Here is a 57,671-nt window from a genome sequence, read left to right as displayed (position 1 = left end):
CCGCACCATTGCATCCCTTCTTCCCCATCCTGAGCTCATAAAGACCTTAAGGGTGCTAATGAAAACAGATTATTCATTAAAGTACACCGCTGAAGCGATGCATCTACATATTAATACCTTGCACTATCGGTTGAAACGAATCCAAGACTTAACAAATCTTGATCCAAAACGAATGCAAGATGCCATGCTCTTTTGTTTAGCGTTTATGCTATTAGATCAAAATCCAAAAAAATCAACAAATCAATCTGATTTTTTGTAGAATCGTCCATAGGAATAAGACGATTCTTTTTTTATACTGTAAATGAGATGTCTAACCGACTGGAGTGATTGTATGTGTTACATTCTGAATTTTCAAGTAAATTAAAAGAGATTGTCGGATCTCGTTATGTACAAGACAATCAGGCAGACCGTCTTGCCTACTCTTATGACGCTACACCGAACGTTCAGCATATGCCAGATGCCATTGTCAGTCCTCTCCATACAGAAGAGGTGCAAAAAATTGTCCGGCTATGTGCCGAATACATGGTTCCAATCGTACCGAGAGGATCTGGAACGAATCTATGCGCTGGAACATGTCCATCACAAGGCGGACTTGTTATGCTGTTTAAACGAATGAATCAATTATTGGAAATTGACGAAGAAAACCTAACAGCAACGGTACAGCCAGGCTTGATTACACAGGACTTGATTCGTCAAGTAGAGAAAAAAGCCCTTTTTTATCCGCCTGATCCAAGCTCAATGAAAATCTCTACGTTAGGTGGAAACATTAATGAAAATTCAGGTGGTTTAAGAGGATTAAAGTATGGCGTCACAAGAGATTATGTTCTTGGTCTTGAGGTCGTTCTGCCAAATGGCGACATCATTAAAACAGGCGGGAAACTAGCAAAAGACGTGGCAGGATATGATATGACCCGATTATTCGTCGGTTCAGAAGGAACGCTAGGTATCGTGACAGAAGCGATACTCAAGCTCTTGCCGCTTCCTGAAACAAAGCAAACGATGCTTTGCTTATACGAAAGCCTGGAGGAAGCCGCGACTTCTGTCTCAGCGATTATTGCAGAGCGTATCATTCCCGCCACGTTAGAATTTATGGATCAGCCGACACTTGAAGTGGTAGAGGATTTTGCCCACATTGGTTTGCCAACAGACGTTCAAGCGGTGCTGTTAATAGAGCAAGACGGCATACCTGAAGCTGTTGAGCGTGATATACAAAAAATAGCAGAAATTTGCAAAAAGAGTGGAGCAAAAAGCGTCCATATCGCACAATCTGAAGAAGAAGCGAATGCGTTACTAACTGCAAGACGCTCTGCTTTATCTGCTCTTGCCCGCTTAAGTCCAACAACCATTTTAGAGGATGCGACGGTGCCTCGGTCTGAAATTGCCAAAATGGTTCGTGCCATCGAAGAGATCGCACAAGCATATCAGGTGAAAATCTGTACTTTTGGGCATGCAGGCGACGGAAACTTACATCCCACATGTGCAGCAGATGCAAGAAATGAGGAAGAAATGAAACGTGTAGAAGAAGCCTTTCAAGCCATTTTTCAAAAAGCAGTCTCATTAGGCGGAACCATTACCGGAGAACACGGGGTTGGTCTGATGAAGGCCCCCTATTTAGAACTGAAAGTAAAAAAAGAAGGAATCTCAGCAATGAGAGCGATTAAGCAGGCACTTGACCCGTTAAACATAATGAATCCCGATAAAATGTTTGCAAAAGCAACGAGGAAGCGGGTGGTCATCTCATGACAACTTCTCATGAACAGAAAGAAATGCAGCAACAATTCCAACAGCAAATGGATGAAAAGGAGCTACTCAATTGTATGCGCTGCGGGTTTTGCCTTCCCTCCTGCCCCACTTATATTGAAACTAGGCAGGAGGAAACGCATTCACCTCGCGGACGAATTGCTTTAATGAAAGCTGTGAGAGATGGCGTGATTGAGCCGGATGAAGATGTTGAACACTCATTAAATCTATGTCTAGGCTGCCGCGCATGTGAGCCAGTATGTCCTGCTGGAGTCAAATATGGACGTTTACTTGAAGACGCTAGGGACATAATCCAGCAACATAAAAAACAACCGTTACCTGTCAAATTGGTCAGACGCCTAGTTTTTAAAGGACTATTCCCCTCACAGAGCCGTATGCGAAAAGCAGCAGGGCTTCTTCGATTTTATCAAACATCTGGACTTCAAACCGCTGCTCAAAAAACAGGTTTTCTAAAGGTGCTTCCTTCCCATTTACAGGTGATGGAACGAGCACTTCCAAAGATACCAAGTAAAAAAGAAATGAAAAACCGCTTGAATGAATACCAAGCCATAGGTCCAAGAAAGAAACGTGTGGCGTTATTTTCTGGTTGTATAATGGATACGATTTTTTTCAAAACAAATCAAGCAACCATTCACCTTTTACAGCTAGCAGGCTGCGAAGTTGTCACGCCCCCCATGCAAACATGTTGCGGAGCACTTCATGGTCACAGTGGTGAAAAAAAGCAGGCAAAACATTTAGCTAAGCGTAATATCGAAGCATTTGAGCAAACGGATGTCGATGCCATTGTGATTAATGCTGGAGGTTGTGGTGCATTCTTAATTGATTATGATCATTTGTTAAAAGATGATCGGTCTTTTCAGAAGCGAAGTGAAGCATTTTCACAGAAGGTAAAGGATTTGTCAGAAATACTAGTATCGCTTGATTTTCATCACCGCATCCCTTTAGCCTTGCCTGAGCAAATCATCACTTATCAAGACTCTTGTCATTTACGTAATGGAATGGGGGTACACAACGCACCAAGACTGCTCATGAAGGCGATTGAAGGTGTCACATTTAAAGAAATGAAGGATGCCGATCGCTGCTGCGGCTCAGCAGGTATTTATAACTTCATGCAGCCAGTCATGTCGATGCAAATTTTAGACCATAAAATGACTGAAGCCAACAAAACGGCGGCTGCTACAATTGTCACCTCTAACCCCGGCTGTCATCTGCAAATGATCGCAGGTATTGAGCGTGCAAGTGACGCATCTAAGATGAGAGCTGTTCATCTTGCTGATTTTTTATTAGAAGCTGTTCAATATGGAAAACGCGCGTCCAGCTAATCAGGCTGAACGCTTTTTTAATCTTCATCTTTTACATCAGGGTCTTCAGGAATCGGTTCATTCAAAATATCTTGCACGAGCTGCTTGTATTGTTCAAGCTGCTTCATATGAGTTTGGAACTGCCCTTGATAAACAAGATAAGAAGACCCATCAAATACGGTACGTATCTTTTTTTGCTCAATTAATTTTTCAATATATGCTTCAGATACGTCAAGGTATTCAGCAGTTTCTGCAATGGTTAAATACATAATTGTGCACCACCAGTGAGATTCATCTTACAAATTATATCATGAGATGCTGAAAATACGATTACTGCCTGTTCATGTTTTTTTCATCTTTTCTTCACTGATTCTTCAACTCCCTTTTGTAAAGTAATCATATGCCCACTTATCTAATTGGAGGTGTTCCATTTTCACATGACAAGGAAAAGAATTCAGACCTTTCTCACATTTTCAATCGTAGGTGCAAGCAACACCCTCATTGACTTCATGACCTTTTTTCTACTGACCGCTTGCTTTGTCCCCTATTTCCTCGCTCAGTGCCTTTCCTATAGTGCAGGCATGCTAAACAGTTATATTTGGAATAGAAAATGGACCTTTAAAATGAAGCGTAAAGCAGACAAGTGGGAATGGGTGAAATGGATGACTGTCAATGGAGGTGCCTGCTTCCTTACCTTCCTTGTTCTATATGCACTAGAGCAAGCAGGTTTTACATTATTCATCAGTAAAGTGATGGCCACCTTTGTCGGGCTCATCATCACATTCACTGGAAGCCATGTATGGGTCTTTCAATCAACGAATGAAAAAAAAGAAATGGAGAGTTGATCACTATGAAAATGAAAAAAGCCGTTATACCAGCAGCTGGGTTAGGAACACGCTTTTTACCAGCAACCAAAGCACAGCCAAAGGAAATGCTACCAATCGTGGACAAACCTGCCATTCAATACATTGTAGAAGAAGCTGTCCAATCAGGAATTGAAGATATCTTAATCATCACTGGCAGAAACAAACGATCCATTGAAGATCACTTCGACCGGTCCATTGAGCTAGAACAAAATCTGTTGGAAAAAGGAAAAAAAGAACAACTGGCTGAAATCAAACATATTGCGGATATGGCCAATATCCATTATATTCGTCAAAAGGAACCACTAGGTCTTGGACATGCTGTGTTATGTGCAAGCCATTTTATTGGTGATGAACCTTTTGCTGTTCTTTTGGGAGATGATGTCATGGTATCAGAGAAGCCCGCTCTCTCTCAGCTGATGGAAGTATATGAGCAGAAAAAAACAGAGGTCATCGGTGTTCAACAAGTTGATCGTCTAGATGTCAGCAAGTATGGTATGATAAAAACAGCTAAAAAAGAAGGCGATGTGTTTCAAGTATCAGACTTGGTTGAAAAACCATCCATTCATGATGCCCCTTCTGATTTAGCAGTCATGGGCCGATATATTTTAAACCCAACCATTTTTTCTGTTTTAGAAAAAATCGGCAGAGGTGCTGGCAATGAAATTCAGCTGACAGATGCGCTTAAAGAGATCGCGAATCAGTCACCCATTTATGCCAAACAATTAGATGGCCAAAGATTCGATATTGGTGATAAGCTTGGCTGTTTTAAAGCAGCGACTGAGATTGGCTTAATGCGCCACGATATGCGGCCGGCATTGTTAGCATATATGCAAAGCATACTCATGCGAGAAGCAAAACAAGCATAGTCTTTTATTAAGATGAAAGAAAATTAGCAATTAAAGGCAGTGTGAAACGAATGGGAAACATGTTTAATGAAATTTTAACCTGGCTGACAAGCCTTGGTTACGTAGGCGTTGCACTTGGACTCATGATTGAAATCATTCCAAGTGAAATTGTCCTTGCCTATGGTGGATATATGGTGTCAACAGGGTCCATTGGTTTTATTGGGGCTGTCATTGCTGGCGTCATAGGAGGAACGATTGCCCAGTGCTTTATTTACTGGATCGGACTATATGGCGGAAGACCCTTTTTAACTAAGTATGGAAAATATTTATTGATTCATGAACATCATATTGCAACAGCAGAACGCTGGTTTGCCCGCTATGGATCAGGTGTTGTTTTTACAGCACGCTTTATTCCTGTTGTGCGCCATGCGATCTCTATTCCAGCAGGTATAGCCAAAATGCCATTTTTAAAATTTGTCCTACTGACTGGACTTGCTGCGATCCCTTGGTCGATTTTATTTATTTATCTCGGCATGCAGCTTGGAACAAAGTGGGACCACATTCAAAGTGTTGCCCATACATATACAACACCGATTATGGCTATTGCCATTGTGCTCATCATTCTTTATTTCCTGCTGAAAAAAATCCGCACGAATCGAAAACGGACAACTTAACACAAAACGCCTTTCACTGCTTTAGTGAAAGGCGTTTTGTATTAGTGAGTGGATTGTTTTTTCATAAAATGTGATAATTCCATAATCATTGCACCCATTCTTTCAAGAGTTGGTGCAAGTATCCGTTCCACTCCCTCCTCTTTTAAAGCTTCTGCTGTTACTTTACCAACTGCAACAGCTAGCACATGTTGATGAAACAGGTGTTGCAGTTCTTCTTTCCTCCCCCACTCTGCTGCTAGTTTGAAAAATGCATGGACCTGGATAGCTGTTGTAAAACAGACTGCATGCACTTTCTCCTGCTTCATTTCATGGAATAATGTTTCAACAGTCTCTGGTTCTGGAGGCGTGTGCTTGTATGGTAAAAGCGGTAATACGTCTGCACCCCGGTCGTTCAAAAACTGTATGAGAGCCGGTGCATTTTCACCGTGCAACTGCACTATGACTCGCTTTCCGTGAAATTCTTTATCCTCAAGCTTTGAAATCAAATCGCGAACAGTTCCATCTTCATCAGAAACGTCTGGCTGAATCCCAAGTTTTTTTAAAGCTAAAAAGGTTTTATAGCCTCTTGAAGCAATTCGGGCATTCGATAAAATGTCCATGAATGCTTCTCCGAGATTGAATTCTTCTGCACTTTCAATTAATGTATCTGTACCAATCCCTGTTGTCAAAATTACCCAATCAGCACCTTGCTTAATCACACTTTCGATGCCTGGTTTTAATTCCTCTTTTGCCAAAAACACAGTTCCTTGCAGAGAGCGAATAACGGCTTTTCCACCTTGCTTTTCAACAAGTGTACGCATCTCCTCTGTTTTTCTCGTTCCACAAATGGCAATCGTTTTTCCAGATAAGCCTTTACTCATTCTATCCCTCTTTTTCTATCACATTTGTATGTATTAAATATAGTTTTAATTAGAAGCCGATGCAAGAGTCTACTAAACAAAGAGCGTTTTTTCGCTTTCATTCATACTAGATTTTCTTTTATTTTGTTATGAAAACAGGATAGTTTGATGAAATTAACAAAAAGAAAACAGCTTGCCGACTTTATCGACAAGCTGGGTGAGTGCAGTTATTTATTCACTATTTCTTTTGTTCCTCTTGAAAGATTTCCGCAATAATCTCGTAAGAACGCATTCTTTCTTGATGGTCAAACATATCTGAATGAATCATCACTTCGTCAGCTTGAGTGGATTTCATAAAAGCTTCTAATTCTTTTTTCACTTTTTGTTTATCTCCAATGATTGTCGAGCTTAATTGTTCATCAACCATTGCCTTTTCATAAGGGCTCCAAAGTCCATCCATACTTTCAACAGGCGGTTTTAGTTTTCCAGGTGTATTGCGAATCAGACTTAAGAAACGCTGATAGTGTGAGGTTGCTAAGTACTCGGCTTTCTCTGTTTGATCAGCCGCCAAAACCGTTACACAAACCATGGCATAAGGCTCTTTTAAAACATCGGAAGGCGTGAACGACTGCCTGTACATTTCTAAAGCAGGAATTGTATTTTTAGGTGAAAAATGAGCAGCAAAGGCAAAAGGCAATCCAAGTGCTCCTGCAAGTCTTGCACTAAACCCGCTTGAGCCGAGTAGCCAGATTGGAATGTCTAGTCCTTCCCCTGGAACAGCCCTTACCTGATTTTTGACCTGACCTGTTGGTTTTAAATATTGCCGAAGTTCTTCAAGCTGTTCCGGAAAATCTTCTCCATTGTGAAGGTTTCGTCTAAGAGCACGTGCAGTTAGCTGATCAGTTCCCGGTGCCCTACCAAGTCCTAAATCAATTCTCCCTGGATATAATGTTTCTAGTGTTCCAAACTGTTCTGCAATGACAAGTGAAGAGTGGTTTGGAAGCATAATGCCGCCAGACCCAACCCGAATCTTTTCGGTCCCGCCAGCAATATATCCAATCAAGACTGATGTTGCAGAGCTGGCGACCCCTTCCATATTATGATGTTCTGCAAGCCAGTATCTATTAAAACCCCACTTCTCCGCTTTCTGTGCTAAATCCATACTATGCTGAAAGGACTCTCTAATTGTGCCGCCTTCTGTCACAGATGATAAATTCAAAACGGAATAAGGCGTGCGCTGTAAAACTGATTGACTCATGAATGATGTCCCCATTTCTATCAAAAATCACACTAGATTCATTCAACACCATAACATAAAATCATTTCACTTTTAAAGAATTCAGCTTGTAGACAGGGTCTACAAGCTAGAGAAAGGCTTCTTCATCTTTTCTTTTTTATTTCTTCTATTGCGTTTATACAGGTTTCAATATCATTTGATTGTAAGAGATGAAAAATAGACTGTAAACTGGAAAACTCTAAATCCCACCATTTTAATGTTTGAAGTTTTTCAATCTTGTCATGAGAAAACCGATATTTCATGAGGAGCTGTGGGTTTCCTGCAACGATTGCATATGGTGGCACATCTTTTGTGATCACGCTGTTTGCACCAATCACTGCCCCATTTCCTATGCTTACACCTGACATAATGGTTGCACCATATCCAATCCAGACATCGTGTCCGATTTGAACATCTCCTTTTGATTTTGGATGCCCTCTTATATGGGCAGCTTCTTTGAAAATTTGGTTAAACGGATACGTGGTGACCCAATCTGTTCGGTGCTCGCCACCAAGGAAAATTTTCACTTCATTGGCAATGGAGCAAAATTTCCCTATTTTTAAAGTGGTTCCTTCTCCCCATGAGAGCACTTGAAAGTCCGGTCCGGCATAAGAAAAATCACCGATATCATACGAGGTGAGTTCACTTCTTTGGTTTAGAAACATATAAGATCAGACCTCCTAAGCAATTGATCTTAGTATGTATATGCCAATAGGAACTATTCCATTATGATTGGACAAGCGCTACAATCTGCTTTTTCTTCCATACAAGCTTGTAGTAGCCGTATTGAAGTAGTAAGTTCACAAAAAAGGCTGCAGGATAACCTATCCAGATCCCTTTGATGCCAAGTGAAGTGTAGTGTGACAGCACATAAGCGACTGGAACTTCAACAAGCCATATAGAACAAATACTAAAGATCGTCGGCCATAATACTGTTCCACTTGCCCTCATGGTTGCAGCAACGATTTGAGCCGTACCAAAAATGAGATAACTCCATAATGTAATGACGACTAAACTATATGCAATGTCAATCGTTTGAGGATCTGTTAAAAAGATTGATAAAATCTGAGGAGCAAAAATATAGACGAAGATAATGATCAATCCGCCAATGGCAAAGTTTAATCCTAGCCCTATTTGAATGACATCCTTGAGACGATTGTTATTTCCTGAACCTATAAATTGAGCCGCAAAGATGGAAACCGCAATACCAAGGCTAACCGCCGGCATTTGAACGTAACTCACCACTTGATTGACAACACCATAAGCAGCTGTAGCCTGTGATCCATAATCATTAACAAAAGAAATCACAGCAATTTCCGATAAAGAAATCAAGATCATATTAATACTAGAAGGGATACTTAATTTTAATAAAGTTTTTAATAAATCCCCTTTCATGACTAGGTGCTTTCTGACAGATGCATCTATACGCAGTGGGTGCTTCGTCTTAAATAGATAGATATGGAGAATAATGAACGTCACGATTGTTGAAATAACAGAGGCATACGCAGCGCCGTACAATCCGAAAGCGGGTAGTCCTAGCCAGCCGAATAAAAGGATCGGAAGTAGCAAAATATTCGTTCCGGTACTAATTATTAAGAAATAAAAAGGCGTTTTCGAATCGCCAGTTCCTCGTAAAAATGTCGTATACACAAAATAAAGAAATAAAATCGGCATAGAGACAAATAGAATTCTGGCATATGCTGCACTTTCCTCAATAATATTTGCAGGTGTTCCCATGATTTTTAAAATATCCGTCGCAAAAAATCCTCCAATGATGGCCAAACTTAATCCGATTAAAAAGGTAAACGATAGGGTTGTTCCAATGATTTCCTTTAAACTCTTTTCGTTTTTTGCTCCATAAGCTTGTCCAATGAGGATGGAACTTCCTGATCCAATCCCAATTGAAAAAGAAACGAGTAAAAAGAAAAGCGGAAAGAATGCAGAAATAGCAGCTACTGCATCCTCTCCAATCCACCTACCCACAAATACAATGGAAACAAGCTGTCCAATCGATTGTAAAATATTGCTTAACAAAAGCGGTACAAGAAAAATGGACATTTTTTTTAATAATTGATTGTTATTTAACGTCATGTTGTATCTCCTTCTCTTTCTAAAGATTCTCGGCTAAAAAGCTGACAATTTGGTCTTCTATTTCTTTTCCTTTTTCATCATCAACAAGATGGTTCAATAAAATAGAGAAAGCAAGTGTCTTTCCTCCCTGTGTTTCGATATAACCAGAAAGTGTACTAACGGTAGTTAATGAACCTGTTTTCGCCCGTACCTTTCCAAGTGTAGCCGGTCCTTTCAATCTGTTTCTTAATGTTCCCCCAATCATTCGGTCACTTGCCCCTGCTAACGGGAGAGCATCTAAATAAGTATTGAACCATTTTTCCTTTTGAATCTTCGTTAGGAAAAGAGTGAGCTGATTTGCAGACACAAGATTCATCGGTGATATCCCGGAACCATCTCTTAACACCGCACCTGCGGTGTTGATACCAAATGCTGGCAGCCGTTCATTTAAAACGTCTAGTCCTTCTTCAAAGCTTCCTTTGTTCTTGACCTTCTTTCCGAGTTCCTTTAGCAAAATATCTGCATGGGTATTGTTGCTTAATTTCATCATAGGAACAAGCAACTCTGATAAAGGCATGGATGAATGGACAGCTATTTTCTTTGCTTTTTTGGGGACTTGTTTTGTTTTCACTTGTCCTTTGACCTGGATACCCTCTGACTTGAGCGCACGTTTCATTAAGTCTAATGCATAGTTTGTTGGCTCCCATAATGCGACCCATTGTCTTACTGAACTGGCTTTGAGCGGGATCGTACCAGTTAAAGTGATTTCGTTTGTACCGTGAGAGCGCTTAAAAGAGATTTTCTTTTGCCTTCCTTCAGGTACAGTTTTGACTTTGTTGACCACATGAACGATGTCGGTTTTGGGGGTCATATGATATGTTGCCTTATGACCTGCTTTTTTTCCTGGCTTTACTTCGACAATGATTGTTCCTGCATCATAGTCTCGATTAGGCGAAGCTGTGAGAGCAGATATTTGCGCGCCGTAATATTGATCTTCGTCACTCCACGGGAGGTCAATAGAATGACGGGTATCGTCAAACCATGTATCATCTGCCACAAGATGCCCGCTAATGGTATGTATCCCTGCCTTTTTGACCTGTTTTGCTAATGCAGCAAAGTCCTGCTCTAATAAAGTCGGGTCTCCTGTTCCTCGGAGATAAAGATTGCCATTTAATGCTTTCTTCCGGATAGATCCGTCCACCCATATGTCTGTAGGAAATGTGTGTTTTTCACCAAGTATATCAAGGGCTATGGCTGATGTGAAGAGTTTCATATTGGAAGCGGGAGTCAGTCTGATGTCAGCTTGGTGTTCGTAAAGAAGAGAGGTGTCAGAAGTATTGCGGACGCTAATGCCTGAGATTGCGCCATCTAGATCAGGTGATGTTCGAATCAACTTGTCTAATGCTGTCATCCATTCCGTTTGATCAGTACGAGCTGTTAGTTGTTCATCTTTCATGGAAAAAGGCAGGAATAAAATGAAAACCATGCAAACTTGCAAGAAAATGAACTGAGAAAAACGCTTCACGCAACCCCTCCTTTTTTTGAAACAGTGTCATTTTGAGAAGATTATGTTCATTATACACAAAAGAACGTTTGTTCTCAAAGGTTTTTTTAAAAGAAAGGTCAGCTTTCTTTGAGGAAAACTGACAAGTTCTTTATTTTATCTGGATTCCACCCATCGTCTCCCCGAAGAACAGCTTGAACCGTTATTTGATTGGCTTCGCTCTTTGATAGAATGGTTGACCATTTGACGCGTTTTGTCACGTTGCTCCCAGTTCCGGTTGACCCATATTCTCTGTATCGAGCGGTTCTTTCATGATCAGGGTGATTCCAATTATGCCACCCCTCTAGTTTGATATGATCATCCATTTTTGTATGCAGGAAAAGTCACGGCTGAATGAGGTCTACAAGGCTGACCTAAATAAACGGATTGGGTACTTGCTGTTCCCTTTTTTAAAGTTGAATCAATAAAAACGTAACCGAACTTTTGTGTTTCTGTAGTGAATGCTGCAGTAATATACCCATCTCCAAGACTTTTTATTTCAGCATTTTTAAACACAGCAGTGGCTGAGCCAAAAAAAGTTCATTCATTGGATAAAAAAACACCCACCGCTTTATTTTGTGGATGTTTTTTCAGACTTATCATATTTCATCGCATAAATGCCTTCATTTTCAATCCATTCACAGAATAGGACATCTTTATGGGAAGAGATATGCTGCCGCTTTAACTGTTGTTTGAGCCACGTCTCATCAAAACCTGCTTCTTGTAAGTCTTTTTTTAAAATTTCCCCATCAATGATGAATGTTCTAGGCAATTTGACTTCTTTTCCTTTCACATTCACGTCTTCTGCTGTAGCAGGTGTGTACTTTATTTTAGGAAGGACACTGACAGAGCCGTCAGTTTCTAAAATGGCGTATTCAATTTCATTTAGAGCAAAATGGCCTTTTGCTCTTATGAGCGTCTGTAGCTGATTCAAATCAAGCATATTCTTTTTCAAACGGTTGTAGTGAATGTGCCCCTTATCAATGACAAGCGTCGGTCTTCCTTCTAAAAAAGCACGAATCGATTTAAATCTTTGCGAAAGCCATTCAACTGTGTAGATCAGGACGCCCCAAACACCTACGGCAAAGAGAATGTGTAAAAAGTTAATCTCTTGGTCAAAAATGGCATTACCGACCATTTCCCCTAATATCAGTGCAGAAATAAAATCAAAAGGGGTAATTTGTGCAAATTGCGTTTTTCCTAATAATTTTGTAATAAAAAACAAAGCAAAAAAACCAATTACCAGCTCAATAAAAATATTAAAAAATGGCACAGAAAAACCTTCCTCTCTTACAGCATTTACTTACAGCATGTACATGAAAGGAAGGATCTAAACTACTTATGAGGGCAGTAAAATAAAGGCGTCGTCTCCCTTCATCAATGTTTCATACGATTTTTGACGCATACGTCATCTGGTGCTTGAAGAGAACCTGATGAAAGATCAATCTTCCAAACATGCATCGGACAGAATACATGATTCGCTCACCATTCCTTTAGCAAGTACTCCGCTTTTATGACGCATCATTTTTCAATGGTTTTAACTGCTTGTTAGATTGAAAAACAGCTAACTCAAGCGTATCGCCAGCGACTGTTTTCCCTAGTTGTAGCGGAAAAAAGTGATGGTGAATCAAACCATATTGGCATCATAAAAAGCCATGAAAAACTCCCCTAAGGCAAACAGATTTTGTATTTCATCTGTCTACCTTTAGGAGAGCATATCAATTTGCTCTATTTGATAAACACCCTTTGTTTGACCTACTTCGGCAGAACCGAACTCCCCATTAAATAACGGTCCACCTCATGTGCTACTTGTCTGCCTTCGTTAATGGCCCAGACAATCAGACTTTGACCGCGTCTTGCATCTCCCGCTGCAAACACGCCTTCTACATTTGTTGTAAACTCCCCATATTTTGCGTCAATTCGATTGTTTTTGCTGTTTACACCAAAGTGTTTCACTAGTGGCTGTTCAGTTCCCTCAAAACCAATCGCAATAAAGACAAGCTGAGCTGGCCATACTTTTTCTGTTCCAGGAATTTCATGAAATTCAAACTTTCCTTGTTCGTTTTTCACTTTTTCCATTTGAATGGTATGAAGCTCTTTTAATTTTCCATTTTGATCAGCTACCATCTTTGTCGTTTGAATGGAATATTGGCGCGGATCTTCTCCGAATTTTGCCTGTGCTTCTTCATAAGCATAATCTAATGAGAAGACATAAGGTTGCTCAGGCCACATGTTATCCCCTACACGTGTATCTGGAAGCTTTGGATGCTTCCCGAACTGAACAACACTTTTTGCTTTTTGGCGAAGTGCAGTCGCTACACAGTCAGCCCCTGTATCCCCTCCGCCAATGACAATCACGTCTTTTCCTTTGGCGTCAATAAAATTCTTATCTTTAAATCCAGAATCAAGCATGCTTTTCGTTGCAAGTGTCAAATAATCCATCGCAAGGTGAATCCCTTTTGCTTCTCGGCCTTCAATTAATAAATCCCTTTGTTTTTGTGCACCAGTGCAAAGGATAATAGCATCAAATTGTCTTTTTAGCTCATCTGCTGTCACATCTACACCGATTTCGGTATTGGTCACAAAGTCAATGCCTTCTTGTCGAAGAAGTTTGACTCTGCGCTCTACAACCTCTTTATCTAGCTTCATATTTGGAATCCCGTAGGTGAGAAGCCCGCCAAGACGATCGGATCGTTCAAACACTGTGACGGAGTGTCCTGCCTGATTTAATTGATCAGCACTTGCAAGTCCTGCTGGTCCTGATCCTACAATGGCAATCTTTTTGCCAGTGCGGTTTGAAGGAATTCTAGGGGTAATCCATCCATTCTCAAAGCCTTTGTCAATAATCGTACGTTCAATATTTTTAATTGATACGGCTGGATCATGAATGGCAACTGTGCAAGAGCCTTCACAAGGTGCTGGGCATACTCTCCCCGTAAATTCAGGGAAATTATTCGTTTTTTGCAGTCTTTCGAGCGCTTCTTTCCATCTTCCGCGATACACAAGATCATTCCACTCTGGGATTAAATTGTAGATCGGGCAACCGGAAACGCCACCCCTAATCTCCATCCCAATTTGACAAAACGGCGTCCCGCAATCCATACATCTAGCACCCTGCTTCTTTAATACCTCATCCGTATATGGAGCTGAATATTCTTTCCAGTCATTTTGGCGAGTGAGAGGGTCACGTTCATTTGGCTTTTCTCGTTTATATTCCATAAAACCTGTTGCTTTGCCCATTGTCCTCTCCCCTTTCTTAATGAGCAAGGGCTGCTGTTTGCCCGTTTGCCGTGTCTTTATTTTTTGGTTTTGTATTTGCCTCAAATGCGAACATGACAGCTTCTTCATGACTGAGACCAGCTTGCTTTTGTTCTTCAATGCTTTGAAGCATCCTTTTGTAATTTGTCGGAATGATTTTGATGAATTGATTCTTTTCTTTATCCCAGTTTTCTAAAAGCTGAGAAGCTTTTGAACTGTTTGTATAGTCAAGATGCTCCTTAATCATTTGTTTTACTTCTAGTTCTTCTTTATGATCTGTGAGTTTTTCAAACATGATCATTTCCAAATTACACATTCTTTTGAACTGCTTCGCATCTGACGTATACACGTAAGCAACACCGCCAGACATCCCTGCACCAAAGTTCTTCCCAACACTGCCTAAAATGACGACACGTCCGCCAGTCATGTACTCACAGCCATGATCGCCGATACCTTCAACGACAACATTCACACCTGAATTACGAACGGCAAATCGTTCACCTGCACGTCCATTGATATACGCTTTGCCGCTTGTCGCACCGTAAAATGCAACGTTGCCGACTATGACATTTTCATGTCCGTTTTGCACGAATTGATCAGATGTTTTGACAGCAATTTTTCCTCCGGAGAGTCCTTTGCCGACATAATCATTGGCATCACCAGTTAAATATAAAGACATCCCTTTTGGAACAAATGCGCCAAAGCTTTGCCCTGCTGAGCCAGTGAAACGAAGGGTGATCGTATCTTCAGGCAATCCTTCTTCGCCGTAGCGTTTAGATACCTCGCTGCCTGTAATGGTTCCAGCGACACGATTGATATTTCGAATTTTGAGTGATAGATCAACCGGTGTTTGATGATTCAGCGCTTCCTGCACATAAGGAAGAATCTCATTCATATCGAGTGATTCATCAATTTTGTGATTTTGCGGTGTTCTGAATGTTCGAGCCCCTTCTGGTTGATAAAGCAATGTATCCAAGTTGAGCTGCTTTGCTTTCCAGTGAGCTTTCGCGCGATCACTAATAGCTAAAACATCGGTACGCCCAATTAATTCATCCATTGATGTAAACCCAAGTTCTGCTAAGATTTCTCTGACTTCCTCTGCAATAAACATCATGAAGTTCACAACATGATCGGGATCACCCATGAATTTCTTGCGAAGTTCTGGATTTTGTGTAGCAACGCCTACTGGACAAGTATCTAAATGACATGCTCTCATCATCACACAGCCTAGGACGACAAGTGGTGCTGTTGCAAAACCGTATTCTTCTGCTCCTAAAATCGCAGCCATGACGACATCGCGGCCAGTCATTAATTTTCCATCGGTTTCTAGTACCACTCGCTCACGCAAGCCGTTTAAGACGAGTGTTTGATGTGCTTCTGCCAAACCGAGCTCCCAAGGAAGTCCAGTATGTTTAATACTTGTTTTTGGCGAAGCACCAGTTCCTCCGTCATAACCACTGATCACAATGACATCTGCAGTGCCTTTTGCCACACCTGCTGCAATCGTTCCGACCCCAGCTTTAGAGACTAGCTTCACACTAATGCGGGCATCACGGTTTGCATTTTTCAAATCGTGAATGAGCTGAGCCAAATCCTCAATTGAATAAATATCATGATGTGGAGGCGGTGAAATCAGACCGACACCTGGTGTAGAACCACGTACATCTGCCACCCAAGGATACACTTTATTTCCAGGGAGCTGACCGCCTTCCCCTGGCTTTGCGCCTTGTGCCATTTTAATTTGCAGTTCATCTGCATTAACCAAGTAATGACTCTTTACTCCAAAGCGACCTGAGGCAATTTGTTTAATGGAGCTTCTGCGATCGTTACCTTGTTCATCGACTGTGAAACGTGCAGGGTCTTCTCCGCCTTCCCCGCTGTTACTTTTACCACCAATGCGGTTCATTGCAATAGCAAGTGCCTCATGTGCTTCCTTACTTAAGGATCCGAAGGACATGGCCCCTGTCTTAAAGCGGCGCACAATAGATTCAGCAGATTCAACCTCTTCTAGAGGAACCGGCTTTTGTTTTGGAGTAAAAGCGAACAGGTTTCTTAAGAACCCGATTCTTTCTTCGTCTGCTGCCTTTGAATATTGTTTGAATAGGTCATAATCATTTTTACGGCATGCCCATTGAAGAGTATGAATTGTTTTTGGATTAAAGGCATGATGTTCCCCATTTTTTCTCCATTGGAATTCACTTCCTGATTCTAGCGTTTGATCAGTAGAAGCCTGATAACCCGCTTGATGGCGAAGCTTTGCTTCACTAGCGATTGTGTCGAGATCAATTCCGCCAATCTGTGAAGCTGTTCCAGTGAAATATGCTTGAATGACATCTTCACTAATGCCGACTGCTTCAAAAATTTGTGCACCTCTATAACTCTGTACAGTGGAAATACCCACTTTAGACATGACTTTTACAACTCCCTCGGTCACGCTTTTCCCAAACCTTGTGACCGCTTCATCAAAGCTGATGGAAATCACTTCTTCATCAATGAGTTGCTTATATGTTTCATAGACTAAATAAGGATGGATCGCATCTGCTCCGTAGCCAATCAGTGCGGCGAAATGATGGACCTCTCTTACTTCTCCAGACTCGACGATGAGGCTCACTTTCGTTCTTAAGCCTCGACGTACAAGATGTTGATGAAGAGCACTTAAAGCAAGAAGTGATGGAATCGGAACCTTTTGTTCTGTCATCTCGCGATCTGATAGAATCAATAAGGAAACCCCTTCACGAATGGCTTTTTCCGCCTCTTCAAACATCGTATCAAGCCCGCGCTTTAAATCATTTGTAAAAAGTGTATGAATCGTTTTACTTTTAAAAGCATTATGAACGATTGTTTTCAACCCGTTAAATTGCCCGCTTGTTAAGACAGGTGTATAAAGTTTGATTCTACGGCATGAATATTCATTCGGGTGAAGAATATTCCCCTCTGCACCTAACCATGTCATGGTTGATGTCACAAGCTGCTCACGGATCGCATCAATCGGTGGGTTGGTCACCTGTGCAAACAGCTGCTTGAAATAGTTGAATAGTGATTGCGGCTGATCTGATAAAACCGCAAGTGGTGTGTCACTTCCCATTGAACCGATTGGATCCTTGCCTTCCTCCAATAAAGGAATTAAATACTTCTGAATGTCTTCGTACGTATAATGGAAAGCGCGCTGACGAGCTAGCAGATCATTCATTATACTAGAATTTTCTGAATTTTCTTCTGTTGGATTGACATGAATCATCTCTTCATCAAGCCATTTTTGATAAGGAAGCTCATTGGCAATGGTGGACTTCACTTCTTCATCAGAAATAATTCTTCCTTCTTCTAGATCGATTAAAAGCATTTTTCCAGGCTCAAGACGATCTTTATATTTCACATCTTCCTCATTTGTTTCAATCACGCCTACTTCTGAAGAAAAAATGATATGATCGTCATTTGTGACGTAATATCTTGCCGGTCTTAATCCGTTACGGTCTAAGATGGCCCCAATTTGTTTACCATCTGTAAAAGAAATGGCCGTTGGTCCATCCCACGGCTCCATTAAAGAACTATGATATTCGTAAAATGCTCGTTTCTCTTTTGACATGTGTGTATTTTCTGTCCATGGTTCTGGAATCAGCATCATTGCTGCATGAGCAGGTGTACGGCCAGCAAGCACAAAGAATTCAAAGGCATTATCTAATATGGATGAATCACTTCCGTCTGCATTTAGCACTGGCAAAATCTTGTCTAGATCTTCTCCGAAAGCTTCAGACACGAATTGTTGTTCTCTCGCTCTCATCCAATTGATGTTTCCTCGTAAAGTGTTAATTTCTCCGTTATGAATTAAATAACGGTTTGGATGGGCTCTTTCCCATGTAGGAAATGTGTTTGTACTAAATCTGGAATGAACAAGTGAAAATGCAGAGACAAATGTTTCATCCTGAAGATCAAGATAAAAATCATCGACTTGATCTGATGTTAAAAGCCCCTTGTATACAATGGTTTGACTTGATAGGCTGACAAAGTAAAATTGCTTTTCTTCTTTGATTCCCCAATTTTCAGCCTGCTTACGAATGACATATAATTTTCTTTCAAATGACAAACGATCTGATACGTTTTCATTTGCTCCAATAAACACTTGCCTTACAACCGGACAGCTTTTCGCTGCGACAGTACCGATTTTCCCAGCATCGACAGGAACCGTCCTCCAGCCAATTAACGTTTGCCCTTCTTGTTTAATGAATCCGTTGATTTTCTGTTCGATGGCTTGCCGAGTTTTTTCATCATCATCTTTTGAAAAGAAGACCATTCCTACCCCGTAACGACCCTTTTCAGGAAGTGCAAATTCTTTGCAGTTCTTTCTAAAGAAAGCATCTGGCAGTTGTACCATTAAACCGGCACCATCACCTGTATACGGATCACTGCCTTGCCCGCCGCGGTGATCGAGCTGGCACAGCATTTGTAATCCCTTTTTGACGATGCTATGTGTCGCCTTCCCTTTTAAATGGGCGTACAGTCCGATTCCACATGCATCATGTTCAAATTCAGGACGGTAGAGACCTTGTGATTGTGGTAGTTGATTATAAGTCATCGTTTCTCTCCCCCGTTTAAAGATCCGTTTTTTCACAGTGATAAAATCTCACAAACTCTGTAACTTATTTTAAGTTTTCAAATTGATATAAACAATATATAATTTAGATCAAAACAATCTCTTTTTGAGATAGATGGGTGTGAACTGCAAAAATGGAGCTTCGTCAGTTACGTTATTTTGTAGAAGTTGCTGACCGTGAACACGTGTCAGAAGCAGCAGAAAACTTACACGTCGCGCAATCTGCTATCAGCCGCCAGATTGCCAATTTAGAAGAAGAACTCGGAGTCGCCTTGTTTGAACGAGAAGGACGTAATATTAAATTAACGAAAATCGGCAGACAATTTTTAGATCATGTCAGAACTGCATTAAAGGCAATTGATTATGCAAAGGAACAAGTTGATGAATACCTAAATCCACATAAAGGAACAGTAAACATTGGATTTCCTACAAGTCTTGCAAGCCAGGTGCTTCCTTCTGTCATTTCTGCTTTTAAGCAGGAATATCCAGAGGTCGATTTTTTACTTCGTCAAGGTTCATATAAATTTTTAATTGACGCTGTAAAAAATCGAGATATTGATCTCGCCTTTTTAGGACCTGTACCGACGAATGATCCTCAAATAGAAGGTAATATTCTGTTTTCAGAAAGCATTTACGCACTCTTGCCTATTAGTCATCCTTTTAGCGGACAAAGCAGTATTCATTTAAGTGATTTGAGAAAAGATCATTTCGTTTTATTTCCTGAAGGGTACGTGCTGAGACAAATTGCGGTCGATGCATGCAAGCAGGCTGGATATGAGCCGACTATATCGTCAGAAGGTGAGGATTTGGATGCAATTAAAGGTTTAGTATCAGCTGGGATGGGTGTTACCTTATTACCCGAAAGTGCCTTTTATGAAACAACACCGAGGTTTACGGTGAAAATTCCAATTGATTTTCCTCATGTACGAAGAACGGTTGGGATTATTGCTTCTAAAGCAAGAGAGATGTCTCCTTCTGCACATGATTTCTATTTTTTCGTGAAGGATTTCTTTTCAAAAATTGAACAATATAAATAATTCATTAAAACAAGACAATTCATTTGTAGAAATAATCTCTTTTTGTATATGATGAGTGACAGAACAACAGACTATAATGAAAGAAAGGTAATCGTATGAAATCAATCTTGTCGTTTTTAAAGCCTTATCGGCTATCCGTTGTGTCCATTGTCATCCTGACCTTTTTAAGTAGTATGCTCCAGTTATATTTACCAACACTGACTGCAGATATAGTGGATGTTGGTATCGTCCAAGGAGACATCACTTATATATGGAAAGTTGGCGGCTGGATGATCGCCTGTTCTTTACTTGCGATCTTACTCACTGTCTTGAAGTCCTATCTTTCATCAAAGACTGCGCTAGGTTTCGGTCGTGATATCAGAAGACAGCTTTTTGTCCATGTTGAACAATTTTCGTTAGAAGAATTTCAAAAGATCGGTACGTCTTCATTCATTACTAGATCGACTAATGATGTGAAGCAAGTACAAGATGTGACAATTATGATCTTACAAATGATGACGAGAGCCCCTCTTATGCTTGTCGGTGGGATTATTTTAGCTGTCTCAAGAGACGCTGTCTTATCGATTATCTTTTTAGCAGCCCTTCCTCTTCTTGGCGGGTTTATCTATTTGGTTTCAAGAAAAGCCATTCCACTATTTGGTCTGCTCCAGAAAAAAACAGACCGCTTAAATTTAATAATGAGAGAATCTCTTTCAGGCATTCGGGTCATTCGCGCATTTAACCGAGTTGATGACGAAAAGGAACGCTTTCAAGAAGCCAATACATCCTATAAGGACACTGGCCTCAAGGTCAATCGGTTAATGGCCTATTTGTTCCCATTTATGCTCATCATCATGAACTTTACGAATATTGGAATTGTGTGGATTGGCGCAAATCGCATTGATGCTGGGCAAATGGAAGTGGGAAATTTAATTGCTTTTATTCAATATGCCATGATGATTTTAATGGCACTGATTATGCTATCTATGAGTTTTATTATGGTCCCAAGGGCACAGGCATCAGCTAAACGCATGAACGAAGTGTTGAACATGGAGCCAAAGATTCAAGACGCAGATCAACCGTTTCCTCACCTTGATCAACCGATAAAGTCTATTCGCTTTGAGGATGTGACATTTTATTACTCAAACGCTGAAAAGCCAGCGGTTCAAGGAATTACGTTTGAAGCCAAAATTGGTGAAACGACAGCTATTATTGGAAGTACGGGTTCAGGGAAAACAACCCTTCTTCAACTCATGACTCGCTTTTACGAAGCCACAGAGGGACGAATTACACTAGATGGTGTAGACATCCGAGAAATCCCTCAGGAGATACTGAGAAGTCAAATGGGCTATGTTCCGCAAAAAGCCGTATTATTCAGTGGAAGCATTGCTGATAATGTTCGCTTCGGTAACCAGGATGCAAGCGAGGAAGAGATTTGGCAAGCACTACGCACTGCACAGGCTGAAGAATTTGTTTTACAAAAAGATGGCGGAATCGATGCAGAGATTGACCAAGGTGGATCAAATCTATCTGGTGGTCAAAAGCAGCGGCTTTCGATTGCAAGAGCACTCGTCAGAAAGCCTGCATTCTACCTGTTTGACGATAGCTTCTCTGCTCTCGATTACAAAACAGATGCCAAGCTTCGGAAAGCGTTAGAATCTGAAAAACAGTATTCTGCCCTGATCATTGTCGCTCAAAGAATTAGCACAGTGAAACATAGTGACAAAATCATTGTGCTAGATGAAGGGAAAATCGCTGGAATTGGGACGCATGAACAATTAATTCAAGAGAATCTCGTGTATCAAGAGATTGTCGCTTCACAAGGAAGTCAGGAGGTGCAGCAAGGATGAGTAAAAAAATGTCTTCCGGGATGGGTCATAAAGGCGGTCACCCTAGAGGGCCGGTAGCAAAGCCGAAGGAATTTAAAAAAACACTCCTGCGATTGGCCGGCTATTTAAAACCAAGAAAATTCCAGCTCATCATTGTACTGATTGCGGCAATCGGTTCGACCGTCTTTAACGTAATTAGTCCAAAATTACTCGGGGATGCCACCTCTTCCCTATTTGAAAGTTTTACACAAAAAACAGCCGTTCAATACGATGTCATTTCTCGAATTTTATTGTTGCTCCTCTTGTTGTATGTCGTCGCTGCTCTCTTTTCATTTGTCCAACAATATGTCATGGCTGGTGTATCCCAAGAAACCATTGCCGAATTACGACACGAAGCAAATGAAAAGCTCACACGTCTCCCCCTTCGTTATTTTGATAAAACAACTCATGGGGACACACTAAGCCGTGTGATGAATGATATTGATAACATTAATACATCACTTCAACAAGCGCTCACTCAGGTGATCACTTCTGTTATTACAGTGATTGGTATTGTTGTCATGATGCTTTTCATCAGTCCGTTTTTAACCCTTCTCGTTTGTTTGACGCTGCCACTAAGCCTAATTGCGATTCGAGGTATTACGTCATTTTCTCAAAAGCATTTTAAAGCGCAGCAAAAAGAGCTGGGTATGATCAACGGCCACATTAATGAAATGTTTACAGGACATCAGACGGTCCGTGCATATGGGTATGAAAAGAAAGCCATTGATACATTTGACCAATTAAACGAACGGCTGTATGAATCTTCAAGAAAAGCTCAATTCATATCCGGTCTTATGATGCCGATGATGACGTTTATTGGGAACCTTGGCTATGTCGCAGTGAGTGTTGCAGGCGGGATTCTTGTCATTAATGGCAGCATTCGTGTTGGGGATGTTCAAGCCTTTATCCAATACACGCAACAAATGTCACAGCCGCTTGTTCAAGCATCTAGTGTCGCAAACTTAGTTCAATCAGCCATTGCTTCTGCCGAAAGAGTATTTGAAATTCTCGATGAAGAAGAAGAAAGTGCCGAAGAGCAAGCGTCTATTGATCTTCAATCGCTAACAGGCGATGTGACCTTTGAACAAGTGCAATTCGGATATGATCAGGATCATCCGATTATTAAAAACTTGAGCTTGCATGTGAATGAAGGGCAAACGGTTGCTATTGTAGGACCAACAGGTGCAGGAAAAACAACGATTATTAACTTGTTAATGCGTTTTTATGAATTAGATGAGGGCTCTATTCGCATTGGCGGAGTAAAAACAACAGATCTCAGCCGTGAGCAAGTCCGCGAATTATTTGCAATGGTTCTTCAAGATACGTGGCTTTTTGAAGGCACGATTTACGATAACATTGCATATGGCAGGCAGCATGTGACGAAAGAAGATGTCATTAACGCTGCGAAACATGCCTATGCAGATGATTTCATCCGTACGCTCCCTGAAGGATATGACACACTCTTAACGGAAGATGCTGGCAACCTTTCACAAGGTCAACGTCAGCTTTTAACCATTGCCCGTGCAATCTTATCTGATCCAAAAATTCTTATTTTAGATGAGGCCACGAGCAGTGTGGATACACGAACAGAGATGCATATTCAAAAGGCAATGAACGAACTGATGAAAGGCAGAACGAGCTTCGTGATTGCACACAGACTATCGACGATCAAAGACGCCGATCTCATTTTAGTCATGAAAGACGGGACGATTATTGAAAAAGGCACTCACAGCGAGCTATTGCAACAAAACGGCTTTTATAAGGAGTTATATATGAGCCAGTTTGCAGAACATCATGTGAGTTAAATAAATGAAAAGGATAGAAACACATGAAAAGTGTGCGTTTCTATCCTTTTTTCTATTTTTTATACTCTTCTTAAGAGAAAGAGTGTGACAAGATGAACATGAGTTGTTCTTACCATCATTTCATTTTGTTTACTGACTCATCTGCCCGTCTCCAGACAAAGGCAACTGACCCTTTCATTCGACTAAACTCTTCATTTTATTCTAGTTCCGGTGACTTCAATTCTATTGTTTAGTAAGCGTTATCATTTTTATCACTTTCTTTTTTCCTATTAAATAAATTCGTTTGAATGTTTCAATTAGACTATTGACATATTTTAGAAAACATGTCCGTTGAAATGGTGTTTTTCAGGTGATAACGTGAAAGTGAAGTAATACGAAAAAGGAGCGTCCATAATGAAAGTGAAAGAAAACTATGTCAATGTCATTCCAATGAAAGAAATTCGATCCACAGATGACCTTCTGTTCCCATTCCCTATTTACAATGAGTTACGTGCGCAGACTGGTATAAGATACGATGAAACAAGAAAGTGCTGGGATCTCTTTCGCTATGCAGATATTCAATCTGTTCTCAAACAGCCGAAATTGTTCTCCTCACAGCGAGGAAGAAGCACTTCAAAAACGAGCATCTTAACCATGGATCCTCCAAAACATACAAAGATGAGAGCACTCGTGAATAAAGCATTCACACCAAAAGCGATCAAACAATTAGAGGAAAAGATCAAAGACCTCTCGCATGATCTATTAAAACAAGTGGAGCATGAACATACATTTGATGTTGTGCATGATTTAGCTGCACCCCTTCCTGTCATGATCATCGCTGAGTTGCTCGGCGCAGAGGTAAAAGATCGACAGTTTATTAAGAAACATTCAGATGCCCTTGTTGCAGGTGCGAAAGACGAATCTCAAGAAGCTATTCAAGCCGTCGTCGACATGCAAAAACGGGCGGAAGAAGAACTATCTGATTACTTTTTACATCTGATTCAAAAGCGTACAGAAGCCCCTGCAAATGATTTGATTTCTTTACTGATTCAAGCAGAGATTGACGGTGAACAGTTAACTGAAAACGAGCTGCTTGGCTTTTGTATTCTATTACTTGTCGCAGGGAATGAAACGACAACCAATTTAATCACAAATACAGTAAGACTCCTCACCGAGCAGCCTGATATCGTCGAAGCAGTGAGAGAAGATTCATCCTTGATTCCGCAATTAACCGAGGAGACCTTACGTTATTATCCACCTGTTCAAGCCATAGGCCGAATTGCAACACAGGAAGTTGAAATAGCTGGTCAGCAAATACAAAAAGGAGACTATCTCATCGGCTGGATTGCTTCTGCGAATCGGGATGAACAGAAATTTGAAGACCCAGAAACATTTCGACTTGACCGAAAATCTAATCCACACATGAGCTTTGGTTTTGGGATTCATTTCTGTCTTGGTACACCTCTTGCTAGACTTGAGAGCAACATTGCGATCGAAATTTTATTAAACACATTTAAAGAATTCAAATGTACTGCTGATAGTCTCAAACCCATTCAGAGCACCTTTGTTTTTGGTGTAAAAGAATTCCCAGTTCAAGTGTTGCGTTCTGAAGGTCGTTCGTAAAAGCCCATCTAGAGAGCTTTTTTAATATGAAGCACCTATTCCTTTCAAGTCATTCGCTTAGATAGATGATCTCTTTCTTACCTTCCTCCTGTGAACATGCTAAAATATAGTCCATATAAAGCGACTACAGTATTCGGAAAGGAAGCTAAAACGTATGACCGATTATACAGTTATGAAAGACGGGATATTCAAATCCGTTTGTTCTTTAGATTGCCCGGATCAGTGCGGTCTTTTAATACATAAAGAAAATGGAAAGATCGTCAAAGTTCAAGGTGATCCGGACCACCCGGTGACACAAGGGAACATCTGCAATAAAGTAAGAAATATTACAGCACGCATTTATGATCCAAAGCGTCTGACAACCCCTTTAAAACGAGTGGGTCGAAAAGGAGACGGTCAGTTTGCGCCCATCACGTGGGAAGAAGCCATTGAAACCATTCGGCAAAAATGGACAGGCATCATTGAAGAAAAAGGAGCAGAAAGTATACTGCCTTACAGCTTCTATGGAAACATGGGGAATCTCAATGCGGAAGGGATGGATCGCCGCTTTTTCTATCGTCTCGGTTCAAGTCAGCTAGACAGAACCATTTGTCAATCAGCGGGAACAATTGGTTATAAATATACTATGGGTGCAAGCATCGGTACAGATCCTGAGGAAACAATTCATACGAAGCTCTTTATATTTTGGGGAATCAATGCGGTTTCGACAAACATGCACCAAATCACCTTGGCACAAAAAGCGAGAAAACAGGGGGCAAAAATTGTCGTCATTGATGTTCACAAAAATCAAACGGGCCGTATGGCCGACTGGTTCATTCCGCTTCGTCCCGGCACTGACAGTGCGCTCGCCCTTGGACTGATGCACGTTCTGTTTAAAGAAGGTCGAACAGATTCGTCTTTTTTAGAAACGTATACGGTTGGTTACGAAGAATTGCGCGAGCATGTGAAAGAGTACGACCCAGAAACGGTTGAACAGATCACAGGTGTTCCGAAAGAAGATATCATCACACTTGCAAGAATGTATGCCGATACATCGCCATCTTTCATACGAATTGGCAATGGTTTGCAGCATCATGATAATGGTGGAATGAACATCCGTACGATTGCCTGCCTCCCTGCCCTAACAGGTCAATGGCTTCATCAAGGCGGCGGAGCCACGAAATCAAACTCTTCTTTCCTCAGTTATAATGAAACAGCTTTACAAAGACCAGATTTATTAAAAGAGAAAGCACCTAGAACATTTAATATGAATCAGCTAGGCAGCATTTTGCTGGATGCAACACCTTCTATTGATTCAATCTTTGTGTATTCCTGTAATCCAGCCATTGTCACACCTGAAGCCAATAAAGTAAGAGAAGGTTTGCTAAGAGAGGACTTATTTACCATTGTACATGACTTGTTCCTAACAGAAACAGCAACATATGCAGACATTGTCCTCCCTGCGACATCTTCATTTGAAAACGAAGATTTCTATACTTCTTATTGGCACCATTATATTCAAATTCAAGAGCCAGTCATTGAACGATATGGCGAAAGTAAATCAAATACAGAGGTGTTTCGTCTTCTTGCTCATGCCATGGGCTTTGAGGATGAAGCTTTCCGCCATACAGATGCAGAATTAATGGAACAAGCACTACATCATCCAGAAAACCCGCACTATGAAAACATTTCATATCAAGCATTAAAAGAGAAAAAATGGATCAAAGCAAAACGTGGTCTGTTCCAAGAGTTAAAGCTACCAACACCAAGTGGGAAAATAGAACTTTATTCTGAGCAAATGAAAAAAGATGGCTATCCAGCGCTACCAACTTATATACCATTATATAAGGAGAGTGATTATCCACTCACCTTTATCCCTGGACCAAACCATAATTTTCTCAATTCAACCTTTTCACTTAATGAAAAGCATCAAAAGCTTGAGAAATTCCCGAAGCTTCATATGAATCAAAAAGATGCGCAGGAGAGAAACATTGAAGATGGAGAGGTAGTTCGTGTCTATAATGATAGAGGAGAATGCGAACTTACAGTTTCAGTCGGTGACAATGTATTACCTGGAGTTGTGGTCAGTCAAGGATTATGGGCAGATCAAAAAGGCAAAAAACATTTAGTCAATGGATTAACACCTGACCGGCTGGCAGATATGGGCGGAGGGGCCACTTTCTTTTCTGGTAGAGTCGAGGTTGAAAAAATATCATAAGAAAAAGCCAGCAGTGTAAACGACGGTGAACTCTGTTGGCTTTCTCCATATTTTCTTTTTTATTGTCCGATATTTAAAATATTGGTTGTGACATTCGCACTTCCGTTACTTTGATAGCCTTCTACCGTCAGTGCTGTTTCATACATTTTCCCCATTGGCATGCCTAAGCTTTCCCACTTTTTAAAATGCTGACTAACTGATACAGTCCCGCTTGTACGCTTTGTTTGACGTACACTCCAATATTGCTTGAAGGTAGCAATACCGATAATTGAAGGCTGATTCACACGAGTCGTTTCATAAATGTCATACGTGCCTCCATCCACATAAAATGTTCCCTTAAACGTTCCTGTTGGACGATAGGTTCCCCAAGAATCAACAATATAATATTCAACTAATGGTGATTGTGTCCAGCCATAGACACACAAATAGGAATTCCCGCCCGGATTGAAGCTTGCATTGTATTGAATGGACATGTTGCCGAGCTGATAATGAGTTTTGGTCGAATCAAATTTCTTCCCTTTTCGAAACAAAGCATTTCCAATATTGTTCCATTGCGCGCTAAATGCGCCGCCATTATTGAGTGTCATGGATGTATTTCCATAATCCTTCCATAGCTCATAATCGTACCCACTATGGTTTCCCATTTGATTATTGGTGATTGTCATGGCATGAGCCGGTACGGCAGCCAGTGAAAGTGTCAATCCAATCAACAGCACAAAAAACAGCCTCAATTTTTTTTGATTCATTCCAAACTCCTCTCCTTTTTCATCAGTATTTGTTTTGTCATATCTGTGATGAAACGAACCTGTCACCTCCTTTCATAATGATCAGTGATCAGTGATATCACCGCTTTGACCGACCACATTGCCTTTTGATTTGACTTTAACGATAACGCTTTAAATCCATATGAATGTCTCTTGTTCTTGTATAAATGCTCTGATATAAACTAAATAGGTGTTCATACTCATCGACATGCTCTTTATTTGGATAAAAGGCGGTTGCTTGACGTATAAACTGAACGGCACATGCTTCAAGAGACTCAAACCAGCCACAACCAACGGCTGCAAGCATTGCTGCTCCTAAAGCAGGACCTTGTTCATTTTCTAACTTGGTTACTGTCGCTTGAAAAATATTTGCCTGCATTTGAAGCCATGTATCACTTTTAGCCCCACCACCAATTGACACAATAGAATCGATTCTTTTCCCTGCCTGCCTAAATAAGACAATCGATTCATTCAATGAAAAGGTGACCCCCTCTAGCACTGCTCTGATTAAATGCACTCTTTCATGCCGACTGTCTAATCCGATAAAACTTCCTCGAATAACGGAATCAGCATAAGGCGTTCTTTCGCCAACCAAATATGGCGTAAATAATAATCCATTTGCTCCTGGCGGTACATGTTCCACACCTTGAAGTAGCTGTCTAAACGGTTCATCTGGAGCCACTAAGGCTTTGATCCAATCAAGACTATATCCTGCTGAAAGTGTGACGCCCATTGTATAAAAAGCGTTTTTCTTCGCATGATGAAACAGATGTAAATGTCCTTGTAATTCTCTTTCGTGCTGCTCTTCATATGATAAAATGACACCGGATGTTCCAATACTGCATAATGTTTGACCTGAAGACAAAATGCCCGCACCGATTGCACCACAAGCATTATCTGCTCCTCCAGCAAATACTTTCACATCTTCCGCTATTCCAATCTCTCGTGCAATATGTGGCAAAAGAGTTCCAACTTCCGTCTCGGATGATACAAGTGGCGGACAAATATGAGGAGAGATATCAAACTGCTGACAGATGTCATCACTCCACTTTTTCTTTCCTATGTCTAATAGTAAAGTGCCTGCCGCATCAGAATAATCGGTATGAATGGCGCCCGTTAAACGAAATCTGACATAATCTTTTGGGAGTAAAAACACGTCAATTTTTTTATCAATTTCTGGTTCATGCTCTTTCACCCATAACATTTTCGGCAATGTAAACCCTTCTAAAGCATGGTTTCTTGTGATATCTAGTAACTGCTCCCCTAGCTCCTTTGTGATGTGCTTGCACTGGTCTGTTGTTCTCGTGTCGTTCCACAATATAGCTGGACGAAGCACTTGTTCGTTTTCATCTAATAAAACCAAACCATGCATCTGCCCAGAAAAACTGATGCCCTCTACTTCATTTGTAACAGGGTGTTGTGCCATCAGCTCTTTCAAAGCAGCGATGGTCTGCTCTACCCAATCATCAGGATGCTGCTCACAATATCCCGGCTTTTTTTGAATCAGCGCATATCGTTTAGATGTTTCACTGCACATCTCTCCATATTGATCTACTAATATCGCTTTTACTCCACTTGTTCCAAGGTCAATTCCAATCACATACTTCATTTTTTCACTCCTTCAAGACAAAAACATAGATTCTATCATTCCTCTAAAATATACTGATTTAATCGTGCTTTCAGTTGTTCTTCTCGACCAGATTCGTTTCTAATGATCGGATGCTTCAAAGCATATTCTTCTAATGTATGAAAGGTTGCTTTGCCCTCTGAAATATCTCGGCCAATTCCTTCAGAAAAGCTTCGATACCGGTGCTTGATGACATCTTCAAACACACGATCTTCTATGAGCCTATGAGCCACTCGTAATCCTTTTGCAAAAGCATCCATTCCAGCAATATGGGCGTACAATAAATCTTCAAGTTCAAAAGAAGCTCTTCTCACTTTCGCATCAAAATTTAACCCTCCCGTTCCAAGACCGCCGTTTTGCAAGATTTCATACATCGCCAGCGTTGTTGCATATAAATCAGTCGGAAATTCGTCTGTGTCCCAGCCTAGAAGTGTATTGCCTTGGTTCGCATCAACTGACCCAAGCAGACCGTGAATTCTGGCTAGACGTAATTCATGCTCAAACGTATGTCCGGCTAGTGTCGCATGATTGGCCTCAATGTTTAATTTAAAATATGGATCTAATCCGTATTGCTTTAAAAAGGCGATGGTCGTTGCTGCATCTGTATCATATTGATGAGTCGTCGGCTCCTTCGGCTTTGGCTCAATTAAAAATTGACCTGTGTACCCAATTTCTTTTGCATAATCGACAGCCATATGCAAAAATGTTGCCATGTGATCAAGTTCTCTTTTCAAATCTGTATTCAGTAGTGTGTCATAGCCCTCTCGACCGCCCCAGAATACATAATTTTCCGCTCCAAGTTCTTTTGCTGTTTCTATTCCTTTCTTTACTTGCGCCGCAGCATATGCAAACACATCAGCATGACAAGAAGTTGCAGCGCCGTGCACAAAACGAGGATTCGTAAACATGTTAGCTGTATTCCACAATAGCTTTACATGACTATGTTCCATGTATTCCTTCATTCTTTTTAGAATGATATCCAAATGTTGATTCGTCTCTTGTAAAGAATCCCCCTCTGGGGCAATATCTCGGTCATGAAATGAAAAATATGGAACATCCAAAATGTCGAATAGTTGAAAGGCTGCATCTAATCTCACTTTTGCTAAGTCCATTCCGCTGTAAGAATTCCATGGTCTTTGCATCGTGCCAACACCAAACATGTCTGTTCCATCAGCAGTCAATGTGTGCCAATAAGCGACAGAGAAACGTAAGTGTTCTTTCATTGTTTTTCCGCCGATGACTTCATTCGCATCATAATGTTTAAAGGCAAGTGGGTTTCTTGATTGTCTCCCTTCATATGAAATCTTGCTCATTCCTTCTAATTTGTTTAAGAAATGCATGTTTGGTTTTACCATCATAAGTTCCTCCTATGAATTTACTTAATAAGTTGACCCAACAAACAAATGAACCGTATGCGCATCAAATCTCTTTGAATTTTCAATATTTTTTAGTTTTCCAGAAATATTTTCGTTATAATAAAAATATCATCACGCTTCTCACGAAATGAAGAGAAGCACTTTGATTTGACTTAATTTAAAGACGAAACAAATGGAGTGAATAAAGTGGATATCGCTGATCAAACCTTTGTGAAAAAAATAAATCAAAAGCTTTTGCTAAAAGAAATTCTTACAAATGCGCCAATCTCTAGAGCAAAATTATCTGAAATCACTGGATTAAATAAATCGACTGTTTCTTCTCAAGTGAGTACATTGATGAAAGAAAATCTTGTCTATGAAATAGGTCAAGGTGAATCTAGCGGCGGAAGAAGACCAGTTTTGCTAATGTTTAATAAACATGCGGGTTACTCTATTGGCATTGATGTAGGTGTTGATTATGTCAATGGCATATTAACAGATCTTGAAGGATCCCTTATTCTTCATCAACAACTCATGCTCAAATCTAATTCACCTGAAGATACGAAGAGCACCTTAATTGAGTTAATTCAGCATTTTATTTCACAGATTCCCTCTTCTCCATATGGACTAGTCGGTATCGGAATTTGTATCCCAGGCTTAGTTGATGAAAATGAACGAATCGTCTTTACGCCTCATTCAAAATGGAAAAACTTCGATCTAAAAACTAGTCTAAAGAAAACGTTCCATGTGCCCGTATTGATTGAAAATGAAGCAAATGCTGGGGCTTATGGTGAAAAAATATTTGGTGCAGCAAAACACTATGATCACCTAATATATGCAAGTATCGGCACAGGAATTGGGATCGGCATCATTATCAAACGTCATTTATACAGAGGTGCTTACGGTTTTTCTGGTGAAATGGGGCATATGACGATCGACTTTAATGGACCAACATGTAGCTGCGGAAACCGTGGATGCTGGGAGCTGTATGCATCTGAGAAAGCATTATTTCAGTCACTGCAATCAAATAATCAGAGGGTTTCCTATCAAGAAATTGAACAGCTCGCTAAGCTGAATGATATGAAAACATTAAATGCGTTGCGCAATTTTGGATTTTATCTTGGGGTTGGGCTCACGAATGTCCTCCATACATTTAATCCGCAAGCCGTTATATTAAGAAACAAGGTGATTGAATCTCACCCAATGGTATTGAATGTCATTAAAAATGAAGTGTCTTCAAGAATGTATTCTCAATTCAGCACTCATATTGAGCTGCTCCCTTCCTCTTTAGGTCAACATGCTCCTGCATTAGGCATGACATCTCTTGTGATAGAAAATTTCTTAAATGATGTCACCAAATCCCAATAAAATCCGTATAAAAAAGAGACAGCACACATCTGTTGTCTTTTTTTATTCACATGTTTCTTCATAACGAAAGTATTTAAAATCAGCAGGCAAATGTGCGCCACTTGTATCTTGACATTGCATGCCGACAAATGCACCTGTAAAGAATCCGCCGCCACGAATGAAATCATCAGACAAATGGCTGGATTCAAACGAGATGTCAATCTTCTTCCAATCCTGTTGGTTAAAAGAAAAAGAATAATGGTAAGTCTCCTGCTGAACAGTCACTTTTATATATACATATGGCACCCCGTCTGGAATGACGATTTTATCATTTAACGGCTGAGAAAAAGCGAGATTTTGGCAGACGGACAACTCAAGTATACGGCCGAGTTTTTCATCGTATGTCACCTGAAGAGCTGTCCAGTTTTCTGTATTATAATAATTCACTAGACCAGCTGCTTGTTGAAAGTTTTCGGGGAAGAACGAAACAGCCGTTTCCGCTTCAAAATAAAAACTTTGCCAACGCCGTGCAACAAAGGATTGTGTAAACTTAGATGTTAGAGACTCCTGACCGTATAATCTGAGATGATCGGGTTTTTCTGTTAAAGAACCAATTTGACTTGTAAACGGAATTCTTAATGTTTGAAAATGCATATTTAACTCTGATTCCTTGAACTCGTCGACTTTTGGGACAGTTGAAGAGAATACCTTTTCAGTGACAGCAGGTGCTTCGACCTCCATCGCCCCTTCTTTACCACCCTCTACATATGGCCATCCGTCTTTCCAATAAAGCTTTTGAATGGCTGTTTCCCTTCCTAAAGGACAGTATCCTCTTTGTTGAAAAATAGACTCTTGACTTGATCGAATCGGACGACCTGTTAAATGAGCCAAGTACCATTCATTCGTATGTGTATGAACAATGGAGGCGTGTCCGCATTTTTGCAATGGATGCCTCGGATCATGAAATGCACTTAAAATGGGGTTATCCGGATGAACCTCATACGGACCTTCAATATGCGAGGAGCGGGCAATCGTGGCTGCATGCTCATACCGCGTTCCTCCCTCTGCTGTTAATAAATAATAGTAGTCACCGATTTGATAAAGATGCGGGGCTTCCGTCAATTTAATATCTGTTCCTTTAAAAATGACTTTTCGCTGACCGATCAGCTTTTGCTCTGCCACACAGTATTCCTGCAGGACAATCCCTGCAAAAGAATGCTGATTTTCTCTGTGATCCCATAACATATTCAATAAATATTTCTTACCGCTTCGATCATGGAATAAAGACGGGTCAAATCCTGAACTGTTGAGCTGAACGGGATCGCTCCACTTTCCATCCACCGTGTCACAGGTCACCAAATAATTATGGCCATCCTTAAACGGACCGTCTACTACCTTTATATCTGAATAAATCAGCCAAAACAGACCATCTGAATAACTTAAACAAGGTGCCCATACTCCGCCGGAATCAGGATTTCCTTTCATATCTAATTGAGACGTTTTTTGCAAAGGCCGTGAGATTAACCGCCAATTGACCAAATCCTTTGAATGATAAATTTGAACACCTGGAAACCATTCAAATGTAGATACTGCAATATAATAATCTTCTCCTACACGGCAAATACTTGGATCAGGGTTAAATCCTTTTAGAACTGGATTCATAATTTTCATTGAACACCCTCCCATTACATTTTAAAATCCTCTATATGATCTACGTACACCTTATCCCTGTTCTCAAGCTCTCTGACGACCTTTTGATGCTCTTTCTCGTCTAGATTATAAAAATGAATATCAATCATCGCTAAAATGAGTAAAAATGCAGGTATCACCGTTGTGGTGATTAAAATCCCCAATAATGCTTCAGGTGTTTGCATTTGGTTTGCCACATAGCCGAACTTATCAAGTACGAGACCTGGCACAATGCCTCCTAATGCCATCCCAAACTTAAAGAAAAAGCCGATCACTGCATAGATCAGTCCTCCCATTCTTTTCCCTGTTTTATATTCACCATATTCAACGGTTTCCGGAATAAGTGCCCACATATAGGCGCCAGCTGTAATACTTCCTGCGGCCGCTACTAATCGAAAGAGAAAAATAAGAAAGATTTGATTCGGCGGCACAACCAGTAAAGCAAGAAGCCCTATGATATTAAGTAATAAAGAATAGTACAGCAGTTTCTTCTTTCCTAATCGTTTGTGTAACCGCGGAATAAAAGGTAACACCAATAAAGCAGGCAAACTTCCAATTAATCCATACCACTTAACTAAATCCTCTTTTCCAAGGTTATAGGTCACATAGTAAATACCAACTGAATTGCTGATGGAGTTAACACCAAAGATAATGATAAAGAAGATGCTTAACACAACTAGTGGACGATTCACACGTAATTGGACAAAGATATCCGTGAACTTAATCTTTTCCTCATGCTTTTGAAGCGACACTCGTTCGTTCGTAGTTTTAAAGCAAATGATAAGTAACCCGCCCCCTAGAATGCCTAGAAATGCCATCGTCATCTGCCAGCCAAGTGCCGTATTTCCCGTTGTATCGCTTAAATAAGTAGCAAGAAATGGAACAAAAAAAGCAACGACAAGACCTCCGAGATTTGCAAAAAACATACGAACAGACGTAATACTGACAACCTCTTGGTTATTTCTCGTCATTGCGGATGTTAAAGCACCATAAGGAACATTGATGAATGTGTATGTAAGCGATAAACCGACATACGTTATATAGGCATAAATTAATTTGCCCATAGCGGAAAAATCAGGTGTTGTAAAACAGAGGATGGCTAGTACCGCAAACGGAAAGGCACCAAATAATAGGTAAGGTCTAAAGCGGCCAAATCGACTATTGGTTCGATCGACCATTGCCCCAATAAAAGGATCTGCAAGCGCATCAATTGCTCGTACAATTAAAAACATGGTTCCTGCAGCTGCAGCGGATAAACCATACACATCCGTATAAAAAAATAATAGATACGTAGAGACAGTGGCATAAATCAAATTACATGCAAAATCTCCTGAAGCATATCCAACTTTTTCCGACATGCGAATCTTCTTTAAATTCTCACTAACCATGAGCTTTCCCCTTTCTTTACTTTGCATCTTCTAACAACAGAATGTGTAGGGCAGCAGCAAAAGGTAAATTAAATTAAAGCGCTTTCAAAATTGGTTTTTCTAATAGACCGACTTAGCCTAGATAAGCAACAGATCACATGAATGCGTTCTGATCATCACTCCTTCTTTTTTAGAAAAAATTTATAATCAGTATCTTAGTTTGTTTAATCAATAAACTAAGATGAATTTATTTTATATAATTTGATCTGACTTTTCAATATTTTTTGAAAAAATATTCCTCATAACTTATATATTTCCAATTTTTCCTTTATTGCTTGCTCATTTCTTCTTTTATGCAAATATATGATAATTTGAATCCATACCATCTTGCATTTCACCTTCGACCATGCTATATTAATCAAGCGATGAGCTGAATTGTGTAAGTCGGGTCACACGTCTCTTTGAGACACACACGAATGTGGCGTGTGGTGATTCCGCCTCAATACGCAAAAGACATCTTCTTTTAAGGAGATGTCTTTTTTTCATACTTATCCTATTTTCGTCCCATTCTCAACCGGTTCATCTATGGAAAGTAACACAACATCTTCTTTGGTCGGCATACCTCCTAGCACAAGCACCTCTGATTTAAACCCTGCAATTCTTCTTGGCGGGAAATTGACGACTGCCACTATCTGTTTACCGATCAGGCTCTCAGCAGAATAACGTTTCGTTAACTGTGCACTTGACTGTTTCACGCCAATCTCATGACCAAAATCAATCTTCAATTTCAAGGCAGGAACTCTTGCTTCTGCAAAAAATTCTGCCTCTAATATCGTGCCTACACGAATATCTAACGCTAAAAACTGTTCAATATCTGCCATATGAATTGCTCTCTCCTTTTCATTCAAAAATGTTTTGAATCATGAAAGACACTTGTTTTATCACTAATTGATACTTGTCTCTCTTTGATTTTCATCCATTGTCACATATATGATCACCTGCTTTACTTTCCCTTTACGATCTCGTTACATTTCATTCCACATCATGTATTTGTTGTATTCTTTCAACGATTTGCAACTATATAATAATTTCTGTAAAATGGCAGATAATCCTACTGCTTCCTCTCAAAAGTTAACACTTGTTTACATTATCAGACATGTGGAGTTTTGCTGGTCTTTTTTGTCATCCTTCCAATCGTTTCCATCTTGCATCAACTAGGGCCATTTTGGTTGCGAGAAATATAATTCTTCGTCACCGTAACTGCTTTTGGACATTTGCTTTTTGCTTCTAATTGATAGGCTTAAAAATCGCTATAAGCTGCGAATATGGGAGTGGTAGGGCAATATTCACTAGAAAGACTCGCAACAACATCATGCTAGTAACTATATCAAATTTATTCATCACTAACACCCTTCTCTGTGAACCGCCCTTTGTATGTAAAAAGAGTACCAAATATACGATTTTTTACAATTACATGAATCGTGAACTCTTCTGTGTCTTCATCGTATCCTTCTGTTACATCTGACATGCCGTAAAGCCATGAAGGGAGTGGCCATTCTCGGCCTGCAAACAAACACTTTTGTTTACCTGATTGAATGTGCAGACACCGATTCTCTGTCACTGTAAAATGAAGCTCTGACATGAGAATCCTTGGCTGACCAAAGTAATCTAATACCCTGTGACTCTCTCGATCAATCACCATATCCGCATCAAAATATCTTTCCTTTTGAGGAAAATAAAACGTACGAAACCAGTGCAATCCTTCTTCTCCTTTACTTGTCGTAAATGGCTCATTGACGATGCGAAAGGGAATATCTTTTCCTCTTTCAGGAAAAAAACAACGAAACAATGGACCTAATCGGAAGAGAAATCGGATGAACTTTGTCCCGCCACCTATTTCCTCCATCATTCCTTCTGCCACAAAAGCCCTGTTGTACCGATCTTTTAATTTCGGATGTAGCTTTTCGTAATCCTTCACTAGATTATGATGAACGACCATGTTTTTCTCTCCTTTTTCGTTTCATCGAAAACACATCTACACAATCTTTCAGATTGATCATGCCCGCAATCGACAAGATCAAAAATGCACTCATCACAAGTGGCTCATGGAGCGTCGCATGTGGGGACATAATCCCTATAATAAGTATAATGAGAAGAAAAACACTTTGAAGGACGAATATATACTTTTTCGGTAGATGAAAAATGAGCCATGATACGCCTAAAAGCACGTAAAACAATCGAAATCCTGGACGATGATCAAAAGCAGAATGTGCAAACGGCATGACTGCTTGACATATCCAGACGAAGGCAAAAAGCAAACAAATCCCGTAATGAGCAAGAGTTCTCTCTAATAACAGCCGAGGGTGAATCCCCTTTTCTAGCCATGTTTTTAATGAGCCAAAACTAAATGCGGTGATCAATCCCATCATCGGCCGAAAAAAGAGCCGGTCTGCCCACTTCCATCCCTTTCCTTCTCTCGTCTTATAATCAAATTGCGTTTTAAACACAATATGTTCATTCGTTTTAATATACTTCCAATAGCCGTCACCTTCTTTTATAAAGGACAATGGGTGTGACGATGTAAATGTCAGTGACGATGCTCTTTCATCACGGTCATCCATGATGTTTGTTCGATAAACACCTGTCCCTGTGACGCTCACGCCAAATCCAAGATGTTTTTCATACAGAAAAGATTGAGGCTGCTCATTTCTAGGACCGTTCAATGAAATGGTTGAAAACCGCAAATCCCACTGTTCATGTAGCTTTGGATTTTGTGTATATTCCCATACTTTTTCTAATGGTGCATTGATTTCTGTTTCCACATAAACAGGCTTTCTTTTCATCTGCCTCTACTCCTTTATGTGAATTATTTCACATAACAAGCATACCATGTTTCACAAAACTGTCAATTCTTTAATTTCCCATTTTGGCAAAATAAAAACCGCTTACGATGAAGCGATTCACTTTTCTATGTAAACAACTATCTGCTGTTGCCTTTTATTGAAACCGGTTTAATTTAATTGCTTTTATGAAGAGTTGGAATTTACATTGTTTGAACCGTCAGTGTTATAAAGCCTTTTTCATCTGCGAATTTTAATACTACTTCAATGACTCTTTTCATACGGAAATGATTGTATCATTATGACGATATATGGTCCTAAAGCTCACTTCATGCAGTTCAGCCTTATACTTGTTTCTTACTATTAGCAGCATCACAATGGACAAAATGTGATCCGACTTTTCCTCTTTTTGATAAATGCAAGGTTTGGTTTGATAAAAAAAGAAAAAATGGTAAAGATAACTAACAGCCAGCATTACGTTTACATCCCTGCCCATGCAGGAGGAGGTTGCATCATGACGCAAGACGTGTGGCAGTTATTCATCATCGGGATTATTATGATGATGTGTATCATGATTCGAATGAATCGAATGAGACGCTATCAACCTGTCCGTCCGGTGGCGCTTTTTTTAAGAATGAATGTATTTGGTTTGACCGCCCTTATTCTCATAACAGAAGGATTGCAAAATAACAGTATTTTAATTTATGCCGCAATTGGCATGAGTTTTGGGAGTATCCTAGCCGCTCATTCCTATCAGACGGTGCGTATCAAATCGGAAAATGGCCGGCTCTATGTAAAAACGAGTAAATGGATCGAGTGTTTTATTTTATGTTTGTTTTTATCAAGGTTTGCCTTTAAATTGATTGAGATCACGAAACATTCCATTACTACCATCAACATATTTGAGCTTTATCAGCATATTGTGAGTACTGATGCCCTGACAATGCTCAGCTTTTTTCTGCTTGCCGCTTAATATATGGTGTTTTCTTATCAAATGATGAAAGCAAATAAGAGACATGTCCAAGTGCATCATGCATAAAAATCTTCCTATTTAAGATGAAGGAAGATTTCAGCGTGTCGACAAGCCCTTGCATTCGTTGTCAAATCTGCGTGCTGGTGCTCACGAATGTTCAATTCGCTCCGCGCAAATAGCTCAGGTCTTCCTAGACTTCAAGGGTTTTCCATTCACGCTAAAAAGATGACAAAGGGCTAAAATGAAACCATTTTAGCCCTTTGTCATCCATCTGAGGTTTTTATCAATCATGCTGCGTATGGTAAATCATTTGTTCAAGGACTTCCATTACATGTTGATCTTCAGGACTGTAAAAAATGGACGTCCCTGCTCTTCTTGATTTCACGAGACGAAGATTTTTTAAAAAGCGCAACTGATGAGATACCGTTGATTGCATGAGATTGAGTGTTTCAGCTATATCATTTACCGAATGTTCACCTTGAGAAAGCAGATGCAGAATACGAATACGTGTGGGATCAGATAAGGCTTTAAATGTTTGTGATACAAGAAACAGGCTTTCTTCATCCAGCTCCATCCGTTCCTGATCTTGATTTGTATTCAGTTTTTCCTTCATAAGCTTCACCTTTCTTGTCAGTCAAATCACTTTTTACTTCTATGTATCATCATATACCAAAATGTGCGTCATGCAAAGCTGGCACATCTTTTAAAAAAGATTTATTCAAATAGCATTGACACAAGGTAGCATTCTTTTTAAAATGAGCATTATTTATTCATTTTTTAAGGAGCTGATAGGCAAATTGACTGAAGAGCCAAGACTAAAACGCAGCCTGACTGTGATTCCACTTGTTGTAATCGGGCTTGCTTATATGGATCCACTTGTCGTATTTGATTCATACGGCATTGTTGCTCAGCTAACGAAAGGACACGTGGCCGCAGCTTATATATTTACTTTGTTAGCATTACTATTGACAGCGCTTAGCTATGGGAATATGGTGAAGGCTTTTCCAAAAGCAGGATCTGCATATACATACGCACAAAAAAGTATTCATCCTCATATCGGCTTCCTTGTAGGATGGACTCTTTTATTGGATTATTTATTTTTGCCTATGGTGAATTTTGCAATAGGGAGTGCTTATTTAACAGCAGCCTTTCCAACTGTACCTCATGACCTTTGGATCATCATACTTGCTATCGCCATAACGACTGTCAATGTCATCGGTATCCGGCTCACAGCCAACATTACGGCATTATTTGTCACCTTTCAAGTGATGATCGCTGTTACATTTGTTGGTTTTATTATTTATGGACTTACCCAAAACTTAGGCAGTGGAGAACTAGTGTCAGCTCGTCCTTTTTATTCAGAGAGTTTAGACCCTGCACTTATTTTCTCTGGAGCGACCATTTTATGCTTTTCCTTTCTAGGCTTTGATGCGATTTCTACGCTGTCTGAGGAAACCATCCGCCCTAAAAAGACTATTCCGCTTGCGATTTTCCTAACGGTAGCAATTGGAGGCGTCTTGTTTATAATCACGTCTTATTTTTTACAGCAGGTTTTCCCAAATTTCCAGCAGTTCAAGCATCCTGATGCAGCCTCACTTGAAATTGCTGAATTTGTTGGCGGTGCATTCCTCCACTCGTTCTTCTTAGCTGGAACCATGGTGGCTGTCATCTCATCCTCGTTATCGTCACATGCGAGCGCAGCAAGACTGCTATATGCGATGGGCAGAGATGAATCTTTACCAAAGCGTTTCTTCGGTTATATTCATCCGACATTGAAAACCCCTGTTTTGAATATCTTATTAATCGGTGTTTTCTCTTTATCTGCAGTGATTGGCGAGCTAGAGGTCATTTATTCGTTTATTAGCTTTGGTGCGCTAATTGGCTTCACTTTTGTCAACTTGTCTGTTTTTGCCCATTATATAGTGAGACAAAAACAAAGAGGCATTCTTCATATCCTAAGATATGCAGTGATTCCTCTTTGCGGCATGGCATTTTGTATATGGCTTTTAACAAGCATTAGCACAAATGCATTGATCATCGGTTTGGTCTGGCTCATTATCGGTTTTCTCTATTTTTGCTACAGGCTGAAAACAAGAGCTGAATTTACTTTTAGATATGATTGATTCTTATGTTTTCGCTTGGTATCCAGTGCAGAATGTGTCATAATATAAAGGCTGTACTTCCCTTTAAAAGCGGGACAAAACAGGGGTGAACATGACCTTGAAAAAGAGAAAAACAGGATGTTTTGCCATTTCAGGCTGTTTCACGATTTTTCTGTTTGTTTTCGTATTAGCAGCTATTTTCGTTTCTTTTAATCAAAAGGAGTTAAAAAAGTTGCCCATTGATACGGAATCAATTGTTTTGTTGAGATTGGATGATTACAAACCGCTTGTAGAGACTGAGTTAAAAGATCAACATTTAGATCAATATACGGCGTTAATCCTCGGTATGATGTATCAAGAATCAAAAGGCAGGGGCGGAGATCCGATGCAGTCCTCTGAATCTCTTGGTTTGAAAAGAAATGAAATCAATGACCCTCAGAAAAGCATCAGACAAGGAATCCATCATTTTTCTTCTATGTACAAACATGGAAAGAAAAAAGGCGTTGATTTGGAAACCATTATTCAAAGCTATAACATGGGAATCGGCTATATTGATTTTGTTGCGAAAAACGGGGGAAAGCATTCCGAAGAATTGGCAAAGCAATACTCCAAAAAGCAAGTGAAACGCAACCCTAACTTATATACGTGTGGAGGCGACAAAGATAACTACCGCTATCCGTATTGCTATGGCGATTTCACTTATGCTGAAAAAGTAAAAGAAAAAACGAAAACAGTTGAAGAAAAAATGAAATTGGCTTCATCATCCACACCATCATCGTAAAAAAGCACTTCCCGTTTGGGAGGTGCTTTTCAATTTATTTATGTTCCTTTCCGATTTCCGGAAGAATTGTTTTGGCTAAATGCTGATCCATTTCTTCATATTCATCATAATGAATCGTTTCATATAACTCTTTTCTCGTTTGCATATCATCCAGCATTCCCTGCTGCGTTCCTTTTTCCATAATCTCTGTAAATAAACGCTCATACGCTTTCGCAGCGACTCTTAGGGATGACACAGGATAGATCACCATTTGAAAGCCAAAAGCAGAAAATTCATCTGCATGAAAGTATGGGGTTTTACCAAACTCCGTCATGTTTGCAAGTAGCGGACCCTTAATCTTGTTTGAAGCCTGCACAAATTCTTCAGAGGTGACGAGCGCTTCAGGAAAAATGGCATCAGCTCCTGCTTCTACATATAAATTAGCCCGATGGATGACATCATCCATCCCACTTACTGATTTAGCATCAGTTCTTGCGACAACAACAAGCGTTGGAGCCGCCTGTTTCACTGCTTTGATTTTGGCAATCATCTCTTCTACTGGAACGAGTGATTTTCCGTTTAAATGCCCACATTTTTTCGGCATTTGCTGATCTTCAATTTGGACAGCAGCCACCTTGCTTTCGACCATTTCTTTTGCGGCCCTTGCTGCATTTAATACACCGCCATATCCGGTATCCATATCCACCAAAAGGGGCAACTGTGTAGCTCTAATGATTTCTTTTGCTTTTTCAGCCATTTCGGTTGAATGGATCATTCCAAGATCCGGAAGGCCTTTGCTTGCGCAAAAAGCGGCACCTGATAAATAGAGACCTTTAAAGCCAATCTTTTGGGCATAGAGCGCAGACATTGCATCGTGAACGCCTGGGATTTGATATAAATCCGATTTGTTCATTTGTTCAGCAAATGCTGCAGCTAATTCCGTTTGACTTTTTTCTTCATTCACGATCCACATGCTGATCCCCCTTATATGACGAATAAATCCATAAATGCTGGTACGGTTGTTGTTTTTAATTGATTTGGATTTTGACAGAGTGTCACGATTTGATCTACTTGTCTTTGTGGAAATCTCGTTTTTAAATGATACTTCCATTTTGATTCGAGTAGTGGAATCGCTTCTTTTCTTCTTTTACGGTGACCTAATGGATATTCAATCTCTACCCCGTCAGTCATTGTCCCGTCTTTAAAGAAGATTTGAACTCGATTGGCAATAGATCTCTTTTTCGGGTCTAAATAGTCTTCGGTATACCTTTTCTCTTCTTTCACAACCATTCGATCTCTTAAACGATCAATGACCGGGTTTTGCGCTGTTTCCTCTTCATAATGATCAGCCGTTAGCTCACCATAGATTAGTCCGATGGCTGTAATATATTGCAAACAATGATCACGGTCTGCCGGATTGTAAAGCGGCCCTTTTTTATCAATAATCCGAATGGCAGATTCATGTGTTGTGATCTCTATTCGATCAATCTCATCTAACCGATCCTTCACCGCTTCATGCAGCATCACAGCAGCCTCTGCGGCGGTTTGTGCATGGAACTCAGCAGGATAGGCAATTTTAAAGAGAACATTTTCAATCACATACGAACCGAGAGGCTGACCAAGGGTGAGGGGTTTTCCCTTCATCAATACATCTTCGAATCCCCAATTTTCCGCACTTAGTGGCGTTTGATAACCCATTTCGCCTTTCAATGTCATCATCGCCAATCTCACCGCACGACTTGTTGCATCACCTGCAGCCCATGATTTCCTTGAGCCAGTGTTAGGTGCATGTCGATAAGTTCTAAGAGGTGAATTATCAATAAATGCTTGTGATAAAACATGTTGTACATCTTCTTTCGTCCCGCCAAGCATGGCACAAACCACTGCACTCGAAGCAACTTTTACAAAAAGAACATGGTCCAGTCCATTTCTGTTTAAACTATTTTCCAATGCAAGCACACCTTGTATTTCATGTGCCTTCACAATAGCGTGCAAGACTTCATTCATGGTGAGTGGCTCTTCTCCGTTTGCAAGTCGTGTTCTGCTGATATAATCACTAACTGCTAAAATCCCGCCTAAATTATCAGATGGATGCCCCCACTCTTGTGCAAGCCAAGTGTCATTATAGTCTAACCACCGAATCATACAACCGATATTAAAAGCAGCTTGAACAGGATCTAAGACAAACGAGGTGCCTGGGACCCGAGCACCGTTTGGTACAACTGTTCCTGGCACAATAGGACCTAGATGTTTCGTACATTCTGGAAAATTGAGTGCCAGCATTCCGCAGCCGAGTGTATCCATTAACACATACCGAGCGGTCTCAATGGCTTCTTTACTCGTGATCTCTCCCTCAACAGCATAAGCTGCAATCTCCTCTAATAGCTGATCCGTTTGACTTGCTAAAGCTGTTTTGTTCATCTTCATTCCTCCGTTTTCCCATCATCATTTGAGACTTTTAATCCTCTTGGTCCTAAATACCGCACCCTTGGTCTAAAAATGCGATTGTGCATATGCTGTTCAATCACATGGGCAGCAAGTCCGCTCGCTCTAGCAGCGAAAAAAATTGGTGTGTAAAGCGAAATTGGAATACCGAGCACATAATAAATAGGTGCTGCGTAATAATCAAGATTGGGATAGAGGTTTTTCTTTTCTTTCATGTATGCCTCCCCTGCTTCACACATGTCATACAATGTCGTATCTCCCTTTGATTCAGTAAGCGTTTTCAATGTTATTTTTAAAAGAGCCGCTCTCGGGTCCATTTTTCTCATATATACCCTGTGGCCAAAGCCCATCATTTTTTCTTTTGCCGCTAGTTTTTGTTCAATGAGTGCAAGGAAACCTTCTGTCGTCTTTCCTTCAAGAAGCATATGCATGACCGCTTCATTCGCCCCTCCGTGCAAATCACCTTTTAATGATGAAATAGCACCAGTAAAAGCACCGTACATGTCTGAATGAGTGGAGGCAATGACTCTGGCAGCGAAAGTAGAATTAGGCAGCTCGTGTTCACTATATAGCGTTAACGTTTGATCAAAAGCAGTTATTTCATCTTGAGTAGGTATACGCCCTGTTAACATGGCTAAAAAGTTTTCTGTGTAGGGTTTGTTCTGGTCTGGAGAAATAGTGGCATTTTTAGTGAGAATATGATAGCTTCCAGCAACAATTGCAGGCAACTGGCCTAACAATCGAACCGCTCGCGCTTTTTGGCAGTCTGCTGTTCGATCATGTAAAGCTTCATCGTACCCTGCAAGAGCAGATAGGCAAGTTCTTATCGCATCCATTGGGTGGGTAGTTTTTGGCAAATTTGTCAAAATTGTTTGAATGATTGGATGTAATACTGTTTGGGAGGATATGTTTTGCTGAAAATGATGTTTCTCCATTGCATCTGGTAATCTTCCATAAATAAGCAGGTAGGCTGTTTCTAGGAATGTCTTTTTTTGTGCCAATTCTATGAGGTCATAACCGCGAATCACAATCTCTTCTTGTTCCACATCTAAATATGAAATTGATGTTTCGCTTGCGACAATGTCTTCAAGTCCCGGTTTATATTGCAGTTGTTCCGTCATCATGTAACCCCCGTTTCGATCAATTGTTGTTCTCCAAACGAGCAAACGGCAAGAAGTGATGTGAATCTATAGGTGGGAACATACCGTGCTAGTCGGATCACCCAATTCCCATTTTATCCAAAGCCCTTCATCTTGTAAATACAAGTAGCGTGTAGACAAACCCTCGCACTCGTTATCAGATCAGCGCGCTGGCGCTCACGAATGTTCAATTCGCTCCACACAAGTAGCTCGGGTTTTCCATTCACGCTGAAAAGATGACAAAGGGGAAAATAAACACCATTTTCCCCTTTGTCAACAATCTGAACGTATATCTGGACATGTTAGCTGTAATATGGAGAAATCATTATATAAACAATGACGCCTGTTAGACTCACATAAAGCCATAACGGCATCGTCCAGCGGGCAATTTTGCGATGGCGCTCCACTTGCATCTGTGCACCTCTAAACAGTGTAATCAGTGCTAGTGGAACAATGATCGCTGATAACACAATGTGTGTAATCAAAATAAAGAAGTAGATAGGACGAATAATGCCTTCTCCTCCGAAGTGCGTATCTGCTGCCATTGAATGATAGGTTACATAAGAAATTAAAAAAACAAGCGTTGTGGAAAAAGCAGCAAAAATAAATCTTCTATGTGCTTTAATATTCTTTTGTTTAATCATCATGAGTGCTGAAAGCAAAAAAATAAACGTGAAACTGTTCATCACTGCATTCAGTAACGGGAGAAACGTAATATCCAGATGACTAAATTGATCTGTTTTTGGCATGAAGAATAATAGTGCAATTAATCCGTTTATGGCAATTGTTAAGAAGACAACAACACCTGTAAAATTTTTCGGTTTTTGATTCTGTTCGTTCATGTTTGAAAACCTCTCTTTATTAGTTCCGACTAAGAGTATGTTATTTAACTTTGATCATAAAGTCAATGAATTCGCTATCTTCGTCGAATTTTGGACAAACTTGCCCGCAGGCTGCACTCTAATGGTTGATCGATCCATCCTCTTCGTTTACAATGGGAAATTGTGTGTTTTTTTATGATATCTCTGTGATACGTGCAAAATCATGTTAAGTGCTTGTGAAAAAGCTTTTCGGACAACCTGATTTTTCATTGATTGCGGAGTATTCTGAAGAGGGGAAAATCACTATTGCCGATATGAAAGGATCGCCGGACAATGGGGACGGTTTGATATGTATGAAGCATTTAAAAGAAATTGCAAGAGAGCAAAACATTCCTGTGATCACTTTCGACCTCGTCAAGAGAGACTGGACCGATTGATTCACTTTTAAGAAAAACATCATTTTGATGTCCAAGTCAATTGGAAAGACAAAGCGGAGGTGGACAGCTACTAACAAAAACAAACGTTTATCATTATGTATATGCTGGTTTTTGTCGAAAATGCAAATTTTTCAGAAAAATATATGTTTTTTTGGTCAAAAAAAGGGTACAATAAAAGCATCAGGCCGCCACCTGATGCTCTCTTCCAAAAAACGATAGACAACTAGTTAAGTATTCTTACTTTGACTGATTTTACGCCCCAATTTTTCGCTTGGGATTTGCTTGGTACATGTACATCAATTTTATTACCTTTAATTGCGCCGCCAGTATCTGCTGCGATGGCTTCACCGTAGCCTTCTACATAAACCTTACTTCCTAATGGAATGACACTAGGATCTACTGCAATCACTTTTGCATGAGGGTTTTTGTTTAAGTTTACCCCTGTTGCAGTGATACCTGAAATTCCACCGTCATTTGCTGTATAAGCTGTAGCTGTTACAGTCACTTCTTTTTGTACACTTTGACTAGCAGAAGATGATTCTGCTTTTGCTGTTTCCTGTTTAGGAGCAGCTTTTTTTGTTGCTTGCTCTTTTTGGACAGGTTCCTGTTTTTGAACAGGCTCTGAGCTTACTGGAGCAGAGCTTTGACCAGCAACACTTAGTGTTGAACCAATCATAATTATATCTGAGTTTAAGTTATTCCAAGACTTTAGATCGCTTATTGACACATTGAATTTTTGAGCGATTTTCCAGAGGCTGTCCCCCTTCTGGACTTTATACTGCTCCTGAGTTTTCTCTTTTGAAGAGATTGTCAATTTATCACCTGCATAGATCATGTCTGTAGATAAATTGTTCCAACCCTTTAGGTCCTTTAGAGAAACATCATTTTTTTGTGAAATTCTCCAAAGCGTATCACCTTTCTGCACAGTGATTTCCTTTGCAGAAGCTTGCTGCGCTCCGATTGCTGTTGATGAGATTGCTGCAACAGCAACCAAGGACATAATAGTCTTCTTCATAAAGTAAATCCTCCCTTGTTAGCTTTTTATGGCGGCTAACGAGTGCTATCGTAACATATGTAAATGTCATTTCAATAACAAAACGATATGTTTTAGATTACAGTTCCTTTACATGAAACATCTCTCTCCATTGGGAAAACAGACCACAAAGCCTCTCCATCCCGCACTGCAGTAGTGTTTTAAAAGGATGAGCAAAGTCATTTTGAGAATGTGTTCCAATGTAGCAAAAAAATTTTCACTCATTTTCTATAAACAAACGGATTGCTTCTAAAAAAACATCTCCATATTTCTCTCTTTTTTGATTCCCAACACCCTTAATATGAAGTAATTCTTCTCCGGTTTTAGGCTCCATTTGTGACATTTCTTTCAATGTCTGATCGGAAAATACAACAAAAGGCGGGACTCCTTGTTCTCTTGCTAATTTCATTCTTAGCACCCTTAAATGTTCAAATAACGCATCATTTTCTTGAATGGCCATTGTTTTGAGTGCTTTCTTTCTAAAAACAGCGTCTTGTCCAATTAACACTTTCTTTCCTTTATGTGTGACCTTAAGTGTCGGATAAGCCCCTTCAGACATGTGTAAATACTCCTCGGTAATTAAAAATTCAATGAAATCACTAATATGCTGCGCTGAATGCTGCTTCATTAAAGCATAAGTAGGTAGTCGATCGAAACCAAATTCAAGCACTTTTTTGTTTTTAGAGCCTGCTAGTACTTGGGCAATCATCATTTTCCCGAATCGTTCATTCATTCTAATGGTACATGAAAGCACCATTTGTGCTTCCCTCGTTACATCTTCATGTTCCCTGTCATCTAGACAATTACTGCATTTTTGACAAACTGTTTGGCTTGATTGATCAAAATATTTCATCACGAATTGCTGTAGGCACTGCTCAGTAAGACAGTAATCTACCATTTGTCTTAACTTAAGCAGTTCATGCTGATAGCGTCCTTCATCTTCAATTGACTGTTCTATGAGAAAACGCTGAACTCTGACTCCTTGTGGTGAAAACAGTAAAATACATTCGCTCTCAAGCCCATCTCTGCCAGCACGACCTGCTTCTTGGTAGTAGCTTTCAATGTCTCTAGGAATTTGATCATGAATGACAAAACGAACATTCGGCTTATTGATCCCCATCCCAAATGCTGAAGTAGCCACCATTACCTGGATTTGATCGTTTAAAAAAAGATTTTGCTGCTCTTCCCTCACATCGTCGTCTAATCCGCCATGATAAATGCCTGCTTTGATTTTTTGTTTTTTAAGACGATTGTAGATTCTTTCTGCTTCTTTCCTTGTTGCTGTATAAATAATTCCAGACTCCAAATGATTCTTCTTCAAGTATTGCGTGATAAAACGATCGTTATTTTCTCCTTTTACCACTTTAAAAGACAGATTGTCTCGAGCAAAACCAGTAAAAATGGTTTGTTCCTCATTCATCCCAAGCTGCTCACAAATATCTTGATGGACTTTTTTCGTTGCAGTCGCCGTCAATGCAACAATGACTGGTCTTTTTGATAGTTTGTTCAAACATTCCCGAATATAACGATAGCTCGGCCGAAAATCATGTCCCCACTCTGAAATGCAGTGGGCTTCATCAATAGCGATTAAAGGAATGTCCAATTGATCAATCAGTTTGAAAAAACGTTCATTTTGTAAACGTTCAGGTGTGATATATAGTAGCTGATACTCACCATGTTCACATTTTTCCAAACGCGTATTCATTTCGCTTGCTGAGAGTGTACTGTTTAAAAAGGACGCTCGTATTCCCATTTCATTTAAAGCATCTACTTGATCTTTCATTAAAGAAATCAGCGGCGATACCACAATGGTTGTCCCTTCCATCATAAGGGCAGGAATTTGATAACAAACAGATTTTCCCCCGCCAGTCGGCATGATGCATACTGTATCCCTCTGCTTCTTTACAATTGAATCGATCGCTTGTTTTTGCCCATGCCTAAAGTCGTCAAATCCATAGTATTGTTTAAGGAGTGCTTCTGCTTGTTCTAACATCCTATTCCCTCTCCGTCATTTGTTTTGTATATTTTAACATACATTGATTCATTTATATGTTGTCTACTGATTTTCATATTTTCACAAAAATAAAAGCCATTTTCCAAATGGAAAATGGCTTAATTCATCCCATAAAAAGCTGCGGATGCCGTAATCTAAGTAAGAAAGTTTTAAACCACCACTCCTCAAAGTGGGTGTTTGCAGAAACGTTCCTGTCTTCCTCTCACAAAGTAGGAGGCATGACATTCCGGCTTCAATATAAAACTCCCTATTACAGCTTAAAGGTTAAAACTTTATTAACATTACGCACATCGCAGCCTTTAAACTATACTACACGAAAGTTTATTAAAATTCAAGATATGTTTTCTCTGTTAAAATAACTGATTATATTAGAAGACCATTTGGACAGACAGAAGAAAAAAACTATTCTAAAAAAATGACTATTCATCCATTATATATTTTCCCTCATTTCTTTCAACATCCTGCTCTTCCTCTAACCTTTCATATGTGTCTGAATGCATCTGGTCCATCGTTTCACTAATTGATGGGTCCTTTGCTTTCGTTAAGCTCACGCTCATCACTCCTTTCTCATTATCTTCCCGCTACAATTTAAAGCGTGCGAAGTGCTTCTTCTATCGGTTTTGCTCCTTTAATGAGGTCAAAAGATTTATTTTTCACATTGGATTCGGTTAAGCTTTCCACAAGAACAACGGCTACGTCTTCTCTTGAAATCTCAATGTTGCGATCACTTGGAATATGCGTAGCAGCTTCAATTTTCCCTGCCTTTTCTTCATGTAACAACGCACCTGGCCGAACAATGGTATAAGAAAGACCAGATTGTTTTAAATGTTCATCCGCTTTTCGTTTTGCCTCATAATAAATCTCCATACTTCCTTGACCTTTTCCTTGATTAGGATCATCAGCATTATATGAGCTAAGCATAACAAAATGCTGAATGTTTTCTTTTTTGGCTGTATCAATGAGACGTTTTGCGCCTTCTTGATCCACCGCAATGGTTTTATCAGCACCTGTTTTTGAGCCTGAACCAGCTGCAAAGATGACGGCATCTGCCTGTTTCACAGCAGATGTGACATCCTTTTCAAGATCACCGATGACTGGCAATGCACCAAGTTCTTTCATAGCATTAGCTTGTTTATTATCTCGAATAAGAGCAAGCGGTTCATGTCCTTTCTCTTTTAAATAACGGATAACAAGTCTTCCCGTATGTCCATTTGCTCCAGCAACTAATACTTTCATTGTTCATTCTCCTTTCTGTATCTGTTTCATCTTTTTCCTTTTTAGACATCATTCAAACACAACGACAGAAAAAAACCTTTCCCATAATAGTTGGAAAAGGCTCATGAACTTGCGATTATCTAAAACAAGAAATAAAAATGAGAAAAGTGCATGTGATCTATGTAAATTAGCAAATATGTTTTGTTAAGATGGCTTGCACATCACTCAAATCCGTATCTTTTGAAAAGTCTAGTTCAAATACTTTTGACTTTGTGACCAGCAGTATACCTGTGTCCTGATCAAATACACCAGCTTCTTGAATGGCAAAGCTTTCAATTGACCGATACGGCAAGGAAACCCTGACTTTCTTTTTAGAAAATACGCGGTTATCACCAAAGATCAGCCGTTTATTTGTGAAACAAATTTGGTCGTGACGCAGTCTGTAAACAGCCTCAATTCGCTCCCCTTCAATCAGTAAGGATTCAAATTTTTTATGATCATTTTGTTTACTGACAGAAAAAATACCCACGTAAACCCCCTCTTCCTGCATCAAATTCCTTTATGACAAAACGGCCACACGGCTTTGTGGGTACGTTTTATTCTCACTTATAGAATACGCTAAAAATCGTGGTTATTCCATTACGAATAGATTAAATTTCATTTAATTTTTTCTTTTTAGTACAATGCTCTTTCCTCTACTAATTTAGACTATTAAAAAGGAAAAAAGTTTCGGTTCATTTGGAGAAAATATATGAAAATCATGATGTTTTCACTCCATAAAAAAAACAGTGATTTCTCGAACCACTGTTTTTTTATGGCTATTCATCTTTTGATGTATCAATGGTTCCCTCGGCATACACATCGGAAATCTGCTCAAGTGTTATCGCCATATCAGCATCTTCGTTGTCATGCCAAACATTTTGAGTTTCTTGCTTGTCATCTGATTGCTTTTTCAACATGATTATCACCCTTTACTATTTTCCTTAGTATGAGTGATGATCATGTAAATCATTCAGAAGAAATATCTTCAAAATAATCTTTGTGGTATCCGCCTACTTTCCCCGTATTATCAACCACAAAGAGGAATTCTTCTGTTTCATTTTTCACGTCGTAGGTGTTTCCTTCAGTTAAAGCGCGATTGACCATATATTTTTTTGCATTCGTATGTACACATTTTACTTGTTTTAACGTTTTAGCTGTTTGCCAATTTTGATGGATCATGATCAAAAACTCCTTTTTTCATCTCTATTTTTATTGTAGCCAATTTTTCGTGAAATGCAATGAGTGTTATGGATTGCATTCAAAGATGACGTGTAATATGATGAATGTATACGTTTACAGCTATGTGCGTAGATCATCTTTGGTTCATTATCCGCTTTTTTCCACCTAGAACTCGCAGAACAATCCATATCTTTAAGGAGGTTTGTTTATTTATGAGCTCTACAACACTTCAGGTTAGTTCAAAACTCGAATCTTTTCTCCAGGGCACAAAAAAACTCTACATCAATGGTCAATTTGTCTCAAGTCATGACGAAAAAACATTTTCTACACCTAACCCAGCAACAGGAGAAACCCTTATTGATGTATATGAAGCAGGGGCAAAGGACATTGATGACGCAGTCAAAGCAGCAAAAAACGCATTTCATGGTCCTTGGCGCTCAATGTCTGCTGCTGAACGCGCTCGCTTAATGTTTAAGCTCGCAGATTTAATGGAAGAACATCAACTTGAGCTTGCTCAGCTCGAAACACTTGATAATGGAAAACCAATCGTTGAGACAACGAATGCGGATGTTCCCCTTGCCATTGAGCACATGAGGTATTACGCAGGCTGGACTACAAAAATGACTGGACAAACCATTCCTGTTCATCAAGGGTATTTTAATTATACTCGCCATGAACCAGTCGGAGTAGTCGGGCAAATCATTCCTTGGAACTTCCCGCTCTTGATGGCCATGTGGAAAATGGGTGCAGCATTAGCAACAGGATGTACCATCGTTTTAAAACCAGCCGAGCAAACACCACTATCTGCCCTTTATCTAGCTGAACTTGTTGATCAAGCTGGTTTCCCAGATGGCGTTATTAACATTGTACCCGGTTTCGGTGAAACAGCTGGTGAAGCACTCACTGATCATCCTGATGTCAACAAACTTGCCTTTACCGGCTCAACAAGTGTTGGGAAAATAATTATGGAGAAAGCGGCTAAATCCATCAAACGTGTCACACTGGAGCTTGGTGGAAAATCGCCAAATATCATATTACCAGATGCCGATTTAAAGAAAGCCATTCCGGGTGCTTTAAACGGTGTCATGTTTAACCAAGGACAAGTATGCTCTGCAGGTTCAAGAGTCTTTATTCATCGCAGTCAATACGATGAAGTGGTTGACCAAATGGCTGAATATGCCAAATCACTGAAGCAAGGTGCTGGTCTTCATCAAGATACACAAATTGGGCCTCTCGTTAGTAAAGAGCAGCATGAACGTGTCCTAGGCTATATCCAAAAAGGAAAATCCGAGGGCGCAACAGCTGTTGTTGGAGGAGAATGTCCTTATGAAGCCGGCTATTTTGTCTCTCCAACCGTCTTTAAAGATGTAGAAGATGGCATGACCATTGCGAAAGAAGAAATCTTCGGACCTGTCCTATCTGCCATCCCTTACGATTCCATTGATGAAGTGGTCGAACGGGCCAATCAATCTGAATATGGACTGGCGGCAGGACTTTGGACCGAAAACTTAAAACATGCGCATGATATTGCATCACGCCTTGAGGCAGGAACTGTTTGGGTCAACTGCTATAACGTCTTTGATGCTGCCTCCCCATTTGGAGGTTATAAGCAATCAGGTCTTGGCAGAGAAATGGGCTCATACGCACTCAATAACTACACAGAAGTCAAGAGCGTCTGGATTAATCTTCAAGATTAGTAGGCACATACAAAGTCGATGACAATGTCATCGGCTTTTTTGTTATTGCATGTGACAGCAGGCTCGTGAATATAGTTGAAAGGGGCAATATCAAAATGAAAAAGCAACATACGGATATCAGTGGTGGAGGCATGAACCTGATGAACGACTTGAGTAGGCGAAACACGTCAAATGGGCTGCCTATTAAGAGAGCACTTCGTTTAGGCAGATGCCTATGGAGACCATCAATTAGTTTACATAATATTAATATAATCAACTATAAAATGAGGATTTTTTTCAGAACATTCATTTAAAATTAGTAAGATATGAGAGAAAAGCGAGTTGAATCAATGATTGAACATCCTTTTCAAGATTAGTCACTTTGCAGGGAGAGTCTTTGCCATTTGGGTCATTGTATTTGTCTATTTTGGATTGGTGCAGATCTTGTGCCAGCACAATTCTCACCTCTTGCTGTTGTACCTAGTGCTCTTTTTAGAGTATGGCATCATCGATCTGGGTCCTGGTTTTCTACATACTGGTCTAAACGTACTGAAAAAAACAAGCAGAAAAATAGCTAGCCCCATAACGGGAGCTAGCTTTTCATTTCGATGATTATCCTTCTAGCAATAGTTGCTCAGGATCTTCAAGCAGGTTTTTAATGGTGACTAGGAAGCCAACTGCTTCTTTTCCATCAACAATACGGTGGTCATAAGAAAGTGCTAAATACATCATTGGACGGTTTTCAAAACGTTCTTCATCAATCGCAACAGGACGAAGTTGAATTTTATGCATACCTAGAATGCCAACTTGCGGGCTGTTCAAAATTGGTGTAGAAAGCAGAGAACCAAATGTTCCGCCGTTTGTGATCGTGAATGACCCACCTTGTAATTCACTTAAAGACAACTTGTTATCTCTTGCTTTTTTCGCAAGATGCCCAATTTCTTTTTCAATCTCTGCAAATGATAATCTGTCTGCATCACGGACAACCGGTACAACAAGCCCTTCATTTGCTGCAACAGCGATGCCAATGTCATAGAATTTCTTAATGACAAGCTCATCACCTTGAATTTCTGCATTAAGGAGCGGATATTTCTTCAGTGCTGCTACAACCGCTTTTGTGAAGAATGACATGAAGCCAAGTTTTACATCATTTTGTTCAAGAAATGCATCTTTACGGCGCTTTCTTAAATCCATAATAGCTGTCATATCTACTTCATTAAATGTGGTAAGCATAGCAGCAGTTTGTTGAACTTCAACTAAACGTTTTGCAATCGTTTGTCTGCGGCGTGACATTCTTTCACGCTCAACCGGTTTACCAGCTTGATCATTTTGCACCACAGCACTTGTTTTTGGTGCACTAGCAGGAGTCTCATTCTTTTGGTAAGAAGCCACATCCTGCTTTCGTACCCTGCCCAGCGGATCTACGGTTGGAATTTCGGATAAGTCAAGCCCTTTTTCCCTTGCTAGTTTTCTAGCTGCAGGAGAAGCGATCGTTCTGCCATTACCAGCTTTCAGTTCTTCTTTTGGCGTCGCTTCTTTTTGTTCAGCTTCCGGCTCTTCTTTCGGAGCAGGTGCAGAAGCTTGTTCAGGCGCTTTAGCTGCGGACTCGCTTCCGCCAGCTTCACCTGCTGCAATTGTTCCGATGACTTCTCCTACTTGCACAGTGTCACCAGAATCTTTTAGCACTTCTTTTAATACACCAGATTCTTCAGCTGTCAGTTCGACATTGACTTTATCTGTTTCAAGTTCAAGCAAGTATTCTCCCTGCTCAACATAATCGCCCGGCTGCTTCAGCCATTGAGCAATCGTTCCTTCCGAGATTGATTCCGCTAATTCAGGTACTTTAATTTCCGCCATTTTTCATTTCCCCCTTAGTTTTTGCGAGTCAAGCTATCAGATACAATTCGTTCTTGTTCCTTTTTGTGAACAGTTGGATCACCCTCAGCCGTACTTGATCGTCTTCTGCGGCCGATATAACGCACTTTTATTTTATTAGAAGCCATTTCACGTAAATATGGTTCAATGTAACCCCAAGCCCCCATATTTTGTGGCTCTTCTTGCACCCATACGATTTCTTCTAGATTTGTCAGTTTCGCTAAAATCGCTTTAATATCTTTTGCAGGGAATGGATATAATTGTTCCACTCTTGCAATATGAAGCCAGTCTTTTGGTTCTTCCATTTGAGTGAAGCGATCACTTATGTCGATAGATACTTTCCCACTAGAGAGGACAAGGCGTGATACCTTTTCATGATCGTGCACGAGACCAGGCTGTTCAAGCACTGGACGGAACTGTCCATCCGTTAATTCTTGTACTTCAGACAATGTGTTCGGGTTACGAAGCAGACTTTTAGGTGTCATGATGACAAGTGGGCGAATCTCTTCACGAAGAAGCATCTTTGCCTGTCTTCTAAGAATATGGAAGTACTGCGCTGCACTTGTCAGATTCGCAACCGTCCAGTTATTCTCTGCAGCTGATTGCAGGAATCTCTCTGTTCTTCCACTTGAATGCTCTGGTCCTTGTCCTTCATATCCATGCGGCAAGAGCATCACAAGACCTGATTTTTGCCCCCATTTAGCCCGACCAGCTGAAATAAATTGATCAAAATAAACTTGAGCCGCATTTGCGAAATCTCCAAATTGAGCTTCCCAAATCACTAAAGTTTCAGGAGAATAGACATTATAGCCATATTCAAACCCTATAACAGAGCCTTCTGACAGTGGGCTGTTGTGTATTGCAAATGATGCATTTGCATCACTCAATTGATGCAGCGCAATAAATTCATCTCCAGTTTGACTGTCGTGAAGAACAAGGTTTCTTTGAGCAAATGTTCCTCGTTCTGAATCCTGCCCGGTCATTCGAATTGGCGTACCGTCTTTTAATATAGATGCAAATGCCAGTGCTTCTCCAAGTGACCATTCCACTTTACGATCATCTGTAAACACCTTTGCACGTTTTTCAAGGATCCGCTTTAGCTTACCGAATACTTGGAAATCTTTCGGCCAGCTAATTAACTCTTCATTCAGCTTTCTTAAGACATCAAATTCAACTGACGTATCAACTGCTGGGAAGCCATTAGATACAGGCTCAGGCAATTCAATTTCTTGAATCGCATGCTCTTTCTTTGAAGGTACTTTTTTATATGCTTCTTCTATTTTAGAAGTAACGGTCTGTTCGATTTCTTCTTTTTGCTCTTTTGTCAGAAGCCCTTCTGTTTCAAGCTTTTCTGCAAAGATATTCTTGACGGTTTTATGCTTTCTGACCGCTTCGTATAGCATTGGCTGAGTCGTAGATGGCTCATCCATTTCGTTATGACCGTACCTGCGGTAACCGA

Annotated in this window: 48 protein-coding genes, 1 other RNA gene and 1 pseudogene (2 of these 50 cut by a window edge); 17 read left to right on the top strand and 33 right to left on the bottom strand. The window is 40.1% G+C overall.

What is annotated here, in order from left to right; all coding sequences use genetic code 11:
• The 3 genes from ACIQCE_RS00590 to ACIQCE_RS00580 all read left to right on the top strand — a co-directional run.
• Window positions 1-259, top strand: the 3' portion of a protein-coding gene (locus ACIQCE_RS00590; RefSeq protein WP_400493174.1) for a CdaR family transcriptional regulator. It extends 875 nt beyond the left edge of the window; the window shows 259 of its 1,134 coding nt (coding positions 876-1,134); the start codon falls outside the window, past its left edge; its stop codon occupies window positions 257-259.
• Between the two features lie 74 nt (window positions 260-333).
• On the top strand, window positions 334-1,743 hold the full coding sequence (gene glcD, locus ACIQCE_RS00585; protein WP_400493173.1) for a glycolate oxidase subunit GlcD: 1,410 nt from the start codon (window positions 334-336) through the stop codon (window positions 1,741-1,743).
• The gene (locus tag ACIQCE_RS00580) at window positions 1,740-3,083 is read left to right on the top strand and encodes a (Fe-S)-binding protein (RefSeq protein WP_400493172.1); all 1,344 of its coding nucleotides are present in this window, start codon (window positions 1,740-1,742) and stop codon (window positions 3,081-3,083) included. Before glcD ends, ACIQCE_RS00580 begins: the two co-directional genes overlap by 4 nt.
• Window positions 3,084-3,100: 17 nt before the next feature.
• On the opposite strand, the gene ACIQCE_RS00575 is transcribed toward ACIQCE_RS00580, so the two are convergent.
• On the bottom strand, window positions 3,101-3,331 hold the full coding sequence (locus ACIQCE_RS00575; RefSeq protein ID WP_353855574.1) for an excisionase family DNA-binding protein: 231 nt from the start codon (window positions 3,329-3,331) through the stop codon (window positions 3,101-3,103).
• Between the two features lie 168 nt (window positions 3,332-3,499).
• Between ACIQCE_RS00575 and ACIQCE_RS00570 the strand changes: the two genes are divergently transcribed.
• From ACIQCE_RS00570 to uptA, 3 genes are read left to right on the top strand one after another with little or no spacing between them, the layout of a single operon-like run.
• Window positions 3,500-3,907, top strand: a complete 408-nt coding sequence (locus tag ACIQCE_RS00570; protein WP_400493171.1) for a GtrA family protein — start codon at window positions 3,500-3,502, stop codon at window positions 3,905-3,907.
• The gene (gene galU, locus ACIQCE_RS00565; RefSeq protein WP_400493810.1) at window positions 3,907-4,794 is read left to right on the top strand and encodes a UTP--glucose-1-phosphate uridylyltransferase GalU; all 888 of its coding nucleotides are present in this window, start codon (window positions 3,907-3,909) and stop codon (window positions 4,792-4,794) included. Before ACIQCE_RS00570 ends, galU begins: the two co-directional genes overlap by 1 nt.
• A gap of 50 nt (window positions 4,795-4,844) precedes the next feature.
• Window positions 4,845-5,447, top strand: a complete 603-nt coding sequence (gene uptA, locus ACIQCE_RS00560; protein ID WP_400493170.1) for an undecaprenyl phosphate transporter UptA — start codon at window positions 4,845-4,847, stop codon at window positions 5,445-5,447.
• A gap of 41 nt (window positions 5,448-5,488) precedes the next feature.
• On the opposite strand, the gene ACIQCE_RS00555 is transcribed toward uptA, so the two are convergent.
• The 9 genes from ACIQCE_RS00555 to gltB form a co-directional block, all read right to left on the bottom strand.
• Window positions 5,489-6,307, bottom strand: a complete 819-nt coding sequence (locus tag ACIQCE_RS00555; protein WP_400493169.1) for a uroporphyrinogen-III synthase — start codon at window positions 6,305-6,307, stop codon at window positions 5,489-5,491.
• Between the two features lie 217 nt (window positions 6,308-6,524).
• A complete protein-coding gene (locus tag ACIQCE_RS00550; protein ID WP_400493168.1) occupies window positions 6,525-7,544 on the bottom strand; it encodes an LLM class flavin-dependent oxidoreductase in 1,020 nt (339 codons plus the stop codon).
• A gap of 122 nt (window positions 7,545-7,666) precedes the next feature.
• Window positions 7,667-8,227 (bottom strand): CatB-related O-acetyltransferase, encoded by a 561-nt coding sequence (locus ACIQCE_RS00545; protein ID WP_400493167.1) that lies wholly within the window; start codon window positions 8,225-8,227, stop codon window positions 7,667-7,669.
• A 61-nt stretch (window positions 8,228-8,288) separates the two neighbouring features.
• Window positions 8,289-9,653: an MATE family efflux transporter gene (locus ACIQCE_RS00540; protein WP_400493166.1), complete on the bottom strand. Its 1,365-nt coding sequence runs from the start codon at window positions 9,651-9,653 to the stop codon at window positions 8,289-8,291.
• Window positions 9,654-9,672: 19 nt separating this feature from the next.
• Window positions 9,673-11,157, bottom strand: a complete 1,485-nt coding sequence (dacB, locus tag ACIQCE_RS00535) for a D-alanyl-D-alanine carboxypeptidase/D-alanyl-D-alanine endopeptidase (RefSeq protein ID WP_400493165.1) — start codon at window positions 11,155-11,157, stop codon at window positions 9,673-9,675.
• Window positions 11,158-11,255: 98 nt separating this feature from the next.
• Window positions 11,256-11,501, bottom strand: coding sequence for a pectinesterase family protein (locus ACIQCE_RS00530; RefSeq protein ID WP_400493164.1), 246 nt, complete (start codon window positions 11,499-11,501; stop codon window positions 11,256-11,258).
• Between the two features lie 245 nt (window positions 11,502-11,746).
• Window positions 11,747-12,448, bottom strand: coding sequence for a DUF421 domain-containing protein (locus ACIQCE_RS00525; protein ID WP_400493163.1), 702 nt, complete (start codon window positions 12,446-12,448; stop codon window positions 11,747-11,749).
• 482 nt (window positions 12,449-12,930) lie between these two features.
• Window positions 12,931-14,415 (bottom strand): glutamate synthase small subunit, encoded by a 1,485-nt coding sequence (gltD, locus tag ACIQCE_RS00520; RefSeq protein ID WP_400493162.1) that lies wholly within the window; start codon window positions 14,413-14,415, stop codon window positions 12,931-12,933.
• Between the two features lie 16 nt (window positions 14,416-14,431).
• Window positions 14,432-19,003 (bottom strand): glutamate synthase large subunit, encoded by a 4,572-nt coding sequence (gene gltB, locus ACIQCE_RS00515; protein WP_400493161.1) that lies wholly within the window; start codon window positions 19,001-19,003, stop codon window positions 14,432-14,434.
• Window positions 19,004-19,155: 152 nt separating this feature from the next.
• Between gltB and gltC the strand changes: the two genes are divergently transcribed.
• The 5 genes from gltC to ACIQCE_RS00490 all read left to right on the top strand — a co-directional run bounded on the left by gltC (window position 19,156) and on the right by ACIQCE_RS00490 (window position 27,512).
• A complete protein-coding gene (gene gltC / locus ACIQCE_RS00510; protein ID WP_400493160.1) occupies window positions 19,156-20,058 on the top strand; it encodes a glutamate biosynthesis transcriptional regulator GltC in 903 nt (300 codons plus the stop codon).
• A 95-nt stretch (window positions 20,059-20,153) separates the two neighbouring features.
• Window positions 20,154-21,887 (top strand): ABC transporter ATP-binding protein, encoded by a 1,734-nt coding sequence (locus ACIQCE_RS00505; RefSeq protein WP_400493159.1) that lies wholly within the window; start codon window positions 20,154-20,156, stop codon window positions 21,885-21,887.
• On the top strand, window positions 21,884-23,713 hold the full coding sequence (locus ACIQCE_RS00500; protein ID WP_400493158.1) for an ABC transporter ATP-binding protein: 1,830 nt from the start codon (window positions 21,884-21,886) through the stop codon (window positions 23,711-23,713). Before ACIQCE_RS00505 ends, ACIQCE_RS00500 begins: the two co-directional genes overlap by 4 nt.
• 393 nt (window positions 23,714-24,106) lie before the next feature.
• Window positions 24,107-25,315, top strand: a complete 1,209-nt coding sequence (locus ACIQCE_RS00495) for a cytochrome P450 (protein ID WP_400493157.1) — start codon at window positions 24,107-24,109, stop codon at window positions 25,313-25,315.
• Between the two features lie 154 nt (window positions 25,316-25,469).
• Window positions 25,470-27,512 (top strand): molybdopterin-containing oxidoreductase family protein, encoded by a 2,043-nt coding sequence (locus ACIQCE_RS00490; protein WP_400493156.1) that lies wholly within the window; start codon window positions 25,470-25,472, stop codon window positions 27,510-27,512.
• Between the two features lie 59 nt (window positions 27,513-27,571).
• Here ACIQCE_RS00490 and ACIQCE_RS00485 read toward each other — a convergent pair whose 3' ends face one another.
• From ACIQCE_RS00485 to xylA, 3 genes are all read right to left on the bottom strand, one after another.
• Window positions 27,572-28,258, bottom strand: a complete 687-nt coding sequence (locus ACIQCE_RS00485; protein ID WP_400493155.1) for a glycoside hydrolase family 11 protein — start codon at window positions 28,256-28,258, stop codon at window positions 27,572-27,574.
• Window positions 28,259-28,394: 136 nt separating this feature from the next.
• Window positions 28,395-29,885: a xylulokinase gene (gene xylB, locus ACIQCE_RS00480; protein WP_400493154.1), complete on the bottom strand. Its 1,491-nt coding sequence runs from the start codon at window positions 29,883-29,885 to the stop codon at window positions 28,395-28,397.
• Between the two features lie 35 nt (window positions 29,886-29,920).
• A complete protein-coding gene (xylA, locus tag ACIQCE_RS00475; RefSeq protein ID WP_400493153.1) occupies window positions 29,921-31,258 on the bottom strand; it encodes a xylose isomerase in 1,338 nt (445 codons plus the stop codon).
• Between the two features lie 207 nt (window positions 31,259-31,465).
• Between xylA and xylR the strand changes: the two genes are divergently transcribed.
• On the top strand, window positions 31,466-32,626 hold the full coding sequence (xylR, locus tag ACIQCE_RS00470) for a transcriptional repressor XylR (RefSeq protein WP_400493152.1): 1,161 nt from the start codon (window positions 31,466-31,468) through the stop codon (window positions 32,624-32,626).
• 42 nt (window positions 32,627-32,668) lie between these two features.
• Here the strand turns inward: xylR and ACIQCE_RS00465 are convergent, their stop codons facing one another.
• The 5 genes from ACIQCE_RS00465 to ACIQCE_RS00445 form a co-directional block, all read right to left on the bottom strand.
• Window positions 32,669-34,276, bottom strand: coding sequence for a glycoside hydrolase family 43 protein (locus tag ACIQCE_RS00465; protein ID WP_400493151.1), 1,608 nt, complete (start codon window positions 34,274-34,276; stop codon window positions 32,669-32,671).
• A 14-nt stretch (window positions 34,277-34,290) separates the two neighbouring features.
• The gene (locus ACIQCE_RS00460) at window positions 34,291-35,682 is read right to left on the bottom strand and encodes an MFS transporter (protein WP_400493150.1); all 1,392 of its coding nucleotides are present in this window, start codon (window positions 35,680-35,682) and stop codon (window positions 34,291-34,293) included.
• Window positions 35,683-36,209: 527 nt separating this feature from the next.
• Entirely contained in the window at window positions 36,210-36,542 is a 333-nt protein-coding gene (gene csaA / locus ACIQCE_RS00455) for a chaperone CsaA (RefSeq protein ID WP_353855553.1), read from the bottom strand.
• Window positions 36,543-37,054: 512 nt separating this feature from the next.
• A complete protein-coding gene (locus ACIQCE_RS00450; RefSeq protein WP_400493149.1) occupies window positions 37,055-37,660 on the bottom strand; it encodes a DUF4166 domain-containing protein in 606 nt (201 codons plus the stop codon).
• Window positions 37,644-38,504 (bottom strand): hypothetical protein, encoded by an 861-nt coding sequence (locus tag ACIQCE_RS00445; protein ID WP_400493148.1) that lies wholly within the window; start codon window positions 38,502-38,504, stop codon window positions 37,644-37,646. Before ACIQCE_RS00445 ends, ACIQCE_RS00450 begins: the two co-directional genes overlap by 17 nt.
• Window positions 38,505-39,015: 511 nt before the next feature.
• Here ACIQCE_RS00445 and ACIQCE_RS00440 point away from each other — a divergent pair.
• Window positions 39,016-39,474 carry a CcdC protein domain-containing protein gene (locus ACIQCE_RS00440; protein WP_400493147.1) on the top strand — a complete coding sequence of 153 codons (459 nt, stop codon included), beginning with the start codon at window positions 39,016-39,018 and terminating at the stop codon, window positions 39,472-39,474.
• 283 nt (window positions 39,475-39,757) lie between these two features.
• On the opposite strand, the gene czrA is transcribed toward ACIQCE_RS00440, so the two are convergent.
• On the bottom strand, window positions 39,758-40,087 hold the full coding sequence (czrA, locus tag ACIQCE_RS00435) for a Zn(II)-responsive metalloregulatory transcriptional repressor CzrA (RefSeq protein ID WP_400493146.1): 330 nt from the start codon (window positions 40,085-40,087) through the stop codon (window positions 39,758-39,760).
• Window positions 40,088-40,271: 184 nt separating this feature from the next.
• Between czrA and ACIQCE_RS00430 the strand changes: the two genes are divergently transcribed.
• Both ACIQCE_RS00430 and ACIQCE_RS00425 read left to right on the top strand, forming a co-directional pair.
• Window positions 40,272-41,597 carry an APC family permease gene (locus ACIQCE_RS00430; protein ID WP_400493145.1) on the top strand — a complete coding sequence of 442 codons (1,326 nt, stop codon included), beginning with the start codon at window positions 40,272-40,274 and terminating at the stop codon, window positions 41,595-41,597.
• Between the two features lie 97 nt (window positions 41,598-41,694).
• Window positions 41,695-42,357, top strand: coding sequence for a lysozyme family protein (locus ACIQCE_RS00425; RefSeq protein ID WP_400493144.1), 663 nt, complete (start codon window positions 41,695-41,697; stop codon window positions 42,355-42,357).
• A 34-nt stretch (window positions 42,358-42,391) separates the two neighbouring features.
• On the opposite strand, the gene prpB is transcribed toward ACIQCE_RS00425, so the two are convergent.
• The 4 genes from prpB to ACIQCE_RS00405 all read right to left on the bottom strand — a co-directional run bounded on the left by prpB (window position 42,392) and on the right by ACIQCE_RS00405 (window position 46,762).
• Window positions 42,392-43,309 (bottom strand): methylisocitrate lyase, encoded by a 918-nt coding sequence (prpB, locus tag ACIQCE_RS00420; RefSeq protein WP_400493143.1) that lies wholly within the window; start codon window positions 43,307-43,309, stop codon window positions 42,392-42,394.
• Between the two features lie 11 nt (window positions 43,310-43,320).
• Window positions 43,321-44,757 (bottom strand): bifunctional 2-methylcitrate dehydratase/aconitate hydratase, encoded by a 1,437-nt coding sequence (locus tag ACIQCE_RS00415; RefSeq protein WP_400493142.1) that lies wholly within the window; start codon window positions 44,755-44,757, stop codon window positions 43,321-43,323.
• A gap of 2 nt (window positions 44,758-44,759) precedes the next feature.
• Window positions 44,760-45,902: a citrate synthase gene (mmgD, locus tag ACIQCE_RS00410; RefSeq protein ID WP_400493141.1), complete on the bottom strand. Its 1,143-nt coding sequence runs from the start codon at window positions 45,900-45,902 to the stop codon at window positions 44,760-44,762.
• Between the two features lie 320 nt (window positions 45,903-46,222).
• Entirely contained in the window at window positions 46,223-46,762 is a 540-nt protein-coding gene (locus ACIQCE_RS00405) for a DUF420 domain-containing protein (protein ID WP_400493140.1), read from the bottom strand.
• A gap of 187 nt (window positions 46,763-46,949) precedes the next feature.
• On the opposite strand from ACIQCE_RS00405, the pseudogene ACIQCE_RS00400 reads away from it, so the two are divergent.
• Window positions 46,950-47,186: pseudogene (locus tag ACIQCE_RS00400) on the top strand (hypothetical protein); the annotation flags it as partial.
• Between the two features lie 215 nt (window positions 47,187-47,401).
• Here the strand turns inward: ACIQCE_RS00400 and ACIQCE_RS00395 are convergent.
• From ACIQCE_RS00395 to ACIQCE_RS00360, 8 genes are all read right to left on the bottom strand, one after another.
• Window positions 47,402-48,193: a LysM peptidoglycan-binding and 3D domain-containing protein gene (locus ACIQCE_RS00395; RefSeq protein WP_400493139.1), complete on the bottom strand. Its 792-nt coding sequence runs from the start codon at window positions 48,191-48,193 to the stop codon at window positions 47,402-47,404.
• Window positions 48,194-48,428: 235 nt separating this feature from the next.
• Window positions 48,429-50,204 (bottom strand): DNA helicase RecQ, encoded by a 1,776-nt coding sequence (gene recQ, locus ACIQCE_RS00390; RefSeq protein WP_400493138.1) that lies wholly within the window; start codon window positions 50,202-50,204, stop codon window positions 48,429-48,431.
• A 132-nt stretch (window positions 50,205-50,336) separates the two neighbouring features.
• Window positions 50,337-50,527, bottom strand: a non-coding RNA gene (gene ssrS / locus ACIQCE_RS00385) — 6S RNA.
• A 117-nt stretch (window positions 50,528-50,644) separates the two neighbouring features.
• Window positions 50,645-50,776, bottom strand: a complete 132-nt coding sequence (locus ACIQCE_RS00380; RefSeq protein WP_400493137.1) for a hypothetical protein — start codon at window positions 50,774-50,776, stop codon at window positions 50,645-50,647.
• 37 nt (window positions 50,777-50,813) lie between these two features.
• Window positions 50,814-51,461 carry an SDR family oxidoreductase gene (locus ACIQCE_RS00375; protein WP_400493136.1) on the bottom strand — a complete coding sequence of 216 codons (648 nt, stop codon included), beginning with the start codon at window positions 51,459-51,461 and terminating at the stop codon, window positions 50,814-50,816.
• 166 nt (window positions 51,462-51,627) lie between these two features.
• Window positions 51,628-51,969 (bottom strand): PH domain-containing protein, encoded by a 342-nt coding sequence (locus tag ACIQCE_RS00370; RefSeq protein ID WP_400493135.1) that lies wholly within the window; start codon window positions 51,967-51,969, stop codon window positions 51,628-51,630.
• Between the two features lie 289 nt (window positions 51,970-52,258).
• On the bottom strand, window positions 52,259-52,399 hold the full coding sequence (locus ACIQCE_RS00365; protein ID WP_400493134.1) for a DUF4025 domain-containing protein: 141 nt from the start codon (window positions 52,397-52,399) through the stop codon (window positions 52,259-52,261).
• Window positions 52,400-52,448: 49 nt separating this feature from the next.
• The gene (locus ACIQCE_RS00360) at window positions 52,449-52,661 is read right to left on the bottom strand and encodes a DUF6501 family protein (protein ID WP_400493133.1); all 213 of its coding nucleotides are present in this window, start codon (window positions 52,659-52,661) and stop codon (window positions 52,449-52,451) included.
• A gap of 212 nt (window positions 52,662-52,873) precedes the next feature.
• Here ACIQCE_RS00360 and ACIQCE_RS00355 point away from each other — a divergent pair, with 212 nt between their 5' ends.
• Window positions 52,874-54,358 (top strand): aldehyde dehydrogenase family protein, encoded by a 1,485-nt coding sequence (locus ACIQCE_RS00355; RefSeq protein WP_400493132.1) that lies wholly within the window; start codon window positions 52,874-52,876, stop codon window positions 54,356-54,358.
• Window positions 54,359-54,949: 591 nt separating this feature from the next.
• Here ACIQCE_RS00355 and odhB read toward each other — a convergent pair.
• Together odhB and sucA are read right to left on the bottom strand one after the other, a co-directional pair.
• Entirely contained in the window at window positions 54,950-56,194 is a 1,245-nt protein-coding gene (odhB, locus tag ACIQCE_RS00350; protein WP_400493131.1) for a 2-oxoglutarate dehydrogenase complex dihydrolipoyllysine-residue succinyltransferase, read from the bottom strand.
• 14 nt (window positions 56,195-56,208) lie between these two features.
• A protein-coding gene (gene sucA, locus ACIQCE_RS00345; RefSeq protein WP_400493130.1) for a 2-oxoglutarate dehydrogenase E1 component crosses the window boundary here: on the bottom strand, window positions 56,209-57,671 show its 3' portion. 1,372 nt of this gene lie beyond the right edge of the window; 1,463 of the gene's 2,835 nt are visible here — the last part of the coding sequence; the start codon falls outside the window, past its right edge; it ends in the stop codon at window positions 56,209-56,211.

The organism is Bacillus sp. NPDC093026 (genome assembly GCF_044754665.1).
Classification (GTDB): domain Bacteria; phylum Bacillota; class Bacilli; order Bacillales; family Bacillaceae; genus Bacillus; species Bacillus maqinnsis.
Note: the sequence above shows the minus strand (reverse complement) of the source record. Positions and strands in the feature narration are given on the sequence as shown.

Bases quoted from the DNA above. Each gene is read 5' to 3' on its own strand.
- ACIQCE_RS00580 (WP_400493172.1), top strand. From the start codon at position 1,740: ATGACAACTTCTCATGAACAGAAAGAAATGCAGCAACAATTCCAACAG.
- ACIQCE_RS00575 (WP_353855574.1), bottom strand. From the start codon at position 3,331: ATGTATTTAACCATTGCAGAAACTGCTGAATACCTTGACGTATCTGAA.
- ACIQCE_RS00570 (WP_400493171.1), top strand. From the start codon at position 3,500: ATGACAAGGAAAAGAATTCAGACCTTTCTCACATTTTCAATCGTAGGT.
- uptA (WP_400493170.1), top strand. From the start codon at position 4,845: ATGGGAAACATGTTTAATGAAATTTTAACCTGGCTGACAAGCCTTGGT.
- ACIQCE_RS00555 (WP_400493169.1), bottom strand. From the start codon at position 6,307: ATGAGTAAAGGCTTATCTGGAAAAACGATTGCCATTTGTGGAACGAGA.
- ACIQCE_RS00550 (WP_400493168.1), bottom strand. From the start codon at position 7,544: ATGAGTCAATCAGTTTTACAGCGCACGCCTTATTCCGTTTTGAATTTA.
- ACIQCE_RS00545 (WP_400493167.1), bottom strand. From the start codon at position 8,227: ATGTTTCTAAACCAAAGAAGTGAACTCACCTCGTATGATATCGGTGAT.
- ACIQCE_RS00540 (WP_400493166.1), bottom strand. From the start codon at position 9,653: ATGACGTTAAATAACAATCAATTATTAAAAAAAATGTCCATTTTTCTT.
- ACIQCE_RS00530 (WP_400493164.1), bottom strand. From the start codon at position 11,501: ATGGATGATCATATCAAACTAGAGGGGTGGCATAATTGGAATCACCCT.
- gltD (WP_400493162.1), bottom strand. From the start codon at position 14,415: ATGGGCAAAGCAACAGGTTTTATGGAATATAAACGAGAAAAGCCAAAT.
- gltB (WP_400493161.1), bottom strand. From the start codon at position 19,003: ATGACTTATAATCAACTACCACAATCACAAGGTCTCTACCGTCCTGAA.
- gltC (WP_400493160.1), top strand. From the start codon at position 19,156: ATGGAGCTTCGTCAGTTACGTTATTTTGTAGAAGTTGCTGACCGTGAA.
- ACIQCE_RS00505 (WP_400493159.1), top strand. From the start codon at position 20,154: ATGAAATCAATCTTGTCGTTTTTAAAGCCTTATCGGCTATCCGTTGTG.
- ACIQCE_RS00500 (WP_400493158.1), top strand. From the start codon at position 21,884: ATGAGTAAAAAAATGTCTTCCGGGATGGGTCATAAAGGCGGTCACCCT.
- ACIQCE_RS00495 (WP_400493157.1), top strand. From the start codon at position 24,107: ATGAAAGTGAAAGAAAACTATGTCAATGTCATTCCAATGAAAGAAATT.
- ACIQCE_RS00490 (WP_400493156.1), top strand. From the start codon at position 25,470: ATGACCGATTATACAGTTATGAAAGACGGGATATTCAAATCCGTTTGT.
- ACIQCE_RS00485 (WP_400493155.1), bottom strand. From the start codon at position 28,258: ATGAATCAAAAAAAATTGAGGCTGTTTTTTGTGCTGTTGATTGGATTG.
- xylB (WP_400493154.1), bottom strand. From the start codon at position 29,885: ATGAAGTATGTGATTGGAATTGACCTTGGAACAAGTGGAGTAAAAGCG.
- xylA (WP_400493153.1), bottom strand. From the start codon at position 31,258: ATGGTAAAACCAAACATGCATTTCTTAAACAAATTAGAAGGAATGAGC.
- ACIQCE_RS00465 (WP_400493151.1), bottom strand. From the start codon at position 34,276: ATGAAAATTATGAATCCAGTTCTAAAAGGATTTAACCCTGATCCAAGT.
- ACIQCE_RS00460 (WP_400493150.1), bottom strand. From the start codon at position 35,682: ATGGTTAGTGAGAATTTAAAGAAGATTCGCATGTCGGAAAAAGTTGGA.
- csaA (WP_353855553.1), bottom strand. From the start codon at position 36,542: ATGGCAGATATTGAACAGTTTTTAGCGTTAGATATTCGTGTAGGCACG.
- ACIQCE_RS00450 (WP_400493149.1), bottom strand. From the start codon at position 37,660: ATGGTCGTTCATCATAATCTAGTGAAGGATTACGAAAAGCTACATCCG.
- ACIQCE_RS00445 (WP_400493148.1), bottom strand. From the start codon at position 38,504: ATGAAAAGAAAGCCTGTTTATGTGGAAACAGAAATCAATGCACCATTA.
- ACIQCE_RS00440 (WP_400493147.1), top strand. From the start codon at position 39,016: ATGACGCAAGACGTGTGGCAGTTATTCATCATCGGGATTATTATGATG.
- czrA (WP_400493146.1), bottom strand. From the start codon at position 40,087: ATGAAGGAAAAACTGAATACAAATCAAGATCAGGAACGGATGGAGCTG.
- prpB (WP_400493143.1), bottom strand. From the start codon at position 43,309: ATGTGGATCGTGAATGAAGAAAAAAGTCAAACGGAATTAGCTGCAGCA.
- ACIQCE_RS00415 (WP_400493142.1), bottom strand. From the start codon at position 44,757: ATGAACAAAACAGCTTTAGCAAGTCAAACGGATCAGCTATTAGAGGAG.
- mmgD (WP_400493141.1), bottom strand. From the start codon at position 45,902: ATGACGGAACAACTGCAATATAAACCGGGACTTGAAGACATTGTCGCA.
- ACIQCE_RS00405 (WP_400493140.1), bottom strand. From the start codon at position 46,762: ATGAACGAACAGAATCAAAAACCGAAAAATTTTACAGGTGTTGTTGTC.
- ACIQCE_RS00395 (WP_400493139.1), bottom strand. From the start codon at position 48,193: ATGAAGAAGACTATTATGTCCTTGGTTGCTGTTGCAGCAATCTCATCA.
- recQ (WP_400493138.1), bottom strand. From the start codon at position 50,204: ATGTTAGAACAAGCAGAAGCACTCCTTAAACAATACTATGGATTTGAC.
- ACIQCE_RS00375 (WP_400493136.1), bottom strand. From the start codon at position 51,461: ATGAAAGTATTAGTTGCTGGAGCAAATGGACATACGGGAAGACTTGTT.
- ACIQCE_RS00365 (WP_400493134.1), bottom strand. From the start codon at position 52,399: ATGTTGAAAAAGCAATCAGATGACAAGCAAGAAACTCAAAATGTTTGG.
- ACIQCE_RS00360 (WP_400493133.1), bottom strand. From the start codon at position 52,661: ATGATCCATCAAAATTGGCAAACAGCTAAAACGTTAAAACAAGTAAAA.
- ACIQCE_RS00355 (WP_400493132.1), top strand. From the start codon at position 52,874: ATGAGCTCTACAACACTTCAGGTTAGTTCAAAACTCGAATCTTTTCTC.
- odhB (WP_400493131.1), bottom strand. From the start codon at position 56,194: ATGGCGGAAATTAAAGTACCTGAATTAGCGGAATCAATCTCGGAAGGA.